40 protein-coding genes and 1 pseudogene (1 of these 41 running past the window's edge) are annotated in these 57,671 nt (G+C 53.8%); 23 read left to right on the top strand and 18 right to left on the bottom strand.

The window, feature by feature from the left end; translation table 11 throughout:
* Both cuyA and cuyB read left to right on the top strand, forming a co-directional pair.
* On the top strand, positions 1-165 hold the end of the coding sequence (cuyA, locus tag AC2FIO_RS21770) for a D-cysteate sulfo-lyase (RefSeq protein WP_496699944.1). Its footprint begins 849 nt before the window's first position; only the last 165 of its 1,014 coding nucleotides appear in the window; the start codon falls outside the window, past its left edge; its stop codon occupies positions 163-165.
* A 3-nt stretch (positions 166-168) separates the two neighbouring features.
* Positions 169-882 (top strand): cysteate racemase, encoded by a 714-nt coding sequence (gene cuyB / locus AC2FIO_RS21765; protein ID WP_496699943.1) that lies wholly within the window; start codon positions 169-171, stop codon positions 880-882.
* A 45-nt stretch (positions 883-927) separates the two neighbouring features.
* Here the strand turns inward: cuyB and AC2FIO_RS21760 are convergent, their stop codons facing one another.
* Positions 928-1,827 carry a LysR family transcriptional regulator gene (locus tag AC2FIO_RS21760; protein WP_496699942.1) on the bottom strand — a complete coding sequence of 300 codons (900 nt, stop codon included), beginning with the start codon at positions 1,825-1,827 and terminating at the stop codon, positions 928-930.
* Between the two features lie 254 nt (positions 1,828-2,081).
* Here AC2FIO_RS21760 and AC2FIO_RS21755 point away from each other — a divergent pair, with 254 nt between their 5' ends.
* The 4 genes from AC2FIO_RS21755 to AC2FIO_RS21740 all read left to right on the top strand — a co-directional run bounded on the left by AC2FIO_RS21755 (position 2,082) and on the right by AC2FIO_RS21740 (position 6,428).
* Entirely contained in the window at positions 2,082-3,047 is a 966-nt protein-coding gene (locus tag AC2FIO_RS21755) for an ABC transporter substrate-binding protein (protein ID WP_496699941.1), read from the top strand.
* 68 nt (positions 3,048-3,115) lie between these two features.
* Positions 3,116-4,171 carry a quaternary amine ABC transporter ATP-binding protein gene (locus AC2FIO_RS21750; protein ID WP_496699940.1) on the top strand — a complete coding sequence of 352 codons (1,056 nt, stop codon included), beginning with the start codon at positions 3,116-3,118 and terminating at the stop codon, positions 4,169-4,171.
* Entirely contained in the window at positions 4,168-5,709 is a 1,542-nt protein-coding gene (locus AC2FIO_RS21745; RefSeq protein ID WP_282119241.1) for an ABC transporter permease, read from the top strand. Before AC2FIO_RS21750 ends, AC2FIO_RS21745 begins: the two co-directional genes overlap by 4 nt.
* On the top strand, positions 5,706-6,428 hold the full coding sequence (locus AC2FIO_RS21740; protein ID WP_496699939.1) for an alpha/beta fold hydrolase: 723 nt from the start codon (positions 5,706-5,708) through the stop codon (positions 6,426-6,428). The genes AC2FIO_RS21745 and AC2FIO_RS21740 overlap by 4 nt, the downstream gene beginning before the upstream one ends.
* 289 nt (positions 6,429-6,717) lie before the next feature.
* On the opposite strand, the gene AC2FIO_RS21735 is transcribed toward AC2FIO_RS21740, so the two are convergent.
* From AC2FIO_RS21735 to AC2FIO_RS21725, 3 genes are all read right to left on the bottom strand, one after another.
* The gene (locus tag AC2FIO_RS21735) at positions 6,718-7,500 is read right to left on the bottom strand and encodes an ATP-binding cassette domain-containing protein (RefSeq protein ID WP_282119243.1); all 783 of its coding nucleotides are present in this window, start codon (positions 7,498-7,500) and stop codon (positions 6,718-6,720) included.
* On the bottom strand, positions 7,500-8,570 hold the full coding sequence (locus AC2FIO_RS21730; RefSeq protein WP_109310884.1) for an ABC transporter permease: 1,071 nt from the start codon (positions 8,568-8,570) through the stop codon (positions 7,500-7,502). Before AC2FIO_RS21730 ends, AC2FIO_RS21735 begins: the two co-directional genes overlap by 1 nt.
* A 117-nt stretch (positions 8,571-8,687) precedes the next feature.
* Positions 8,688-9,707 carry a sugar ABC transporter substrate-binding protein gene (locus AC2FIO_RS21725; protein WP_109311180.1) on the bottom strand — a complete coding sequence of 340 codons (1,020 nt, stop codon included), beginning with the start codon at positions 9,705-9,707 and terminating at the stop codon, positions 8,688-8,690.
* 186 nt (positions 9,708-9,893) lie between these two features.
* Here AC2FIO_RS21725 and AC2FIO_RS21720 point away from each other — a divergent pair, with 186 nt between their 5' ends.
* On the top strand, positions 9,894-11,093 hold the full coding sequence (locus tag AC2FIO_RS21720; protein WP_282119518.1) for an ROK family transcriptional regulator: 1,200 nt from the start codon (positions 9,894-9,896) through the stop codon (positions 11,091-11,093).
* A gap of 100 nt (positions 11,094-11,193) precedes the next feature.
* On the opposite strand, the gene AC2FIO_RS21715 is transcribed toward AC2FIO_RS21720, so the two are convergent.
* A complete protein-coding gene (locus AC2FIO_RS21715; protein WP_496699938.1) occupies positions 11,194-12,000 on the bottom strand; it encodes a hypothetical protein in 807 nt (268 codons plus the stop codon).
* A gap of 499 nt (positions 12,001-12,499) precedes the next feature.
* Between AC2FIO_RS21715 and AC2FIO_RS21710 the strand changes: the two genes are divergently transcribed.
* The 9 genes from AC2FIO_RS21710 to AC2FIO_RS21670 all read left to right on the top strand — a co-directional run bounded on the left by AC2FIO_RS21710 (position 12,500) and on the right by AC2FIO_RS21670 (position 22,822).
* Entirely contained in the window at positions 12,500-13,213 is a 714-nt protein-coding gene (locus AC2FIO_RS21710) for a DUF4129 domain-containing protein (RefSeq protein ID WP_496699937.1), read from the top strand.
* Positions 13,210-14,526 (top strand): hypothetical protein, encoded by a 1,317-nt coding sequence (locus AC2FIO_RS21705; protein WP_496699936.1) that lies wholly within the window; start codon positions 13,210-13,212, stop codon positions 14,524-14,526. Before AC2FIO_RS21710 ends, AC2FIO_RS21705 begins: the two co-directional genes overlap by 4 nt.
* Complete coding sequence (locus tag AC2FIO_RS21700; RefSeq protein WP_496699935.1) at positions 14,516-15,472, top strand: AAA family ATPase; 957 nt, start codon at positions 14,516-14,518, stop codon at positions 15,470-15,472. The genes AC2FIO_RS21705 and AC2FIO_RS21700 overlap by 11 nt, the downstream gene beginning before the upstream one ends.
* 44 nt (positions 15,473-15,516) lie before the next feature.
* On the top strand, positions 15,517-16,767 hold the full coding sequence (locus tag AC2FIO_RS21695) for a DUF58 domain-containing protein (RefSeq protein WP_496699951.1): 1,251 nt from the start codon (positions 15,517-15,519) through the stop codon (positions 16,765-16,767).
* Positions 16,767-17,765: a stage II sporulation protein M gene (locus AC2FIO_RS21690; protein WP_496699934.1), complete on the top strand. Its 999-nt coding sequence runs from the start codon at positions 16,767-16,769 to the stop codon at positions 17,763-17,765. Before AC2FIO_RS21695 ends, AC2FIO_RS21690 begins: the two co-directional genes overlap by 1 nt.
* Entirely contained in the window at positions 17,762-18,682 is a 921-nt protein-coding gene (locus tag AC2FIO_RS21685; protein ID WP_496699933.1) for an RDD family protein, read from the top strand. Before AC2FIO_RS21690 ends, AC2FIO_RS21685 begins: the two co-directional genes overlap by 4 nt.
* Before the next feature lie 151 nt (positions 18,683-18,833).
* Positions 18,834-19,607, top strand: a complete 774-nt coding sequence (locus AC2FIO_RS21680) for a hypothetical protein (protein WP_282119251.1) — start codon at positions 18,834-18,836, stop codon at positions 19,605-19,607.
* A 211-nt stretch (positions 19,608-19,818) separates the two neighbouring features.
* Positions 19,819-20,850, top strand: coding sequence for an NADPH-dependent curcumin/dihydrocurcumin reductase (gene curA, locus AC2FIO_RS21675; RefSeq protein WP_496699932.1), 1,032 nt, complete (start codon positions 19,819-19,821; stop codon positions 20,848-20,850).
* A 355-nt stretch (positions 20,851-21,205) separates the two neighbouring features.
* A complete protein-coding gene (locus AC2FIO_RS21670; protein ID WP_496699931.1) occupies positions 21,206-22,822 on the top strand; it encodes a GMC family oxidoreductase in 1,617 nt (538 codons plus the stop codon).
* 61 nt (positions 22,823-22,883) lie between these two features.
* Here AC2FIO_RS21670 and AC2FIO_RS21665 read toward each other — a convergent pair whose 3' ends face one another.
* The 5 genes from AC2FIO_RS21665 to AC2FIO_RS21645 form a co-directional block, all read right to left on the bottom strand.
* Positions 22,884-24,350 (bottom strand): oligosaccharide flippase family protein, encoded by a 1,467-nt coding sequence (locus AC2FIO_RS21665; RefSeq protein ID WP_496699930.1) that lies wholly within the window; start codon positions 24,348-24,350, stop codon positions 22,884-22,886.
* A gap of 158 nt (positions 24,351-24,508) precedes the next feature.
* On the bottom strand, positions 24,509-25,174 hold the full coding sequence (locus AC2FIO_RS21660; RefSeq protein WP_496699929.1) for a glycosyltransferase: 666 nt from the start codon (positions 25,172-25,174) through the stop codon (positions 24,509-24,511).
* A gap of 599 nt (positions 25,175-25,773) precedes the next feature.
* Positions 25,774-26,652, bottom strand: coding sequence for a glycosyltransferase family 2 protein (locus tag AC2FIO_RS21655; RefSeq protein ID WP_496699928.1), 879 nt, complete (start codon positions 26,650-26,652; stop codon positions 25,774-25,776).
* Between the two features lie 287 nt (positions 26,653-26,939).
* Positions 26,940-27,641 (bottom strand): sugar transferase, encoded by a 702-nt coding sequence (locus tag AC2FIO_RS21650; protein WP_496699927.1) that lies wholly within the window; start codon positions 27,639-27,641, stop codon positions 26,940-26,942.
* 244 nt (positions 27,642-27,885) lie between these two features.
* Positions 27,886-29,301: a hypothetical protein gene (locus AC2FIO_RS21645; RefSeq protein WP_496699926.1), complete on the bottom strand. Its 1,416-nt coding sequence runs from the start codon at positions 29,299-29,301 to the stop codon at positions 27,886-27,888.
* 271 nt (positions 29,302-29,572) lie between these two features.
* Here AC2FIO_RS21645 and AC2FIO_RS21640 point away from each other — a divergent pair, with 271 nt between their 5' ends.
* On the top strand, positions 29,573-30,478 hold the full coding sequence (locus tag AC2FIO_RS21640; protein ID WP_496699925.1) for a methyltransferase, TIGR04325 family: 906 nt from the start codon (positions 29,573-29,575) through the stop codon (positions 30,476-30,478).
* On the opposite strand, the gene AC2FIO_RS21635 is transcribed toward AC2FIO_RS21640, so the two are convergent.
* Entirely contained in the window at positions 30,454-31,161 is a 708-nt protein-coding gene (locus tag AC2FIO_RS21635; protein ID WP_496699924.1) for a 4'-phosphopantetheinyl transferase family protein, read from the bottom strand. The two genes, AC2FIO_RS21640 and AC2FIO_RS21635, sit on opposite strands and share 25 nt — an antisense overlap.
* Before the next feature lie 68 nt (positions 31,162-31,229).
* Here AC2FIO_RS21635 and AC2FIO_RS21630 point away from each other — a divergent pair, with 68 nt between their 5' ends.
* Positions 31,230-33,008 carry a CocE/NonD family hydrolase gene (locus AC2FIO_RS21630; RefSeq protein ID WP_282169656.1) on the top strand — a complete coding sequence of 593 codons (1,779 nt, stop codon included), beginning with the start codon at positions 31,230-31,232 and terminating at the stop codon, positions 33,006-33,008.
* Between the two features lie 24 nt (positions 33,009-33,032).
* Here AC2FIO_RS21630 and AC2FIO_RS21625 read toward each other — a convergent pair whose 3' ends face one another.
* The 3 genes from AC2FIO_RS21625 to AC2FIO_RS21615 are packed head-to-tail and all read right to left on the bottom strand — an operon-like array spanning position 33,033 to position 37,711.
* Positions 33,033-34,130: a glycosyltransferase gene (locus AC2FIO_RS21625; protein ID WP_496699923.1), complete on the bottom strand. Its 1,098-nt coding sequence runs from the start codon at positions 34,128-34,130 to the stop codon at positions 33,033-33,035.
* A gap of 27 nt (positions 34,131-34,157) precedes the next feature.
* Positions 34,158-36,377: a GumC family protein gene (locus AC2FIO_RS21620; RefSeq protein ID WP_496699922.1), complete on the bottom strand. Its 2,220-nt coding sequence runs from the start codon at positions 36,375-36,377 to the stop codon at positions 34,158-34,160.
* Entirely contained in the window at positions 36,374-37,711 is a 1,338-nt protein-coding gene (locus AC2FIO_RS21615) for a polysaccharide biosynthesis/export family protein (protein ID WP_496699921.1), read from the bottom strand. The genes AC2FIO_RS21620 and AC2FIO_RS21615 overlap by 4 nt, the downstream gene beginning before the upstream one ends.
* 229 nt (positions 37,712-37,940) lie before the next feature.
* Between AC2FIO_RS21615 and AC2FIO_RS21610 the strand changes: the two genes are divergently transcribed.
* The 3 genes from AC2FIO_RS21610 to AC2FIO_RS21600 all read left to right on the top strand — a co-directional run bounded on the left by AC2FIO_RS21610 (position 37,941) and on the right by AC2FIO_RS21600 (position 43,610).
* Positions 37,941-40,436: a condensation domain-containing protein gene (locus tag AC2FIO_RS21610; protein WP_496699920.1), complete on the top strand. Its 2,496-nt coding sequence runs from the start codon at positions 37,941-37,943 to the stop codon at positions 40,434-40,436.
* Between the two features lie 361 nt (positions 40,437-40,797).
* On the top strand, positions 40,798-41,967 hold the full coding sequence (locus AC2FIO_RS21605) for a glucosamine inositolphosphorylceramide transferase family protein (protein WP_496699919.1): 1,170 nt from the start codon (positions 40,798-40,800) through the stop codon (positions 41,965-41,967).
* 221 nt (positions 41,968-42,188) lie between these two features.
* Positions 42,189-43,610: a glycoside hydrolase 5 family protein gene (locus AC2FIO_RS21600; RefSeq protein ID WP_496699918.1), complete on the top strand. Its 1,422-nt coding sequence runs from the start codon at positions 42,189-42,191 to the stop codon at positions 43,608-43,610.
* Here the strand turns inward: AC2FIO_RS21600 and AC2FIO_RS21595 are convergent.
* Positions 43,605-53,375 (bottom strand): amino acid adenylation domain-containing protein, encoded by a 9,771-nt coding sequence (locus AC2FIO_RS21595; protein ID WP_496699917.1) that lies wholly within the window; start codon positions 53,373-53,375, stop codon positions 43,605-43,607. The genes AC2FIO_RS21600 and AC2FIO_RS21595 overlap by 6 nt on opposite strands.
* A gap of 631 nt (positions 53,376-54,006) precedes the next feature.
* Here AC2FIO_RS21595 and AC2FIO_RS21590 point away from each other — a divergent pair.
* Complete coding sequence (locus tag AC2FIO_RS21590) at positions 54,007-55,539, top strand: cryptochrome/photolyase family protein (protein ID WP_496699916.1); 1,533 nt, start codon at positions 54,007-54,009, stop codon at positions 55,537-55,539.
* Between the two features lie 271 nt (positions 55,540-55,810).
* Positions 55,811-56,539: pseudogene (locus AC2FIO_RS21585) on the top strand (DUF2520 domain-containing protein); the annotation flags it as partial.
* A gap of 78 nt (positions 56,540-56,617) precedes the next feature.
* Here AC2FIO_RS21585 and AC2FIO_RS21580 read toward each other — a convergent pair.
* The 3 genes from AC2FIO_RS21580 to AC2FIO_RS21570 all read right to left on the bottom strand — a co-directional run.
* The gene (locus tag AC2FIO_RS21580; protein ID WP_496699950.1) at positions 56,618-56,875 is read right to left on the bottom strand and encodes a hypothetical protein; all 258 of its coding nucleotides are present in this window, start codon (positions 56,873-56,875) and stop codon (positions 56,618-56,620) included.
* 56 nt (positions 56,876-56,931) lie between these two features.
* Complete coding sequence (locus AC2FIO_RS21575) at positions 56,932-57,195, bottom strand: type II toxin-antitoxin system ParD family antitoxin (RefSeq protein WP_496699915.1); 264 nt, start codon at positions 57,193-57,195, stop codon at positions 56,932-56,934.
* Between the two features lie 160 nt (positions 57,196-57,355).
* A partial coding sequence (locus AC2FIO_RS21570) for an ATP-binding cassette domain-containing protein (protein WP_496699914.1) occupies positions 57,356-57,671 on the bottom strand: 316 nt, incomplete at its 5' end.

Below are 57,671 nucleotides of genomic sequence, written 5' to 3'. Positions count from 1 at the left end.
CTGGACCCCTGCTACTCTGCCAAGGGCGCAGCGGGCTTAATCGACCTGGCCCGCAAGGGCGAATTCAATGACCAGCGGATCGTTTTCCTGCACACTGGAGGTGCTGCGGCCCTTGGTGGTTATGATTTTGCATTCGACCACAAAAACCGATGGGTGAATGTCTGAGCAATGACATTGCGCCCAATTGGCATTCTAGGTGGCATGGGTCCCGAGGCCACCATCCTCCTCCAGCGTAAGCTGGTGGAGGCCGTGCCGGTAAGTGATGACCGCGATCACATCCCGCTTCTGATTGATATGAACCCGCAGGTGCCGTCGCGGATTGATCATCTGATTGAGGGGAAGGGCGAAGACCCGGGACCGACGCTTGCCGCAATGGCACGCCGTCTTCAGGGCGCTGGCGCCGCTGCGCTGGCAATGCCCTGCAACACGGCGCATCACTACGCCGACGCGATCACGGATGCAGTGACCGTTCCTTTGTTGAATATGGTGAAACTGGCTGCGGATCATGCTGTCAGTGAACTGGGGGCCGGTGGATGCGTTGGCGTGCTCGCCTCACCCGCAGTGCTCCGTACCCGCCTTTTCGAAACGGCATTGCAAGCCCGCGGGCTATCGATTGTCTGGCCAACGGATAGTGACAGGCTGCTGACGGCGATCCGTAGAATTAAGGTCGACGGTCCAAGTGATGACGCGCGTGAAACACTGCGAACGGCCTCAATTGCATTGGCCAAAGCGGGGGCAGATCTGCAACTTGTCGCCTGCTCAGAATTCTCGCTTATTGCCGATGGCGTCGCGGATGAGGTCAAAGCAGCGGACACGATTGATTTGCTGGTCCACGCGATCATTGAGTTTTCTCAAATAGGCTATCTTAGCGACGCAGACTAGAGAACTGCGCCGCGCACAGTAGCAGCTCGCTTTGGAAGATTGACGTCACAAACGTTCCCAAAGCTGGAGCGCGATTTGATCAAAGCCGGATGGATTGGAAAAGGCTGAAATTGTCAACGTCGCGCTCCACGCATCATCACCGACTGGCACTAGCAAGCCTTGATCAAGTTCTGCTGTAATTGCCGTTTCGGGCATCCAGGCAACGCCGCTTCCTGTCATCAATCGCCGCTTAATGGTCTCGACAAGGCTGTCGACATAGATCGTCTCGGTATTCAGGGATTTCCGATCAATGGTGTTTTCTACGACCATTCCCAGAAACGAAGACCGGTCATAGGCAAGATAGGGGATTGGCGGGCCGTCCTGTCGTGCAAGATCCCATCCCATAGTGCGCGCTGGTTCAACAGCCGCCACCGGCACCAGACGATCCTTTACCAGATCCTTACGTTCAAATGCGGCCTCATCAATCATTGGCGAGACTGAATGATGATAATAACAAAGCAGGATATCCACCGCGCCTTCGATCAAAAGATCACAACATGTGCTTAAGGAATCAGATAAGACACGTGTGCGTAATTCGGGGATTTGCCTCTGCAACTCGTCTATCCGGGTTGCCAGAAAATTAACGGCTATGGTGTGAAGAACCGAAAACCTGATGAACCGGCTATCGCCGCGATCGGCATCCCGTAACGATTGGCGCGATTCCGATAACTGAGACATGGCCGCCAGAGCAACAGGCAGGAACTGTTGACCGGCCTCTGTCAGCTGAACAGGGTAAGTCGCTCGGTTGACCAGGGGCAATCCAACCCAACTTTCCAAAGCTTTGATTCTACGGCTGAATGCGGATTGCGTGATGTTTCTTTCGTCGGATGCGCGGGTGAAATTCAAGGTCCGGGCAAGACATTCAAAGTCACGTAGCCAATTCAGGTCCAATGTGTGCTCCAACATGTCAACAGACGTGCTAGGCCAGCATAACGCAAACTATGCAAAGAATGAATAGTTTGATGAAATGTTTGAATTGGCTCTGAGAAAAGCTCTTGATCTAGACTTCAGGACAGGGTCTGGCGGTTGGTCTTCTTTATTTCCTTCCGTCCGATGTTGCAGCCAAAAGGATATTGGCTCGACCCTATTGCGCAATAGGAAAGTCGAACGACGGAAAAAACGACGCCGAAACACGGCGCATTTCAACAGAGGAGAAGACCATGAGAACCAATCTGAAAACGCTGGGAATCGCAGCCGCGGTCAGCATTTATGCGATGCCGGCTTTCGCAGCCGAAGAGGTCAAAATAGGTGTGCCATCCTGGACCGGCGCGCAGGCCATTGCACACGTGCTGGGTGCGGTGGTGGAAATGCGTATCGGCGGCAAAGTTGAATATGTGCCCGGCAACAACGCCACGATTTTTCAGGCGATGGATCAGGGTAAGGGCGATATCGACGTGCACCCCGATGTTTGGCTGCCCAACCAAGAAAGCTTTACCAAGAAATATGTAGACGAAGCGGGCACAGTAACCCTGTCGTCGAACCCCTATGAAGGCAATCAGGGTTTCTGCGTTAGCAAGGATTTTGGTGAAGCCAACAATATCACCGATATTGCAGATTTAGGCCGTCCCGATGTTGCCGCGCTGATGGACAGTGATGGCAACGGAAAGGGTGAAATGTGGATCGGAGCGCCGGGTTGGGCTTCGGCCAATGTGAACGAAGTCAAAACCCGCGACTACGGTCTGCTTGATTTCATCGAGCCGGTCCGCGCTGAGGAAAGCGTGAAGACCGCGCGGATCAAGGATAGCATCGCCAAAGGCGAAGGCTATGCCTTCTACTGCTACAAGCCACATGCGGTCTGGTACATGTTCGACGTGCAAATGCTGAGCGAGCCGACTTTCGACCCGGCAAAATACGTGATGGTTCAGCCCTCGGACGATCCGGATTGGTACAGCAAATCCAGCGTTGCGACCAAAGACGCGCTTAAGAACGTTCAGATCGCGTGGTCCAACACATTGCCGGACCGTTCTCCGGCAGTTGCTGACTTTTTTGCGAATTTCGCCCTGACGGCGGACGATGTTAGCGGTTTTGCCTATGAAATCAGCGGTAAAGGTCGTGATCCGGCAGAAGTTGCCCGCGAATGGGTCGAGGCGAACCCGGATCGCGTGGACGCCTGGCTGGGTCTCTGATCCCACTTCCAGAAAAAAGGGTGGCGCCAATTGGTGGCGCCACCCAAGCACAGTTCTCTGGGGGACACATGAACGACGATACCGTTATTGAAATCTCGAATGTCTGGAAGATATTCGGGGGCAGGCCCGAGGTGGCGCTGCAGGCGATCCGCGACCGTGGGTTGGACAAGTCCCAAGTGCTGGCCGAATACAACTGTGTTGTCGGCGTCGCTGATGTCAGCCTTTCGGTAAACCGGGGTGAGATTTTTTGCATCATGGGTCTGTCAGGCAGCGGTAAATCCACCCTGGTTCGCCATTTCAACCGACTGCTGGAGCCGACTGCTGGTAAGATCGAAATCGAAGGCACTGATGTCATGGCCTTGGGGCCAAAAGAGCTTCAGCAGTTTCGCAACAACAAAATCGGTATGGTGTTTCAGAACTTTGCACTGATGCCGCATCGGTCGGTGTTGGATAACGTGGCAATGCCACTGGAAATCCGGCAGGTCAGCAAGAATGAACGCATGCGTCAGGCTGCTGCTATTCTCGATATTGTCGAACTGGGTGCCTGGGGATCAAAGTTCGCACACGAGCTGTCCGGTGGCATGCAACAACGTGTGGGCCTGGCTCGCGCGCTGGCAGCCAACCCGGATGTTCTTTTGATGGACGAGCCGTTCTCGGCCCTTGATCCTTTGATCCGGCGGCAATTGCAGGATGAATTTATCCGCCTGAGCAAGATCCTGAAAAAGACCACGATCTTCATTACACACGACCTAGATGAGGCGGTCCGCATCGGCAATCGGATCGCGATCATGCGCGATGGAAAGGTGGTGCAGATCGGAACAGCCGAAGACATCGTCATGAACCCCGCTGATGACTATGTGGCTGATTTCGTTGCGGGTATTTCACGCCTCAAAGTGGTGCGCGCCCATGCGGTCATGCGGCCAATTCCAGAACATATAGCGGCCCATGGGCCGCTATCGGCGGATGCCCCGCGCGTGAATGAAGGCGAAAATCTGAGCACGCTGATAAATCTGGCAATCGACAACAGCAGCGCAATCCTTGTGGAGGACGGAGGCGTGGATGTTGGCGTCATAACCCGTGCCGATCTGTTGCGCACCGTGATCGAAGGGACCGAAGTGTCATGAGCCTTTCTGATGTGAACCCGTTGGAAGATACCGAAAGCGAAGCGGCCCTTGCTTATGCCGAAGAGCGGCGTGAAAACATTCGCACCTTTGTGCGCACCAGCCCTGACTACTACATCCGCAATTTCGACAAGATTGGTGCGTCGTCCCGCTTTACGCCAACTTTCAATCTGATGGCCGGATTGTTTGGTCCGGTCTGGTTCGGCGCGCGGGGTCTGTGGTCATGGGCGTTACCATTTCTGATCCTCGAAACAATAGCATTTGTGCAGATTGCGCGAGGACTGTTCGGCGATCTGGCAGCTGAGGCAATGGAGCGTATTGCATCGATTGAAGGGACGCTTGAACTGCGTCGTCAGCAATTGGCGGCGGCTATCGAAAACAACTCGGACAAGATCGATGTCTATCAGCGAACGGTGGACTCGCTTGAAGAAAACATAGGGGGTATCCGTGCCGAGGCCGAGGCGATGGCCGCTGAAGGTCCTTACATCATTCTGACCGGCCTGATCATACTGATCATCGTCAAACTGATACAGTCTCAGGTGGCGAACTGGGCGCTTGAGGCACGTTTCTCGGAATGGTTATCAGACCGTTCGATACGCTCGGCCATGCCGGTATCGCAGATTGTGTTCAGCGCGATCTTCATGGCGCTGATCGTCGCCGCAGCGATGATGCACTACAGTTTCCCCGGGCGCTTTTCGCTGCTTAGCCATTTCCCGACAGACCCAAACATCCGCCTGACCAGTATCACGTGGGTGGAAGATTTCATCGCCTGGTGCGTACGCAACAGCGAGGCTTTTTTTGACGGGCTGACATTCGGAATCCGCACTTTGCTGGATGCGCTAGAAGTCATACTGGTCCAGACGCCATGGATCGTGATCGCGAGCCTGATCATTCTGCTGACCTGGCTGACCGCTGGCATTAGCACGGCGATCTATTCAGGCGCATTTCTGGCCTATATGGGCCTCTTGGGTTTCTGGGAAGGTGCCATGACCACGCTGGCCTTGTTGGGGACAGCGGCGTGTTTGTCTATTGTCATTGGTATTCCGCTGGGCATGTTTGCTGCACGTCGCCCACGGTTCTATGCGTTCATCCAGCCGATCATGGATTTCATGCAAACCATGCCGGCCTTTGTCTTCATGGTCCCCGTGATCGCGTTCTTTGGTGTCGGCAAGCCGGCGGCGGTCGTGGTCACCATGATCTTCGGCGGCACGCCAGTGGTGCGCCTGACCGTTCTGGGCTTGCGCGGTGTGCCCGAAAGCGTGCGCGAAGCGGCGATCAGCTTTGGCGCCAATAAGTGGTATCTGCTGACCAAAGTTGACCTACCGCTGGCAAGCCCGTCTATTCGGGCCGGTATCAACCAGACAATCATGCTGTCACTGGCAATGGTTGTCGTGGCTTCGTTGATCGGTGCTAAAGGGTTGGGCGAGGACGTTCTGGAAGCGTTGCAGTACGCGAATGTTGGCCAAGGTATCCTTGCAGGGTTCTCAATCCTGTTCTGTGCCATGATCCTGGATCGCATCGTGCAGGGCGGCCGGAAATGACACCCGTTGTATTTATCCATGGGTTCCTGGGCGGCAGTCGGCAATGGCAAGGGCAGGTCGATGCGTTGGCAGGTTACGATGTCGTCACACTGGACTTGCCAGGGTTTGGTGAAAATGCGCAGCTTGATGCCCTCAGCAGCATCTTGGGTTTTGCTGATTGGGCGCTGAATGAGTTGAAGATGCGTGGCATCGAGAAATTTCACCTGGTTGGGCACTCGATGGGCGGAATGGTCGTACAGGAAATGATTGCCCGCGCACCCGAGCGTGTGGACCGTTTGGTTCTTTATGGCACGGGTTCTGTGGGTGTGCTGCCTGGGCGGTTTGAAACCATTGATACCTCAAAAACGCGCGCCTGCGCAGATGGACCGCAAGCGACGGCCCGACGGATTGCTGCAACCTGGTTTCTCGAGCGGGAACGGGCTGTGACCTATGAAGATTGTGCCGCGATAGCGGAGCAAAGCAGCCTGAAAGCCATACTCACGGGTTTGGATGCGATGCATTCCTGGAGCGGTGCTGAAAGCCTGTCGGCGATCCAGGCCAAAACGCTGGTTCTTTGGGGGGATCGTGATCGTACCTACCCATGGAGCCAGACTGAAAAACTGTGGCAGTCCATTCCAAACGCCAATCTTGCGGTGATACCAGAATCTGCACATGCGACACATCTGGAAAAAGCCGGACTATTCAACGGAGTATTAAGTGATTTTTTTGGTGCCTGCTGACCTATCGTGACCAAAGTAACCAAGCAATAAATGAAATTCTGCTGAAGATTTGGTAATACACGAGATTAATCGTCACCGGGGCAGCTGTGCAGTGAAACAATGTCTACTCTGAAAAATTGCATAGATCTGTTTTGGTCAACGTGTGTTTCGGGTATCTTCGTGGGCCAGAAGTTGATGTAACAACACAACTTCCCAGGCAAGCAGGTGTTCCTAAGCGACGCCTGAGTGTCAAATTCTCGTGAATTGTTACAGACTTTCATTTCACAAACGCGCATTGCGTCGCGTTCGTTTAAGCGGCGTCCTCCTCCGGTGGTTCTTTGGCTCCGGTCATGAAAGCCACGGCGTCGGACATCGTGTAGTCCTTGGGATCAATCGTGCAGAGCCTTTTGCCCAGCCGGTGCACATGTATGCGATCAGCGACTTCGAAGACGTGCGGCATGTTGTGGCTGATTAGTATGATCGGAATGCCACGTGCCCGCACATCCTGAATAAGTTCGAGAACTTTCCGGCTCTCTTTCACCCCCAACGCAGCCGTCGGTTCATCCATGATAATGAACTTGGTTGCAAAGGCTGCGGCGCGGGCGACGGCCACGCCTTGGCGCTGTCCACCAGACAGAGTCTCGACCGTCTGATTGATGGATTGAACGGTCATCAGGCCAAGCTCGGTCAGTTTTTCACGGGCGAATTTTTCCATCGCGGGGCGATCAAGCTGACGTAAATATTTGCCCATGAATCCCGATTTCCGGATCTCACGCCCCATGAACATGTTGTCCGCAATCGACAGGGCAGGAGACATGGCAAGTTGCTGATAAACGATCTCAATCCCCATGTTCCGGGCGTCGATCGGTGAGGTGAAGTTCACCTTCTTCCCTTCGATCAGAATATCGCCCTCATCCGGGATCGTGGCGCCGCAGATGGCTTTGACGATGGATGATTTGCCTGCACCGTTGTCACCGATAACCGCGAGTATTTCACCCTGACGCAGTTCAAAATCGGAATGGTCTATGGCGGTCACATGTCCATAGCGTTTGACGATCCCACGGCCCTGGACGACTGGGGTAGTGTCTGACATTAGCCCGATACCTTTCTGATCCACTGGTCGACCGCGACCGCTGCGATGATGAGAAGTCCGATAAGAAGGAAGGTCCACTGCGCATCCGCGCCCAACAGCCTCAGACCTAAGGTGAACACGCCAACGATCAGTGCGCCAAACAGCGACCCCAGAATGGATCCGCGCCCGCCGAAAAGGGAGATGCCGCCGATCACGACCGCTGTGATGCTTTCGATATTGGCCAATTGGCCAGATGTTGGTGAGACTGACCCGATGCGGCCGATCAAAGCCCAGCCGGCAAAGGCACAGATCAAACCGGATAGCATGTAAACAGACATGAGTGTTCTGTGGACGTTAACGCCGGATAGCTCGGCTGCTTCCGGATCGTCGCCCACAGCATAGACGTGTCGCCCCCAGGCTGTGTGTTTAAGCGCGTAGGCCAATACAAAGATCAGGACGAGCATGAATAGGACGCCAACAGTGAATGTTGCACCGCCGATGCTGAATTTGGTGCCGAAAAATTGCAGAAATGGGGCGTTTGCCTCGATATCCTGGCTGCGTATCGTCTCGTTTGCGGAATACAGGAAATTTGTTGCGAGAATGATCTGCCACATTCCAAGCGTGACGATGAATGGGGGAAGTTTGACGCGGCTGACAAGCCAGCCGTTGAGAGCACCGATCAGGGTTCCGACGCCAAGTCCGCACATGACTGCGATAGGCACCGGTATGCCGTATCGGAACGAGAATTGTCCCATGATAACAGAAGAAAAAACCATGATCGCGCCCACACTCAAATCAATGCCTGCGGTCAGAATGACGAGGCTCTGTGCGGCGGCCACGATACCGACGATCTGAACTTGTTGCAGGATCAGGGTCATTGCGAAGGGTGAAAAGAATTTTGACCCTAAAAGCAGGCCAAAGATCAAAATCGCTCCGACCAGAACGATCAGAGGTACGAGGGACGGGTTGACGTGAAGCAGATGCTGAAGCTTGCCCAGCACACCACGCCGAGGATCGTCAAACTCTGCCACAGTGTCGGTTCGACTGGTGGCAGTTTCAAATTCTTGGGCGCTTTGGTTCGCTTCGGACATATCTCCCCCTTTTCGTGGCTGGCTTCGTGACCACGAAATCAGCTTACAGGAAGTTTCAGTTTGCTGGTGAAAGGAATGGTAAGGCGCCCTTGCGCGCCTCACCTGATAGGTCTGCGTTTAACCCCAGCAGAGCTCCAAACCTTCTGCGACCGAAATTGACTCCACGCCGTCAACGGGTTGATCGGTGATTAGAGCAACACCGGTGTCGTAGAAGTCTTTTCCGGGTGTATTTTCCGGCTTCGTCCCTTCGTCGGCCCATTTTTTGACGGCCTCAACCCCCAATGACGCCATCAAAAGCGGGTATTGCTGGCTTGTGGCCCCGATGACTCCGGCCTGTACGTTCTGTACGCCGGGGCAGCCGCCGTCGACCGAAACGATCAGCACGTCATTTTCACGTCCGATGGATTTCAAAGCCTCGTACGCGCCCGCCGCTGCGGGTTCATTGATCGTGTGAACTACGTTGATCGCTGAATCCTTGGCCAGAAGGTTCTCCATGGCACGGCGCCCACCTTCCTCGTTGCCGTCGGTCACGTCACTGCCGACCAGACGTGCATCCGTTTCGTCGCCAATAACATTGGGATCCGCCAGCTCCACGCCAAAGCCCTCAAGGAATCCTTGGTTGCGCAAAACGTCCACAGTTGGTTGGCTGACATTCAAGTCTAGCGTCGCGATCTTTGCGTCCGCGGCAGCATCGCCCATCTTGGCCTTTGCCCATTGTCCGATAAGCAACCCGGCCTTGTAGTTGTCCGTCGCAAATGTGGCGTCGGCTGAATCAATCGGGCTAAGGGGTGTGTCCAGCGCGATTACCAACACACCGGCGTCTCGCGCTTGTTTAACGGCGGGTACGATCGAACTTGTGTCGGATGCCGTAAGCAGAATTCCTTTTGCACCGTCGAGGATGCAGGTTTCAATGGCCTGAACCTGGGTCTCGTGGTCACCATCGATTTTACCGGCAAAAGCTTTAAGCGTCATGCCAAGCTCTTCGGCCTTGGCTGTCGCACCTTCTTTCATTTTCACAAAGAAGGGGTTGGTATCGGTCTTAGTGATCAGGCAGACGGTTTCCCCGGCAGCGTGAGCAGATGCAGCACCAAACGTGAGAACGGTCGCAGATGCGGCTAGCTTGAGTAGACTTCTCATATTCTCCTCCCAGAAAATTGTTGTGGCCCCGCGCGGCGCGCCGGCAAGACTCGCCTCCATCCCTTAATGAAGGTCCTGTTCAAGAAACTGTGATTCTGGCCTGCCTGTCAATAAATAAATAAAGTTTATTTATTAATTTGCCCGAGCGCCTTTTCATAAGAAAACAAGGTGGTTATGTTCAGGGTTATGGAGAAAGAGGCGCTAAAAATACTGACCGGCGGGGTTAGCCAAAGCGGTGTTCGCGATCATAATGAACGTCTGATTTTGACGGTTTTACAACGACATGGACCGACAGCAGGTGCAGATGTCGCGCGGCTGACGGGCCTGTCCCCACAGACCGTATCAATCATTTTGCGCAAGCTTGAAAAGGACGAGATTCTCAAGCGTGGAACTCCTCTGCGTGGAAGGGTTGGTAAACCGTCGGTTCCCATGGAGCTGAACCCGGAAGGCATCCTGTCAGTCGGGATGAAGATCGGTCGGCGCAGCGCCGATCTGCTCTTGATCGACTTCACCGGCAAGCCCCGCCAACAGATTTCAACGACCTACGATTATCCGCTGCCCGAGGCCGTGTTCGGGTTTCTGGAAACAGGTTTGGAAACGCTTCTGGCCCATGAGCCCCAGAAACTTCGCGATCGTGTCTGCGGGATTGGTATTGGAACTCCATTCGAGCTTTGGAAATGGCATGATTTGTCGGGGCTGGCAGCCAAGAAATTCAGCTCTTGGAAAAACGTGAACTTCTTCTCCGAGGTTGCCAAGTTCAGCGACCTACCGGTATTTGTCGTCAATGACGCAACAGCCGCTTGCCACGCCGAGCACCTCTATGGCCGCGGGGCTGAATATCGCGATTATTTCTACTTCTTCATCGGTTCGATGATCGGCGGCGGGGTTGCATTGAATGGCACTGTGTTCGAAGGCAATCAGGGCAATGCTGGCGCGTTGGGTGCGATGCGCACCACAGGGCCATTGGGCGAAAGCCAGCAATTGATCGATAGCGCTTCGCTGTTTTTGCTTGAGGACAGGCTGATCGAAGCGGGTGTTGATCCGGGTATTCTTTGGAAATCGCCACAGGATTGGAGCAGCATTTCCAAGTATGTCGAACCATGGATCGGCACGACTGCACAGGAATTGGCCAAGGCCGCGCTTTCAATTTGTGCTGTCATCGACTTTGAGGCCATTTTCATTGACGGCGCGTTTCCGACGAATGTGCGCGAAGAACTGGTCTCACGCGTGCGCCGCTATCTGGTTAATCAAGACAAACGCGGATTGATCCCACCAGTTGTCGAAGCCGCTGCGGTTGGAAAAAACGCCCGCGGTATTGGGGCGGCCAGCAGCCCGATTTTCCGCCAGTTTTTATTGAACACGAATGCAGGGCTTTCTGGGATGTAACCGAAGTCCACGTGCTTGTTTCGCGCACGGTCAAGGACTTGGGTGCCAAGTCTGGGATATATTATTGGTCAGGACTCGCGGCCGCAATACAGGACCAAAACTAAGCGAAGACTTTGGCCACGTCATCGCTAGTTTCTTTTTCACGCGTCAGCATAAGAGCGATGCTTGTCAGTCCGAAAACAATAAATGGCAGCATCAGCAGATTTTCAAGCCTTGGGTATACGGCGTCAATTTCTGACAAACGTTCGAACAGATGTGTGTGAAAGACCAATGCCCGAGTGGTGAGCTTTATGATGAAGATCGCTGTTACAACGACAAAGAACTGCAGAACAATATTCCAAGTTCTGATGGGTTTCCCAAAATCTGCCACGCTAAGCCGCGATGAACCAAGTACAACTGCAAAAAACCACATGACGATGGAACATTTTACCGTAATCGGTGTTGTCGGGCTATTTAGAACAAAGATTGACCCCAAGATTATTCCACTGGTGGTAAATGCAAAAACAGAAGCGAGTGCGCGGGCAGAAAAATGAACTTTGCGCAGCGCGGTTAAATCGTCGGATACATCTTCATCAGGCATCGGCCAGAGCGCATGAAGACTGCCCATAATGCCCAGACAGATGTATAAAGCTCCACATCCCAATGCGAGAACCGCTGCCATGTGGGCTGGAGCCAGCCAAGCCACCAAGGGTGCGTTAAATGCGACCACCCCTGTCAAAGTGATCATGACACCGCCGAACAGGCATACTGCAACCTGAATTAAGATATGTCGGGCCTTATAGGGCGCGACGATCTTTTCGTTCAATCCGGGTACGCTCAATAATGCGAGGATGGCGACAAGGCCGGCAACCGTGAAGTATGGAACAATGCCCAGATCGGATCTGGTATTCCAATCAAGCTGTTGCACCAGATACGACACTGACAGTGCGACTGTCAAAGTGGTGATCGCGATGACAATTCTCAGCAATAAACGATGAGCTATTAGTATAAACCAATTCATAGGTGAGGCTTACTCGGGAAACTTGGCTAAACTACGACGTGTTTGTTTCTTTGCAGCGCGACCTGAGTAACCAATCAATTTCTCAAGACCATTCCCAAAATCATGTTTGTTGAACGTTTCTTCCCAGGTTGGCATTGAGGCACCTGTCGTGGACGGTGCGCCGCGATCTGCGGTTTTCCCGGTTCCAGATTGGTGCGTAAGCGGTACTTAGTTTGACCCAGAAGGTCCTTTAGGCAAACACTGACCCACGTCGCGGTTTTAGCTGTGTACGATGAAGGCATATGCCTCACCTTAAAGCTGCATTGAAACGCTACGCGCTGGCACAGAGATCTTGTGCCAAAGCCAAGCGAGATCAGTTAACAACTTAAGATTGCGTGCCGGCTGGCATTCTACTATCGATATGCACATGAGCCGTTATTTGCGATTGATTTACTTAACCAGCATTTTCTTTGTGCCGCATTTGACAGCCGCCCTAGAGGCTACCGAAAACCCCGTTGAGATCGGCGAAAGTGGCGAAGCCTTTCTGAAGGCGATAAGATTAAGCCGTGTCGATGCAGATGTGGCCTACTTCGACCCGGCAAGCCCTCCGCCCCCAATGCAGACAACGCAAGAGCCGCGACCACCCTCTAGTTCAAACCAATGGTCGGTGGGCGGCGATGTGAATTTCGCGACACTGCTTATTTCCGCCGCGATCCTGATGATGATCGCTTTTGTCTTTGTCCGCTACGGCAGCGGCTTTGCCGTCACAATCGGGCGCGAGCGAGAGAATACGGAAAGCGGGCGTGACGGACGGGTACCGCGTGCGGGGTTAGGAACGCCGCCCACTCCGGGCAGCTTGAATGCGATCCTGCGCATAGCGGACCGGCGCGAAGCTTTGATCCGGTTGGCGCAGGCTGCCCTGGGCGCCGCGATCAAAGCCAATGGGGTGCTGCTGCAGCGCAGCTGGACCGCGCGCGACGCGTTGCGCCACTTGCCAGAGGACCAACGTTGTCTTGGCGCCCTACGCAATTTGGTTCTGGCAAGCGAACGGGTGCATTTTGGGGGGCGGGACGTAAGCGAGGATGACTTTCAGGCCCATGTCGCGGATATCCGCCCGCTGTTGACTGAGGTCCCCAAATGAACTCCTCAGCGACCGAAGAGAAAAGGCGCGGCCCCAGAATTGAAACCCTGATTATTCTGGGTTTCGTCGCGTTGCTGCTGTTCACGATCTTTTACGTTATATCACAACGCCAGCAGGTGCTGAGAAGTTCTCCGACGGGGTTTGACGGCCTGCGGATCTGGCTAAACACGAATGAGGTAAGTGCGCAGAGCTTTCTGGGGGGCTGGCAGGTCGATCAGGATACCATTGGCCTGTTGGTGCTGCCGCTATTTGACACTGTGCTGGATGAGGATCGGGTTCATCCGCGCACAAAAGAAGAACTGCTGTTACAGCAGGATGAATACGATCTGCGGCTTGATGCGGTGCTGGAAAAGGCCAGTCGGGTACAGACCCTAGTGATCTTGCCCAAATGGCGCAGCGGGATGCGGCTAACCGGTCGGGCGCATCCGGTCTTGATAAGTCGGCAGGAACAGATCGAAACACTGCTGCAACAGCTGACCGGTCAAAGGGGTGCTCGGATCGAATATGCGCGCATGCCTTTTACGGATTTCGACTATTTTGATGGCGAAGACGTTCGACAATCGGCTCAGATCTATGCGGCACAACTGTTCACCGGGGCTGATTGCTCTCCGCTGATTGGTAATTCGGATGCGATGCTTCTGGCGGAATGCCCGCTGGCGGTCGGTGCGGGGGGCGCACGGGCGTTGGTCCTGTCGGACCCCGATTTGTTGAACAACCATGGGCTGCGCTTGGGCGATAATGCCATTGTCGCCCGCAATCTTCTGAGCGCGCTCGCCGACGAGCGCAACGTGATGATCGACTACAGCCGCGAGGTCTGGCTCTCGGACCCGGAAGAAACCGTGCGTTATGAACGTAGCTGGGCCGATCTGAAGCGATTTTTTGGCCCGCCTTTTCTGACGCTCTGGCTGAGCGGGGTATTGGTGTTGGCTCTGTTTACCTGGCGCTCATGGCAGCGTTATGGCCCGGTGCAGGCTGAGGACGGTGTCAACACAGGCGCAAAATCGCTGGCGGTGCGAGCACGGGCACGTCTGATGCGGCTTTCGGATCAAGACGGGGCTTTGGCCGGTGAATACGCAAAGGCCCGGCTAGCGGCATCTGCGTCGGCTTTGTTTGGCCCGGCGCTTGCCCATCACTATGCTGAACCCAAGGTCTTTTTGGGCTATGTGGCGCGGCACAATCCGGACCTCTCTCGCGACTTGGAAACAGTGTTGAGGGATATCCGGAACCTTCCACATCGGATCCCACCGGCAGAGGCAATGCACCATGTGGACGAACTTGAAGCGCTATTGGAGCAGATAACTAATGACACTTGAAACATTGCGCGCGCGCTCGGACGCGTTGCGTGCCGAGATCAGGAAGACGGTGCTGGGGCAGGAGGATGTGGTAGAGCTGCTTTTGGTCTCGCTTTTTGCGCGCGGCCATGTCTTGCTTGAGGGGCCGCCGGGCACCGCCAAGACCCTGTTGGCGCGCAGTTTTGCCGCTGCACTGGATCTGGAATTCGGGCGTATCCAGTTCACCCCCGATCTGATGCCAGGAGACGTACTGGGCACCTCGATCTTCAATTTTCAGACCAATGATTTCGTCCTGACGCGCGGCCCGGTCTTTACCCAGGTGCTTCTGGCGGACGAGATTAACCGCGCGCCTCCCAAAACGCAGGCTGCGCTCTTGCAGGCGATGAACGAACGGATGGTCAGCATTGATGGCAATGATCACTCCTTGGGCCGTGAATTCATTGTAGTCGCCACCCAAAACCCGATCGAGCAACAAGGTACGTACCCCTTACCAGAGGCGCAGTTGGACCGGTTTCTCTTTAAGCTTGAAATCGACTTCCCGCCCGAGGCAATCGAAATGGCGATCCTGCGCCAGCATGCCAATGCCCCGATCGAAAGCGGTATGGAAACGGATGTACTGTCGAAGACCCTGGATGCGGCCGCCCTGGCGGAATGCCGGGCACTGATCGACGGGATTATCCTCGATGACGATATTCTTGCCTACATCCTGCGGCTGGTCCGGGCGACACGGGAAAGCGCCGAGATTGCTTTTGGCGCGTCTACCCGCGCGGCTGATGCACTGGCAGCGGCGACGCGGGCACAGGCAGGGTTAAACGGACGGGATTTCGCAATCCCGGACGACGTAAAACGGCTTTTCGTACCTGCGTTACGCCATCGAGTAGTTCTGGGTGCCTCGGCCGAGATCGAGGGCCGAAGCTCTGCTATGGTTCTCGAAAATATCCTCAACCAGATCGAGGCTCCCCGCTGATACGTCCATCTACCAGATTGCTGAGCGCTGCCTGCGTCGCCCTTGTGTTGTCGATTCTGGGACTTGCATTTTTCGGCGGGTTGCGTGAATTGGCGCTGGCGCCGTGGGTCCTGTTGGCGCTTTTGTCAGCGGCGGATCTGCTGATGTCCTTCAACCGTCGAAAGCAATTGGTTTTCGACATGCGGCCCGAGATTTTCGTGGGCGAAATGCAGGTGTTGAAATTGCAGGTTCCGGACGCTCCGAAAGACTTGCAGGCGCGGCTAGAATGGCCAAAAGGGTTGAGCGGCGCGGCGGAGTTCGAGTTCAGGATCGGACCGGATGGGACCGGATCAGCCGAGATTGACTGTCGCGGCGTGCGGCGCGGTATCTGGGCATTCGAACATCTCTGGCTTCACTGGTCGTCACGCCTGAAGCTTTTTGATTTCGTGCCACGACTGGATTTCGCACTGGAAGTTCGGGTGGTGCCCAATATTCGGCTTATTCAGTCGGGTGAGATTGCCACGACGGTGCAGTCCACGCTTTATGGCGTGAAGGAAAACCGTGCCATCGGCGAAGGGTCCGAATTTCACCAGCTTCGTGATTTCGTACAGGGTATGGACGTTAAATCGATCGACTGGAAACGCTCGGCCAAACGGCGGGGGCTTGCAGCTAAAGAGTTAAGGGCCGAGCGCAATCACCACGTTATCGTAGCGCTGGATAACGGCTATCTGATGCGCGAAGAGATCGCCGGTGTGCCCAAGATTGACCATGCCGTTACTGCCGCGCTGGCCGTTGCCTGGGCGGCGGCAATTGGCGGTGATCTGGTGGGGTATTACGCCTATGACGTGCGTCCGCGATCTTTTGTGGCACCACGGGCGGGGCGACAGGCTTTCGCGCGCCTGCGCAGCTGGACCAGCGAGCTGGCCTATGTGGGTCACGAGACCAACCATACCCTGGCCCTGACTGAATTGAATGCCCGCACCCCAAAACGCAGTCTGATCATCATTTTCACGGATTTCATCGACACGACTTCGGCCGAGCTTCTGATCGAGAACATCGCCATTCTGTCAAAGCGTCATCTGCTGATCTTCGTCACCATCCGCGACCCAGAGGTCGAGGCGCTGGTGGAATCCGCACCCAAGGATCTGGACGGGGTCGCCACGCTGGTGGCCGCGAACCAGACGATCAGCGAACGTCGTCTGGTGCTGGAAAGGTTGGCGCGTTTGGGGGTCACGGTGCTGGATGCGCGTCCCGATACGGTGACTGCCAAGCTGATCTCGACCTATCTGGAAATCAAGGCGCGGGAGTTGATCTGATGGCGGAAAGCGACCTCATCCGCTCGGCCCGGTTCCGGAAAGAGCGCGAAGCCGACTGGCGTCGTCTGGAAACTTTGGTCACCCAGGCCGAGCGTGTCGGCCTACAGCGAATGGATTTCGCGGCTGCTCGCGATCTGGCCGCGCTTTACCGAAATGCGACCACATCCCTGGCCATTGCCCGCGAAATTTCGTTGGACAAGGCGCTGCTGGACTATCTCGAAGCGCTGACCGCACGCGCCTATCTGTCAGTCTATGCCCCTCAGGAGCGTCTGGGCGGGCTTGTGCGCAAGTTTTTTGTCAGCGGCGCGCCGATTGCGATACGTCGATCCTGGTTGTTTATCCTGATTGGTTTCCTGTGTATGGGGCTGGGGGTTTTGGCGGGATATCAGCTGTTTCTGGAAAACCCGGCTTGGTATCATGTTTTCATGCCGCCGGAACTGGCCGGAGGGCGCGGGCCAACATCTACTACCGAAGAGCTGCGGCAAGTGATTTATGATCAGGATCCCAGCACCTCGGGACTTGGGGCCTTTGCCACTTTCCTGTTCTCGCACAACACGCGCATCGCGATCTTTGTGTTTGGCCTTGGGGTATTCCTGTGTGCGCCGGCGGTCTTGCTGACCTTCTTTAATGGCCTGTCGCTGGGCGCATTTTATGCGCTGCACGTGGAACGCGGTCTGGGCAGTGATCTTGGGGGGTGGTTGTCTATCCACGGGGTGACCGAGCTGTCGGCAATCTGCATTGCATGCGGCGGTGGGGTGCAACTGGGGGCAGCGATCCTTTTTCCAGGGAAAAGAAGCCGCCGCGCTGCTTTGCGCCACGCGGGCCGGGATGCCGTAAAGCTTGCGCTGGTGGCGGCCTTTATGTTGGTGGTCGCTGCCCTTGTGGAAGGGTTCGGGCGCCAGCTTATCCAGGACAAAGCCATAAGGTACGTGATTGGCTGGGGGCTGGGACTATGCTGGCTGGCCTGGTTTGCCTTGGGCGGTAGGGTGCGGCGATGAAACTGTGGCGACGCAAAGACAAGACGGCAGCCCCATCGCTGGGTGAGCTGATCCCGCCCGAAGGTGTACCCATCCACCTTGAGGTGGCCGGGCTAGGGGTGCGCCTTGCCGCGCAGCTTACAGATGTTGGCATTACGCTGATCGCCGCCGTCGCAGTCCTGATATTGATCATGTCCCTGGGTATTGGCACACCTACGACGCTGCTTGCTATCAGCAGTCTTCTGTTCTTCGTGATCCGGGTGCCCTACTACGTCATCGCCGAACTGGCGTGGAACGGTCAGACATTGGGAAAGCGGTTGATGAAGATCAAGGTCGTCTCACATGATGGCCGATCGCTTAGCACGCATGCGTTGGTGCTCAGGAACCTTATGAAAGAGGCTGAGATTTTTCTGCCCGCAACCCTGCTGCTGACACTTGATACCTCATCACCCGTGGCCTCGGGGCTGGCACTGGCCTGGATACTGGGGGGGCTATTTGTGCCGCTGTTCAATCGTCACAGGCAAAGGCTGGGCGATCTGATGGCCGGTACACATGTGATCCACCTACCGGTGCCGGTGCTGTTGACGGATTTGGCTCAGGTTCCGGTCGGCGAGACGGCCGCAAAAACGCGTTTTACCTTTCTGGCGCATCAGCTTGATCACTACGGCGCATTCGAATTGCAGACCCTTGAAACGCTTTTGCGGGCGCAAGAGAAAAGGCGCGCGTCGGGTCCCTCTCAGAATGACAGGGCCACCATTGAAAGCGTGGTTGAAAAGATCCGCCAAAAGATCGGCTACGCGAACAAAGTTCCCGAGGCCGATCGGCTGAAATTCCTCCGGGCGTTCTATAATGCGCAGCGTGAACATCTTGAGAAACGCCAGTTGTTCGGCGAACGCCGCAGGGACAAGCACTATGCGGTCGACGATAACTCTTCGTAATTCATGTCAATAGCCGCCCCTTTTTTGCCCGAAAATTGGCTTGGAAAGGCCGCTCTCAAACTCAATTACCGGTGTCATAAAGATACTGAAGACAACCTTAGATGATCATCATACACTAGCCGAAACACAGAGTAGTATTGAGGATAAAACAGTGGCCAGCACAACAGAACACACGGGCAGCGAGGCGCTCGGCGTCGGGAGTATCGTGGGCGAGAGTTTCTCGATCCTGTTCAAAAATTTTATCACCGTCATCCTGCTAGCGCTGGTGCCGACGTTATTGAGCTCAGTGATTGCGGGTATGATGGTCGGGGCCGATGTGGCGTTGGGTGCGGCAGACCCCGATTTCAGCACCTCTTCCGGCGTCACCACCTGGGTACTGACGATTTTGCTGCAGGTCGTGTTCTATGCCCTGACGACCGCTCTGCTGGTGCAACTGGCATATGACGCCAAACTCGGACGCCGCCTGCAGGTGGGTCGTTATTTTGCACCAGCTCTGCAAGCTGCTATCCCGGTTGCGGTGCTGACGACGGTCGCAGGAATTCTGACCGGGTTTGCAACGCTTGCTTTGATCATACCCGGTCTTTGGGTTTATGCGGTTTTTTCGATGGTTGCGCCTGCCGTGGTGATCGAGAAAGCAGGATTTGGCGGGCTTGGGCGCAGCGCGGCTTTGACCAAGGGATACCGCTGGCCAATTTTTGGCGCTTTGCTTCTGATCGGTATCTGCGCCGGGATCGGTGGTTTCCTCGCCAGTTTCGCCGCCGGTTTGCTTGAAGGTGTCGGAAGCTGGGCAATGACGGCAGGTTTTTCAGTTGTTGCAGCTTTTGGTGCGGGGTTGAGCGGCATTTCAGTCGCTCTGATCTATGCCCGTCTGCGCGAGATCAAAGAAGGCGTGAGCGTCGATCAGATCGCATCTGTTTTCGATTAATCAAGTGAGGTTACAAAGGGTGTGATCACCCCTTGGAGGCCGAAGGCGCTGGCTTGCGCCTTCGGCCTTCTGATACGCTTGGCTGCATTGAACAGGTAGCGTGGATTCGCGCAATCCGTGCTTCATTTTGTAACCGAGGTTTTTGGGCTGGACAGTTTTTGACAATCTTGCTTGGCTGCGTTGCACCACTCTCATTTTTTAGGAGATTTCAATGCCCCAAGCATCCGACACCAACCGTCGCATAGTTCTTGCGGAACGCCCCACTGGTCGCCCGGACAAAAACACTTTGCGGCTTGAAATCACAGACATTCCAACACCCGGCAACGGAGAGATGCTGGTGCGCACGGTGTACCTGTCTCTGGACCCTTACATGCGGGGTCGTATGAATGACGCGAAATCCTACGCTGAACCGGTTCCGATCGGTGGGGTCATGACGGCTCAGGTTGTGGGGCAGGTAGTGGAATCGAACCTCGAAGGGTACGAAGCCGGAGACTACGTTTTAAACACGAGTGGCTGGCAGGATTATGCGATCTCAACTGGTGAGCAGGTCGTCAATCTTGGCAAGACGCCGGACAATCCGTCCTGGGCGTTGGGTATCCTGGGAATGCCCGGCTACACGGCTTATGCGGGGCTGCTGAAGATAGGCGAACCAAAACCTGGTGAAACCGTTGTCGTGGCGGCTGCGGCTGGACCGGTGGGCGCAACCGTGGGTCAGATCGCAAAGCTAAAAGGGTGCCGCGTGGTGGGTATCGCGGGTGGCCCGGAAAAATGCGAACACGTGGTAAAGAACCTTGGGTTCGACGCTTGTGTGGATCACCGCGCGGCGGATCTTTCGGGACAATTGCGCGACGCGTGCCCTGACGGCATTGATGTCTACTTCGAGAATGTCGGTGGCAAGGTGCTGTATGCGGTCTTACCGCTTTTGAATCCGTTTGCGCGTGTTCCGGTCTGCGGCGTCGTGGCCTGGTACAACTTGCCGGGTTTGCCGGACGGACCGGATATGGGCCCGGTGATCATGGGTACCTTGTTGCGGATGAAGGTCAAAATGCAGGGTTTCATAATTTTCGACAATTTCGGCCCCGAGGTTTACGCCGAGTTTGTCCGGGACATGACAGGATGGCTGAAGGACGGCTCAATTACGTATAAAGAGCATGTGGTTGAAGGTCTTGAAAATGCTCCGGTTGCATTTAACCAACTGCTGGCCGGAGAAAACTTTGGGAAAATGGTTGTAAAGGTGGATTGAGCCAGGGCAGTGAAAGTTGGTCCTTCCAACTCAGACCCTAATTCGTTCGCAAAACGCATGAGTGTCAAATTTCAAAACTATGTAGAAACCTGGCTCAGGACTCTCTGATCTTCGTCTGGGTGCATGATTCCTGATTGAAAAAATTCGAGCGGTGAATTTGCCAGACTTTTTCCGGCGGAGTGACGAGCGGTAGGCTCCGTCCGGAACCTTTCTGTCCCAAGTTTCAAAGTAAAGCTCGCGCCGATGACTGCTGGGTCCTGAGTGGCCACGATCAAAGAAGCCCACGCGATCATTGAATCTGGCCGCATGATCGGCAAACTCGTTGTTGCATTTTAATCAGAAAGACCAATGCTCCATGACAAGCGTCCGGAAACTTGATGGGGATTACGACTATATCATAGTCGGCGCGGGCACGGCCGGGTGCGTTCTGGCCAACCGCCTGACAGAAAACCCCAAAACGCGGGTGCTGTTGCTCGAGGCCGGCGGCTCAGACAACTACCACTGGGTGCATATACCGGTGGGGTATCTTTATTGCATTGGCAACCCGCGCACGGACTGGATGATGAAAACTGCCCCCGAGCCGGGCTTGAACGGACGTTCGCTGGTTTATCCGCGTGGCAAGGTGCTGGGGGGATGCACCTCGGTCAACGGCATGATCTATATGCGCGGACAGGCAGCGGACTACGATCATTGGCGGCAGCTGGGCAATGCCGGATGGGGTTGGGATGACGTGTTGCCCTATTTCCTGAAATCCGAGGATCACCATGCCGGGCCCGCAGACATGCATGGGCACGGAGGGGAATGGAAGGTCTCGAAACAGCGCTTGGAATGGGACATTCTGAAAGCCGTGCAGGAGGGCGCTAAGGAATTTGGCATCCAACCGCGCGCAGATTTCAACGATGGCAGCAACGAAGGGACCGGTTTTTTCGAGGTTAATCAACGCAACGGTGTGCGTTGGAACACGGCCAAAGGCTTTTTGCGCCCGGCGATGAAACGGCCCAACTTGCGCGTTCTGACCCATGCTGAAACCGAGACGCTGTTGTTCGATGGCAAGCAGGTGACGGGCGTACGCTACCTGCACAAGGGCGTTCAATATGACGCCTATGCCGGGTCCGAGGTCTTGTTGGCGGCGGGCGCGATCAACACGCCCAAAATTTTAGAATTGTCAGGCGTGGGCCGGGGCGATGTGCTGTCTGAACATGGCATCGTCTTGCAACACGAAAGTCAGGGCGTGGGTGAGAACCTGCAGGACCATTTGCAAATCCGCACTGTGTTCAAGGTCCAGAACGCAAAAACCCTGAACACGATGGCGAATTCGCTGCTTGGGAAAGCAAAGATTGCATTGCAATACGGCCTGACGCAATCAGGGCCAATGTCGATGGCCCCCAGCCAATTTGGGATGTTCACAAAATCCAATCCCGATCTGGCTACACCCGACTTGGAATACCATGTGCAGCCGCTGTCCACCGACAAGTTGGGTGATCCGCTTCACCCTTTCCCTGCGATTACTGTATCGGTCTGCAACTTGCGACCTGAAAGCGTGGGCACCTGCCATATTCAGACGAAAGACATCGAAGCACAGCCTGATATTCGCCTGAACTACCTTTCGACTGAAAACGACAAACGCGTTGCAGCGAAATCCGTGCGACAGGCGCGGAAGATTATGACGGCGAACGCTCTGAAACCCTATCAGCCTGAAGAAATCTTGCCTGGCCCGGCGATGGAGTCAGAGGAAGACCTTGTGAAAGGTGTAGGTGATATCGCTACGACTATTTTCCACCCTGTCGGCACCTGCAAGATGGGCTCGGATGCTTCTGCTGTGGTCGGCCCGGATCTCAGGGTGCATGGACTGTTGGGATTACGGGTGGTTGACGCATCTATCATGCCAAAAATCGTATCCGGCAATACGGCCTCCCCGGTTGTGATGATTGCGGAGAAAGCGGCAGATATGATCCGCGAAGGAACTTTATAAGTGACGTATATTGCGCATTGCGGATGTAAGCCACGAAACCGTGCGGCATCTCCTTCTCTGCTCACCCCACTGAATGTTCCGAAAAGCCTCTGTTTCTCAGTGCGTTGCGCAAAGATCCATCCAGAAGAAGAACGGTTGGAATGACGAAGGCCATCATGCCCAGCCCAATCAAGACAAACCGGACTAGATCGTGGGCTTCCGAAAACAGATTTAGCCTGTCTGCGAAGAAAATGGGAATGCAAGCCAACGCAAGCGCCGGTAGCACTGCCCAAGACCTGCAGAGGATGATATGCCAGTGAATACCGGCATAACGCTTCATGATGATTGCGTTGATCGAAAAGACAATGATTGAAGCCACGACTTCGGACAACGCAATTGCGGTTATGCCGAATGACGCCGCCGACAGGATCGCGGCAATCGTGATTCCTGAATATAGCGCCATAATCCAAGGTAATTTCTGAACTTGACCAGCCAGCGTTAAAATCGCGGCGCTGGCATTTCCGCTGCAACGGATCAGGGCAGCAACAGCAAGAATACGTAGAACCGGTGTTGCGGGCTCCCAACCGGGTCCCAAAATCCCGGCTGTCAGCGTATCCGCCATGAGGAACACGCCGATAAACAAGGGAACCGCCCCATAAAACAGAATGGGAAAGAAGCGCAGCGAAAGTGCCCCAAATCCAGACGTATCGCCATAAGCATCACGGCTGCGGCGGAAGAGATTCCATGACAGTATACGGGTCGGTTCACTGACAATTTCTTCAAATGCCGCGACAATGCGCTGCGCCGCACGATAATATCCGGCTGAGGTCGCGCCCAAAAACCCACCAATAATCAGGGTTGCGAAATAGATACGAACATTCACCACCAGACGGGTCATTATGATCTTTTTGGAAAAGGCCACTGTATCCGCAAGCGTTTCACGCCCCATGATCTCGGGTGTGGTTTTACTTACAATCAGACCACTGACGCTCCAGATTACGGCGCCGCAAAGCCGTCCCCACGCCAGCGCCATAACGCCAAACCCTTGATACAAAGCCCAAATCGCGACGGCCAGGTTCGCAACGTCCGCAATCGGCGTGATCAGCGCTGCGGTCGTCAACCGGTCCTGCCGGACCAAAACGCCATTGTATGCAGCACCCATCGAAGTGAAAAACACACCGACTGACAAAACCTGAAGAAGCGGCTTGGCAACGGGGTCAGAAACTATGCCCCCGATAGCGCTGCCGCTCAAAACACCCATCGCAGCGATCGTAAAACCGCATAGAATTGCCACAAAGAGAGTTTCGCGAATGCGGTCGTCGGGCCCATGCCATTGCATGATGTACTCTGACCATCCTGCCATTGAAACTTGTGTCAGGATAACGACCATTGCCGCAGCCAACGCAAAAACGCCAAACTCGGCAGGAGTCATCATACGTACGGCCACCAAGAAGATCGCAAACTGCGTCAACTGGGTAAAAATCTTGGATACCGTGGTCCAAACCCCGCCACGCAACACGGTATCTTTTTTTTGGGCTGGCTGTGTCATTGGCTCAACCTGTCCGACGCACCGGTTCTGGCGTCAAAGTTGGGCCATTGTTGGCCGCCGCCATTCTCAGCAGGACAAGCAGACGACAAACCCAACCAACTCAGGCGACACTGCGCGTCAAATTTATCGCAAAGGGTGTTTTCCAAAACGTCCCTCCATTACGTGGCCACAGGGGCACGCAAACGTTCTGTCCCCCGAGTTGTGCTTGGGCTTTGCAGGATATCGCGGTACAGAGACAACAAGGCGTCGCACCAAGCTTGCGAAGACAATGAGATGTGGCGCGCGCCCGTTTTGGCATTCGAAGCCATTTGCGCGACCCAATCATCGTCAGCAGACAGGCCGGCCAATGCTGCAACCAGCGCATCCCGATGTCCGGCAGCAAAGCTCTCGCCCATCTTTTGAGCGCAAATGTCCCGACTAATTAGCAGGCTATCCGATGCCAGAACCGGAACGCCACATAACAAGGCTTCGACCGGTGCCAAACCAAATGGTTCCGGACCCAATGTCGGCGCTACCAGCATCCTGGCTTTGGCCATGGCACGCTCCAACCCGGTTCGATCTTGCCAACCATCGAACCGGTGTTCGGGAAAGTCGGCCTTTAGTTTCGCCAGATCCAGACCACTGCCCACAAACCGCATTTTGACGCCGGCACACCGTGCGGCCTCGGCCAATAGGAAGACCCCTTTGTACTCGTGCAGATCGCCAACGTACAGAAACTCACTGTTCTGATGGCATGGCACCGGATCTGGACAAAGAGGTTCTGACGGATTGGCTAAAGCGACTACCGGGCCGGGCGTGCCGTCCGGAAACAATCGGTGTTCCATACCCGGGTGGATTAGTAAGGTCGTGACGTCCGGCAATAACTTGCGTCGCGCTCGGTTTTGTAGTGCTTGCCGCGACACCCGCCAGATTTTCTGCCCGTAGCTACGCTTGTCACAGTTATGCAGTATGCATGACGCGGACATCGCAACGCGTGGACACGTGTTTTGCTGGCGAAAATCAAAAAACGCGCCATTGGGACAACTCAGAAAGTAGTCGTGGGCGTGCATGACTGCGCGGCTTCTCACCGGCTTAAGAGGGCACAAAAGCGACGGCGACAAAGTCTGATGATACCCATGAACATGGTAGATGGTGCCCGGGCAGTCATTTTTTTTGATCCAAGTGGCTAGCCGCTTCTTAACCCTACGATTCCAGAGCCCCGACGCGGCTGCGGACAGTCCACCCTGATCCAACAAGCTTTGACCACCCATAGATATCAGCTCGACCCCAGTCGGCATCTCCCCCCCATCGTCGCCACAAAAAAATGTAACAGGGATGCCCTGTCTCGCAAGCAACCGGGCCTGAAGAACCGCAAGCTTGGAAGCCCCTCCGCGAATTTTTGCGAAGTCACTAAGTACCACCACGCGACTTGGAGCTGAGTTCGTCATTCGAACCGCTCCACTTTCTCAGGGTTAATCCTGCCGCGCGCCAAGTCGCCAAAGGCATGCAGGTTTCCTTTCAAGCGCCCCAACCGATCAATTTCAGGCTCGGAATTGAAAGACCTGACAAAGTTGCTCGCCAAGTTTCTACACATGATGTTCAGAGCGCGATTAAACGCCATCGTCCCTTTTCTATGCAGATAAAGCGGGTTGGCAATTTGCGAGTACCCAACACGCAAGCCGCTTGATCGCCCAACCTTGGTTCCTAAATGGACACCTCGCAAATTGCTCGATCGAACGATGCGACCATGCGCAGACATCTGGCGTGAGAAATCTACATCCTCAAGCCAAGCGTAAAGCTTGAGCCGCGTATCAAAGAGTATTTTGTCCAACAAAGCTGGTGCAGCGCGCAGCGCCATGTTGCAGCCATAGCAATTGTAGACGTCAGTAATTTCAGAAGTAACGGTGGGCGCTGTTCGCGAGACCATTTCCAAACCTCGCAAGTGGCTGATTCCCGGGCCATGTATTCCATCTGCCAAAACTGTCCCTGTCGCCATGACGACGTCGGTCCGAGACTTGAACAGATGTTCTAGGTTGGCCAGATAATCCGGCGCCATTAGAAAATCGTCATCCAAATACAGCAGGACATCTTCTTCCTGCAGCATGCTCAAGGCTGTGTTTCGTTGAATGCAACAGCCGCGTTCGCTTTGAACGATGCAAACTGGGAATGGCAAATTGGCAATTTTATGCGCGTCAATATCGTCGGCCCGCGCAACAACTACGATCACGAGGTCTGGAAATCTTTTTTGGCGCGCTATGTCCAAAACTGTGGGAACCACAATATCCGGGCGATTTGTAGTCGGAATGGAAACAATTAAACGCATAACGCTAACACACTTTAGACATAATATTGCCGATAAACCGCCGCCACAGCCTGCCTTATTGACAGGTATTCGTACTCAGCGTAGCCGTGGTGGTAATGATGAAAAAGAAAAGTCGAGCATAGCAAATGGCCCTCGTTCACGAGAATAAAACGTTGCGTTTCAACATCATCGAAATGATCGAATCCGCGTCACCTAAGTTACTACGCAGGCTGGTGATTGGCGGTTGTCTCCTCTTCTGGTTAGTCGTGGTTTTGTTCGTTTTCTTCTGACCGCAACCCAAGATTTCGCTACCGAGCACCATCGCTCATGATCATCACTTTTATCGTCTTGAGAATGATTTTGAGGTCGCGTCCAAATGACCGGTTGTTCACGTAATAGACATCCATCTGTACTCTTTCGGCATAGGTCGTGTTGCTCCGCCCACTGACCTGCCAATACCCGGTAATCCCTGGTTTGACCGAAAGATAGTCACTGAAATGCTCGCCATAGTGCGACGCTTCTGCAGCAACGACCGGGCGAGGTCCGACAATCGCCATGTCGCCCACTAAAACGTTCCAGAATTGCGGTAGTTCGTCCAAGCTCGTCTTACGGAAAAACTCGCCGACCGTCGTAATCCGCGGGTCATTATCCAGTTTCTGTTGAGCTTCCCACTGGGCGCGCGCTTCGGAGTCAGATTCCAAGATCTTCGCCAAACGCTCTTCGGCATTCCGTGCCATCGTTCTAAACTTGAGGCAGTTGAATTCTTTGCCATCTCGGCCGATGCGTTTGTGCCCAAAAAAAATCGGCCCACCGTCCGTTATCAAAATAACAAGTGAGATCAGAATGAGAAAAGGAGAGAAAAAGATCAGCGCAAAAAATGCAAACAAACGGTCAAACAACGATTTGAGAAAAGTGTCTGAACCACCGTTGTACTTCTTTAATCGACCAGAAGATGAGCCACCGAGCAATGAAGACTCCACCTCAGCCCCACGATTAAAATTCGTTCTCATTACACAGCCAATCGTTAATACAATACACAACACGCGCGACCCGAAAAACATTGGCCCGCATTACAATTCCCCACCATTCAAAGTATAAGTAAATCCCTGCCCAAGCCGCAACTTTTTTGTAAAATCGAGGAAGGGCAGCAGGCGTCCTGTGGATAACCTACTTCTTCAAGTCAGTTTGTCGCCATAAGATCAACAGTACTCAAGTTTACCTCCGGACTGTTCCTGACAAAAAAATCCACCAAAGCTAAACACGATTCGAAAACCCTTTGGCAGATGCTGCCAAGGTCTCAGTCGTGTAGCCTTCGAAAACCTGTTCTCGGGCAACAACGCACAGCCCCGAAACCGCCATAAGAAGCAGAGTTGGATCCGGTGTCGTTGCTGAAACTAACATGGCTGTCAATAATGTCAGCGCGCAAACGCGACCAGCGCTAAACAACCGTAGCGTGCCGCGATCGGCTCCTGTAGCTGGCAAACCAATTGCGCTGAAAATGAACATCAAAAAAGCAATCGTTCCGGGAAAGCCCACACTTCCTAAAAGAACGGATGCAATGCCATTCCCCCGCACTGAGCCGACTCCGGCCCCAAGCCCCCAGGTTTGGAAGAAAGTATCAAACCCAGCCGCAGCCCACGCGCCGCGTTCCCGTCCTGATAGGGAATCTTGTTTGGAAAAAACCAAACGGTCTAGAATATCTGAAACGCTATCCATCACGACTGGCACCAGAAGTAACGCACTGATCGCAATGGCGAAAAACGAAACGCCTATGACCATGAGATGCCCAAACCCACGAGACATATTGAAGCCCAGAAAAACTCTGAAATGCAGAGTCACGAAGAATACCCCTGCGGCAAGAGCGGCTATGCCTGTGCTGGACATGGCAAGCACGGCGCCAACAAAATTGGCTGCTGCCAAGATGCCGTGGCTTTGCGTTCTGACAACCAAGTAAGACATAAAAAAGTAAGTAAAGAACGCAGCCGAAGCGGCCCCATAAGCGGACGCTTCGGCATATCCTCCGATCACCCTACTGAACGGCCCCACCAGATGTTCGTTTAGAAGGGTATAGTCGGCAGTTCTGACTAGGCTCAAAACCGCATCGGCACCCAGAAAGTCTAAGAGTCCAAGAACCACGTTAAGCGAGGCGGCCCAAACCAGTCCTTTTTCAATGAACTCTGCCCCGCGCCGTCTGGCGACAAAAACTGTCGCTAGAAAGAAGGCAAAGGACAGCAGGATATAGACCGATTGCGCTATGTTGGAGTTTGTAGGCCGTAGTGGCAGCATTACAGAGCTGAAGAAGTTACTAACCTGTGGCCCTCTGTTTGTCACCGTCATCGGGAAAACAAGAAACTGCCCCTCGAACAGGCGCACTAGGACGATTCCGGAGAAAACAGAGTACAACGCAAAAACAAGAAGATAGACACCCGACGGGGGCAAACGGAATTCTGCCGACCCAGGCGCATGCGTAATCCGCCGTAAGATCAATAGAAAGATCGAAAGAATTGCCAATAAATTGGCAATGATCATTGAGAGACCACCGGCAACCAACGCTGCGAACATCCCAAATGGGATGACCGCTATGGCCATCAAAATCCCATTGTCAGCATTTCGTGCGCTGAGCCAAAGCCACAATAGCAAGAATGCGGCTGCAGCAGGATAAACAGCCATTTTCGTCCTCGCTTACAACCTCGGAGCGTGAACCCCGAACGGAACATCTATTAAATTGGTCAAATTCACTGTTTCGTCTGTTACTTCGACAAGCATCGTTGCCCGAATCGGTTATCGGCAAGCGGCATATCGAAAATCGTTCTCTGTCAAAGTAACTGAGCATTTTCAGATCGCGAACCGAAAGCACTAACACCCCAAAATTCGAGCAGCAATTGCCAACTATCCCTCGTAATGTTTCCGAAATGTTAACAGTAACGAGCGCATTTTGCCTTTGGGTTTTCCCGAATCCGGTTTGAAAGTAGTTTGGCGGAGTATTTTCTTCGGGCTCAGAATTCATACTGGCGGTTTTTCTCGCTTTTTGTGCGGTGGTAAAATTTTGTTTAGATCACGAGAAACCCTAAAATTTAGCTTAAGTCTTTTGAAACGTGGGATTGGGCTACCGGTTTCAGCAGCTTGGGCTCGGCTAATGACGACCGGCATTCGCCCCCCGGCCATGGTTGGCGCTTATCCAAACTATGCAGCGGCCGCAGGTAAAGCCCACGGCAACGGGTATAATGATAAGGACGTGGCACAGGTGAACACCGACCTGATGCGCAAAACCGTTGTTTGGGATTATCCGGTCATTCATTGGATTAACGAAGTTTTTAGCGAAGGAATGCACCTGCTGGATGCAGGGGGGCATTTCGGGTCGAAATACATCGCCTTTCGGGATTTGTGTCCAATCGACAGGTTGCAGTGGACAGTTTACGATTTGCCCATAACTGTCGATCTGGCCCGCGCCGCACAGGAGAGTCAGGAGTTACCTGCTGAAATTGTGTTTCAAGACGACCTTGCGAAAGTTGGTCAGATAGACGTGTTGCTAGGGTCGGGCCTGATGCAATACTTGGATATTTCTCTGGCTGAATTGATCGGCAAGCTCGACGCCCCACCCAAATACATCTTGCTAAACAAAGTCGCGACTCGCTGTGGCCCGACCGTTGTAACTCTGGAAAAGATCGGGCCTGGCCGGGTGCCTTATCAAATCAGAAACAGAAATGATTTTGAAAAAAACCTAACCGAAATGGGCTATGTAATACGCGATCAATGGGACATCCCATCTCTTGGTCGTATCATTTCAACGCATCCCGGTTTGGGCCCAAGTGTCAGCCGAGGCTATTTTCTGGAACGTCGTGAGTAGGCTCGGACGATCGGATCACCGGATCGCCACCGAAGCTCGACAGGGCCACCTGTATCGCGCAGGGCCAACGCGCCGATCCAACCCGGCGCAGGTTCGAAATGAGTTAAAGTCCAACGTAAAGGGTCGTCGTCTTCAATCCGCGTCAATCGAGGAGGGACGTCGGGCGAGAGGGTCACGTCGAAAGAATCAAGGGGCATGTACAACCCATGCCCCAGTGATTTCAGAACAGCCTCTTTTCTGGTCCAGCAGCGAAAAAACCCTTGCAACCAATCCGACGGTTGCAAGCACGACAACTCGGCGTATTCCGCTGGAGAGAAATGATGTTTAGCCACCGCATCTTCGATAGGTCGCACCAACTCGATATCGAGACCCGGATGGGCATACGAGCACACTGCCAATGCAGCCCGACCGGCAGAGTGACTGAGGTTAAACCCAGGGCCATTTTGCAAATACGGCTTGCCATGCGGCCCGTACTCAAACTCGACCGCCTTGGCGTCAAGACCAATGTAATCCGCCAAGATTCTCCGCAATCCGGCGCGACCTACAATGTACATGCTCCGATCACTGGATTTGACAAAACGATCGGCCCTTCGCAGTTCGTCAACCGACAGTTCCTTACTAAAATGATCAAGGTGTTCGTCTGCTTCTTCCAGAGACCACAGCCAAAGATCCACACTGAGCACGCAAAAAATCCTTCCTTCTAATACCGAAACTACTCGTGGCGAACCTAGCAAGTCGATAGGGTGTTTAAATGAAACGCAAGGTTGTTCTTGTTATCTGTTCCGTGATTGCAATTGGTTGTTTAGTCCTGATGGGCAAAACCCTTTTGGACAAAAACCGAAATCAAATCGCGTGGTGGGTACAAGCTGGTGCACCGGATTTAGCGGATGTTATGGTGACGGTGCCTGACGGCGTGCGCCTGGCGACGGATGTCTACCTTCCGGCTGAATCCGGCCCGCGCCCAACGGTTTTGATGCGCCTTCCCTACGGCAAACGAACCTACGGCGAAGTGCGGTTTTGGGTTGGAGAGCTGACGCGCCGGGGGTTCGCTGTGGTCGCTCAGGACATGCGCGGACGGTACGGATCAGAAGGGACATTCGCCCCATACCCCAACGAGGGTCCGGACGGCGCGGCCACGCTAGATTGGATCATTAATCAACCGTGGTCAAATGGACGGGTTGGAACACTGGGTTGTTCAGCTTTGGGTGAATCCCAACTCATGTTGGCGGCTCAAGGACATCCAGCCCTGCATGCCATAGTTCCAATCGCAGCAGGCGGCGCAATCGGGTCAGTCGAAGGGAAGAACGCTTATTTCAGTGCCTTTGAAGGCGGAGTCTTCAACCTGGCAGCCAGCGTCGGCTGGTTTGGTACAGAAGGCGGCAAAACCGCACCCAAGTCTGGTTATCATCCAATTGATCCGGGCGATGTTCTCGATGGACTTCCTGTCGACGGCCTAGTCGCACAATTGCGCTCGGACGAGACTGATTATGAAGCGTTTTTGCAGAACTTCGATAACCCTCAATACTGGCGGGACGCCGGCTATATCACCGGCAACGAGGCGTTCTCGGTACCTGCACTATTCATTGATACCTGGCATGATCCCGGAATAGATTCGAGCCTAACACTGGCTGAAACTCTGCAAAATGCGGGCGCATCCGTAAATACTATCATCGGCGCAGGAACACATTGCAACTACCTCGGTACGGACGGTGACACGGTCGTTGGGGATCTACCAGTCTCACCGGATCGCCGCATCGGCTATGTTGATCTCATTAGCCGGTTTCTGGCTTGGCACCTGGGGAACGGACCCGCCATTGATTTACCCGAATACACCTATTTTACACTCGTGGATAACCAGTGGCGCGAAGCCAACAAATGGCCGCCTGCCGACGCAATTCAAAAGCAGCTATATTTGAGCGCAGGTCAGTCATTGCTTTGGAAAAAAAGCGCAATTTCAGACTTAAAGAGTAGCTTTTTGTCCGACCCCGAAAACCCTGTTCCCTCTATCGGTGGCCCGCTTTGCTGCACTGGAAATCCCGAGGATCGAGAAGGGCCCGTGTTGCAGAACTCGATCGAGAAACGAGACGATGTGCTGTTGTTCTCATCCGCACCGCTGGAACAGCCAATAACAGTCGCGGGCCCAATCCAAGCAAAGCTATGGGTCACCATTTCAACTCCGGATTCCGACCTAGTCTTGCGCATTTCGGATGTAGATACACAAGGAAATTCGCTATTGGTGCAAGAGGGCGCATTAAGGTTGCGATACAGGGGTGGATTTGAAACACCCGAGCTGATGACCCCAGGACAGATCTACGAAGTAACAGTCGACATGCGCCAAATCGCCTATAAGTTCGAAGCTGGTCATCAAATTCGGTTGCACGTGGCCGGAACCAACTTTCCGCGCCTTTCAAGAAACACCAATACAGGCGGGCCAATCTATTCTGAAACAGAGGTCCGATCGACAGAGATCACTGTGCTCAGTGACACTAACGAACCCTCCGCGCTGATCCTGCAAACCCTGCCGAATTGAAATAGGTCAAAAACAGCGAAGCGCTTAGACGGCCCAATCACTAAGGACAGCGTCAACGACGTTGGAGAACTCACGTCGAAACCGTTCTGCACCGAACCCGCTTGCGTGTTCGCTAATGTCGCCGGAATTAAAATGCGCGCGTTCAAACCGATGAATAGTCTCCACAATAGAACTGCTTGATTGATCGTCGAAGAACAGGCCTGTACGGCCCTCAATAACACTGTCGCGCACACCGCCTTGGCCGTAGGCCAACACAGGTGTCCCGCAGGCCATGGCTTCGACCGGGACAATGCCAAAGTCTTCTTCGGCTGGGAATATCAACGCTTTCGCAGTCTGATACAGACCCGGCAAGTCTGCACTGGGGACCCGACCTAGCAACCGAACATTTGGAGGAAGATTCTGCTCTAACTCGGACCGCTGGCTACCATCACCTACGACAACCAGTTGCCGGTCGAGATCACGAAAGGCCTCGATGACCAAGTCCGCTTTTTTGTACGGAACCAGTTCAGAGACAAACAAGTAGTGGCTGCGTCTATTGGTCTCGTCAGGTAGGTGGTAGGCATCAAGATCGACCGGCGGATGCACAACTTGTGCGTCACGATGATAGTAACGCCGTATTCTCTGTGCCACAAAATTGGAATTGGCCACAAACTTGTCGACTCGGGCCGCAGTGCTGACATCCCAAATTCTAAGCCTGTGCGCGAGATGCGAAAAGTACATCTTTTCAATCCGTGACAACCGCTTGCTGTAGGCACCGTACTGATCCCAGATGTATCGCATCGGTGAATGTGCATAGCAAATATGAGGCGTACCCGGTGGTGCGATGATACCTTTGGCCGGCCCGCTTTCGGATGAAATGATCAGGTCATAACCCGACAGATCCAGTTCTTCGAGTGCCCGAGGCATAAAAGCCAGGTACTTTTGATAGTGGCGTCGCGCGCCCGGAAGCCTGGCGATGAATGTTTCATGGATGGGACGGCTTTTTAGCCGAGGCGACAGTTTGTCTGGATCGGCAACATGCGTGAACAGGTCAGCTTGAGGAAATAGGTTGACCAATTGTTCCAACACGTGCTCGCCACCGCGCATACCAGTCAACCAATAATGAACAAGGGCAACTTTCATAACATCACTGTCTTACAAACACTCAAATCAATAGTTGTACTTGTACGAATAGCTCCCAAGATCACGCGCTGCTGCATCCTGGCGACGTACCATTGTCATCACCGTTCCAAACACCGGTTGCCCATTCTCCTCCAACCTCGCAATCGAGCTAAACACCACCTTGGCCGGTGTCTTGCCACTACGCACGGCGACCAGGGTTGTGTCGGCATGTTTGGTCAGCAGAATTGCATCTGACAAATACAGCACAGGCGGCGCGTTTACGATGATGACGTCGTAGCGAGCACTTACTCGGCTTAACAAGCCAGCAAACAGATTAGACGACAGCAAATCCGCAGCGCTCGCGGTTTCAGACGATGGTGAAATGACATCAACGCCAGCCAGATCGGATCGGATGGGTAAGTCCTTAATCTTTGCATTTCCATTAAGGTATTCCACCAAACACGGCCCGTCGGACGGTAGGTCCAATGTTTTTCGTACATCCGGATGCCGAAGGTCAGCATCCAACAACAAAACGGATGTTTTCGAAGTGCTGATTGCCCGCGCCAAAGCACAACATAGTGACGATTTTCCTTCTGCCGGAACAGAAGACGTAATCATTATTACTTTGGGCTGACGGGATTTCCCCAGCCCGAACAGGCTCGTGCGAATGGTGCGCACGTTCTCCATGAACTGTGATTTTTCCACGCCTGACAGTTCTTGTCGCAGCCATCTGTATTTGCTTCCAAAATGCCGGACGTATGGGATCAAAGCCAGATTGCGGCGCTGTGTCAGTGCTTCCAATTCATCCGCTGTGTTCACCGGCGACCGCGCCAGATTTCGCAAGAATACGAAAGCAGTGGCTGCAGAAAGGCCGAAAACAAAGGCCGCGATCATGTGCAGGGACTTGCGCGGACCAGAGGGGACAGACGGAACCTCGGCCTGACCAATAATACGCGCTTCTGGAAGCTGGAAATCCGCCTGTGCGCTGGTTTCCTTGAAGCGCGAAAGAAAGTTTTCGTAGACTAGACGGTTGGCATTCGCCGCCCGTTCCAGTTGCCCTAAACGTACCGAGGCCTTGGCCAGTGAATCCGCCCTCTCAGATACAACGGCGATCTGGCTCCTCAAAGCGTTCTCTCGATTGGTGGTCACGATAACGTCACCCCGCATTTCTTCGATCCTACGCCTCAATTCGGTATCAATCGATTGGTCAATATTCGCGATTTGCGCGTTAATTCGAACCATATCCGGATGCCGACGCCCGAGGGTGCTAGCCAATTGAGCCTGATTTGTCGCCAATTCTGTTCTTTGCTGGGTCAATGTTTCCAATAGCGGTGAGGTCACAACGTCTGATACTGCGCGTAAGCCGCCAAGATTTTGTAGCGCTTTAACCTGAGAGAGGCGCACTTCAGCATCCGCGCGCTCGGTTGAGCTGCCGACCAACTTAGTATTCAATTCGGCCAATAGCTGGCTGATGCTTTCTTCATTGCCATCCGCGATTTCGATCATCTCGGCCTTGAAATCAACCACCGCTGCGTCTGCAGCTTCAAGTTGAACGCTCAATTCAGCCAACCTGTCAGATAGCCAAGAATTGGCGCGCAATGTGGCATCCATTTTCGAGTCAAGCTGACTGTTAATGTACCGGTTTGCGATGGCGTTGGTTATGTCTGCAGCAAGCACCGGATCGGTGCTCTGGAAACTCACTCCAATCACATAGGACACCCCAATCTGCGTTACAGACAGATTGTCTCGCACCGCACTGATAATCCATGAACGTAGCGTTTCTTCGGGTAATCGCGCAGCGACCACATGTGGCGGATCGTCTCCGCGCAATAGACGTTTGGCCCGGCCGAATAGGCCTTCGCTGCGCTGTTGGCGGGGGTCGTATCGGGGATGCTCCAACAAACCCAATTCGTCAACAACCTGGCCAATCAGCACGTTCGACCGCATCGTCACGACCTCACCGGCCAGGACCGAGCTGTTCAGATTAAGGTCAGAAACCACTTCCTCGACAGGCGATACACTTTCTTCGCGCGTGTCGAGAATGATCTGCGAATAAGCGGTGTAAGTCGGAGGAATAAAGAGCAGATAAATGAACATCGCTACGGCGCACCCGATGGCCGCTGCGGAAATCAATCGTGCATTAACCCGTAAAATCGAGAACAGATACATCACGTCGATAGATTGGTAAGCTAGGAAACCGGCATTCGATTTGGCAGCGCGACCCACTTCGCGCGGGTTGGACGACTCCGGGTTTCTACGCACATTCATTGTAGTTCACCCAACGTTTCGGGTGGTTTCACCACGATAACCAGTAAGTCGCCCGGCGAAAGCTCGTCCCCGGGTCGCAACAGTAGCTTGCGAACCCCGTTGTCTTCGCGTCGGCGCACTTGGAATTCGAGCAGCATTTCGCTCTCCAAACCAGAGGCCGCATTCATCCACTGGTCCAAAAGCCCCAATCTGTCTTCGATAGAATTTCTGTTTGAAATCAGCTTCTTGATCTCGTTCCAGATCCGCTGGGATTCGTTGAGCCGCTTCTGCTCCAGATCCGAAGCGAACTGGGACAATCGTCCCTTGAGAGTTGCAAGTTGCACCAATGCCTCGGACTGTCGCTCGCGTTGATCCAACAGACTGCTTTCTGCCTGGGAAGTCTTAAGCTCAAAGTCTCGGACATCAAATTTTGGGATCAAACCTCGGGCCGCCAGATCAATCATTCTCTCCAGTTCTGTCTGAGAAACATCCACAATCCTTTGCTGCACGACTTCGCGCTGCCGCAGGATGGCGATCTGGCTTTCAGCTTCGGACACGGCCTGCGTCAGAAGCTCATGTTGGGTTATCGCATTCCGCGTCTCCAACGTGATGACCTGATCTTCACTTGCTTTATGTTCGTCAAACAACTCTCGGTTCACTGCCGGGCGCAGGTCTGGCGGCAGGTTAGACCAATTCAAACTGTCCTCGCCTTTCAACAATGCCTGAGCCCGTGCATATTGGGCGGCCGACAATGCAAGATCGTATTCAAGGCTGTTCAACGTGCCTTTCAGATTTCTACGCTCTAGAACACGGGCTTCTTCGTTGTTTGCAGAAATCGCTGGACCCCCAGCCAAACCGACGGCTTGTTCTGCAGTCATGAAAGGCTGGTAGTCGAAGTTTCCCGGATTCTTAACATCCCCCAAAACCGAAATCGGCCGGAAACTTGCAACCGAAAGCTCGATCAAGGGGTCCACAAAAATTTCATTTTTTACGTAGGTGCGATGAATTAAATCCCTCGCATCGCCAACCGCAATAGAAGATACCTGTAGACCGCCGATGTAAGGTAACTGCACCTCACCATCGAGGCCTACAGTAAATCGCTGCGGTGGTTCATTATCATCGAGAATATCCAGCTCGAGCTCGTCACCCACGTTTATCAGATATCCATCAAAGGTTGTGGCCCGGCCAATACCGCCGTCCATCACTGCGCTTACAAAAACGGAAACAGCGCACAGGCTACGCACGAGATTTCGCGCGGAAGCTAAATCAGAACCCTTAAGCCAAATCATCGAATCGCTTACAACTAAATAACAACTGTCACATGATAGCGAATAATTGTGCCCTGTCAGGAGCATTTCACCCCGTGAGTTGCGAAGTGCGGGCTTAAACTTATGATTGTTGTACGGCGCCTGTAGTATTTAGCGAGTTTTATTTGACTCGCGCGACTGCGGCAGAGAAACTTGGATTGTGTAATTAGTACCCGCATTTTGCCCTGTTCGCCGCATGCCGGGAGTTTTTTGGCTCGAAATAGCTTGCGAAACGTTTTTCCGCGTCCAGGGTGATTGGGTTTAGCGGAGCGATTTTATGAAGGCATTGAAGCAGCAGCAGATAGTCGGAACCTTTCCCACTTCTGTTACCCAAAAACGGTGCTGGTTTATGGAGCAGATTCACCCCGGTAATAAGGGACTGAATCTAGCCATACGGTGGGAATTGCGAGGACCGGTAACCAGCGACATGGTTCAAACTGCGTTCCAGAAGATCATCGACCGGCATGAGATTTTTCGAACACGTTTCGTAGAACAAAACGGGGAGCCTGTGCAGGAAGTCTTCGCACATGTTGAATTCAAACTCGATCTCGTTGATATCCTTAATGTCCCCAAAGCCGATCGCGCAGAGCGAATTAACTCGATTGCCATTGCACATTCAGAACAGCCATTCGACCTGTCTGAACCCTGTCTCTTTCGCGTTGCGATGGTTCCAATGGAAACTGAACGCGCAGCTCTATTGATTTCGGTACATAACAGCGTGTTCGACGGATACTCCATCGGTGTCCTGGGTCATGAACTGGGCGTACATCTCGAAGCGCTGCAGACTGGTACCGATCCTGATCTGCCAGAATTAACACTGCAGTACGGTGACTTTTCTATGTGGCTTTCTGATTACGAACAGAGCGGTGCCATGGATGAAGAGGAAGAGTACTGGAAGCAAACCCTCGGTGGCATGGAATATTTCGAACTGCCGCTTGATCGACCGCGTGCGGCCTCAGAGCCCGAGCCGAAGTCATTTGCCAGGGAACTTCCGCAGGACTTCGAAACCAACCTTTCTGAAACCGCAAAAGAGCTGGATACCTCAGTCTTTGCCCTGGGCGTTTCCGCTTTCAGCACGGCGCTAGAACGGTTTTCGTGCCGCAATGACGTAAGCTTTGCCATCCAGGTTGCAGGCCGAACAGAAATAGATTTGGAACCACTGATCGGGATTTTCACTAATCCCATCGTCATGCGCCTCGACATTGACGCAAGCAGATCAGTAATCGATCAAGGTCGCGCTGCTCGTGAGGTCGTAAATGGCGCCCTGGCACACCAGACATTGCCCTTCGATAAGCTGGTTCAGGTACTAAACCCACCGCGAGACCCGTTACGTATCCCGTTGGTTTCGATCATGTTTAACCTTCAGCGCGTTTTCTTAAACGAAAGGAAATATGGCGATATAGAACTGGTTTCGGTTCAATCACACTCACCTGGTACGCTTTACGATCTCAATGTAAACATTATAGGTCGAAATTCAGGATGGCGTCTGGCGATAGACTACAATGCCAATCTGTTTGACGAGTCCACTATTCAGGCGTTTTCGGACCTTTTGCTCGAGGTGTTCCAAGCCTTGATGCGACGCGACCCCGCTCCGACCTCAGCGATAGCAGCAAATCGACCCACTAAGGTAAAAAACCCTCCGCTAAACCTGAATGGTTTTACGTCACTTGCAAAGCCAACACCGTCCCCGAACAACGTTAAACCTCGACTGGCCTCCTTGTGGTCCGACATTCTTGCGCTGCCTGTTGATCACGTCAACGGAGATTTCTTTGATCTGGGCGGTTATTCCGTACTGGCTTTGCAAATGTTGTCGCGCGTAGGAGAGACTTTCGAGACCAGACCAAGTCTGCACGCGTTTTTGAATGATCCGACTCTGGACGGGCTGGCCAATCTACTGGGACAGACCGAACCTGTTGCAACAAAGCATCCAACGCCTCGAGACGAAACAACGCCCGATTCAATCTGGTCTCTGGCCGAACTCAAATCCGCGCCAGAAACCGCGCCCATCTTGCTGACGGTTAATCAACCATTCCTTTATCAATCACTGGGCAAAGAGATCGGAGCAATTTGTGCTGTTGCCAATATCGGTATTGCTGATCGGGCGCAGCTCAATGCGCTATCTCAAGCCGGATTCGACCCGGCGATTGACGAAGCGGCATCAATTGTTCAAGCCCGATATTCAGGGCGCGACATACTTTTGTGCGGGCTTTGCGTCGATGGTCGTGTCGCGTTTCGGCTAGCTAAGCAACTAACTGCTTTAGGCGAGCGGGTGCGTTGTGTTGGTATGATTGACACTTGGGCCCCCGGCGCAATTGGCAAGTTTACACGGTCTCAACGCATACGCGATAAATGGACCATTAGAATGCGCAGGCTTCGGTATTACCTAAGCCTACGGTGGCGTGGAAAGATCAGTACAACAGATCTCCTCGGTCAGAACGATTTTGCACAGCGTATTCTCCAAGCAACAGGGCTCGCACCACCGGCGTCTCCAACCGAAACGCTGGTCGACGACACCGTGGATGCTTTAGTAAGTCAAACGCGGGCCTACAGCTTTGAACCATATGACGGCGAAGTTGTTCTCTTTATCACAAGATCTCAGGCCATGGTTCCTGACGATGGCGTATTGGGATGGTCTGAGCTGCTTTCGGCGGACACAGCTGTCTATCCGGTGAATGGCTGGCATGGTGACTCCCTCATGCGATCGGGCTTTGGCCGAATATCCGAAGTCTTCGATGCGAAGGCACGCCGATTGGAGAGCGACAGTGCAAAATGAAAAGCTTAAAGTCGCACTGGTAACACCACCGGGACTGCTAGGCTTGCAGGATTGGCAAGCGATATTGATCGACCGATTGCGAAATGATCCCCGGTTTGAAGTTACGGGTCAGATTGTTGGCGGAATTGATCGGCGGGACCGTTCAGGAACACTTTTGATGCGCTTGTTAATGCGGGCCGAACAGGTTCTGGCCGCGCGACGTATTCTGCCTTATGATACTCAGCCGGCCGCAGATTTCCTTAGCACTCTACCGGTCACCCAAGATCAGGCCGACCTTGCGCTTGCGCTTGGCCCCGCTTCGCTGACAAAGTATCAGTTGGCCCAGCTCCGTTTCGGAGAATGGGCAGTTGCATTTGGCGGTATGAGCGACCCATTCAAGGCTGCCATGACAACTGGAGCGGGCCGCGCCCCCCATGTCCAGGTCGAAATCCATTCGAGATCCTACGAAGACCCAACTCAACGGGTTTTTCGGCAAACCAGCTACAACCGCAAACCTGGCAGTGTTTTGACCGGAGCCTTTGTAGCTGAAAAGTCGATCCTCTTTCTGTTCCATGCAATGAATGAATTGGCAGAGCGTCGCATTGTGCCTGAAACCAAGCAGCTTCCCGAGGCTACCAAGGCAAAACCTGACTTTGAATCCTCTCTCGTCTATGCATTCAACCTTGTAAGTGACGTGTCAGAAAAACTGAAATCTGAACGTCTTGCACGAGCCGGACAAATCAGAGAGTCTTGGCAACTTGGTAGCTCATCCGGTCCGGTCTCAGGGTTTCATCCACGAAAGGCAAAAGGCCTGCCGCGATCGTCTTGCATAATGGCCGATCCCTTCCTTTTCGAGCATCAAGGGCAACAGTGGGTTTTTTTCGAAGCCATGAATGCCGAAGATATCAATGGTCGCATAGAGGTGGCGCGTCTGGAAGGAGACTGTCTTACCGAACCCGTTACCGCGTTGAAGTGTACTTATCACCTTTCTTTTCCTTTCGTGTTTCGGGCCGGAGACTCAATCTTTATGATGCCCGAAACCCAGGCAGCTAAACGCCTTGAGATATGGCGTTGCACCAAATTTCCAGAAGAATGGGAATTGCATGCCACAGCATTCGAGGGTCAGTACTTAGCAGATTCCAGCATGTATCTTGGGGATGATGGGCGGTGGTGGTTGATTACCAACTTATCTGATCATTTTGCTTTTCAGGATCATTCCAGCGAACTGTATCTGTTTGAGGTCGATGGCCCGGATCTGAAAACGATCAAACCTCATCCAAAAAATCCTGTCGTGTTTGGGTCAGACTGCGCCAGAAACGCAGGGGCGATCATCCGGCAAGGGGATCGGCTATTCCGGCCGTCGCAAAACAACAGCCATGGCGTGTACGGTTTTGGCCTGAACCTCATGGAAATTATCAAGCTTGACGAAACAGAGTACGAAGAGCGGTTTATCCGGCAGTTCACGCCCAAGGATCGACCTGGTGTCAAAGGCATGCATCATCTGAGTGTTGCCGGTGGCCAGATCGTGATGGACTGGAGCAGCGCAGAATGAAGTGGAAACTCGCGATCTCAGTTGTGTTTCTGGCGGGATCAGCCATCGCCGACGAAGATGGGTTCAACCTTGGCGTACAAACGCATCTGGAACAGGGATGGAGCAGAGCCGCCCTCGATCTGGCGCAAGATCTGGGTGCGACGCACCTTCGTGATGAGATTGGGTGGGCCACGGCGGAACAACGACCAGGCGTTTACAATTTTGCGGTCGCGGACAAGTACATGTTGCCGCTGATTGAAAAAGGTATGGTACCGCTTATCGTCATCACCGACAGGAATCCTTTGTACGACAACGGTGATACGCCGCACAGTAAGGAGGGTCGCGAAGGTTTCGCCGCCTGGGTAAGCGCCATTATCAGCCACTATGGAGTCGATAATTTAAAGATCGAAATCGGGAACGAATTCAACTCGAGCGATTTTGTCAGAGGTCCATTTACCCAGAACCCACCGGCATATCTGGCTGCACTGGTTCGAACGGTACACACGCGCCTGGAGCAGGATCATCCCGATGCCAAGATCATCTGCAGCGGCTTAAACACAATTGCGATCGGGTTCTATCGTGAATTTTTTCGTCAGGGCGGCCTGCAAGCCTGCGATGCGATTTCCGTGCATCCTTATCGCGACAACCCCAATACCGTCCTGCCAGAACTGAATCGTCTGAAGGCCTTGATGCAGGAATACGGTGGAGAACGCCCTATCTACGTAACCGAGTTCGGCAATTGGTTTGAAGATCAGAATGATGCACCTGATTACATGATCTTGATGGTGACACAAATGGCGGCATCCGGGATAAACGACGCGTATTGGTATGCGTTGCTGGATGAGCCTTGGTGGCCCAATATGGGCTTGCGTACGCAAAACGCTGAAAAACGAAAACCCGCAGCGGACTCATTTGAGTTTCTACAGCGTGAGCTCCTGCCATTCGGCCGTCCTGTCGCAAGCGAAACGATTGAACCAGCGCGGATCTACGAATTTGGAAAAAACGGTGAAGCTTTCGTCGCGTGGGGCAGCGGCGTGCTCGAAGTGAAAGGAGTGGCTGAGTTTTTTGATGCTCGCGGCCGCCCCATTGATCCTGTGAACACTCTGACAGATTCGCCAATTCTGATCATTGGACAGAATCTGAGAGTCGAGTTGTCAGTACAAACAGTACACGCGGACACGCGATACCAGTTCAATCAGGCACCGTGGAGCTACTTTGCCAGACGCCCCAGCATCGGTCTGGTTCCGCTGGAAATCATCGATTGGTATTGGCCGAGCTACCGCGGCGCACCTGATCTTTCGCCTCTTCGCATCACTGACGATGGCGTGACGACCGCGCGGTTCAATGGCAAACCTTACACCGCCATAGAACGATTTACTGCACAAATGGATGGTCGATTTATAGTGAATGGGCAGTGGAAAGCCTCCTCAGAGACCGAACCATCGCGCCTGTCTATCTTGCACAAGGGAACACCTGTTCACGAGGCAGAAGTTACAAGTGATGGCTATGTTTTGCCCGAGATTGAATTGGAATTGCAATCTGGTGACACGGTGGATTTCGAAATCGCACCTAATGGCCCAAATGGCGATGGATCCGTAAAACGCCGGATCAAGATATCAGGGCCACCCGTTTCGCATCCGGGTGGCTCCGAAAATCGCTTATAGTCCCCGGCGGGCACCACGACGATAGGATTTCAGCGAAGGTTTGCGCGGTGCGCTGTCCTCCTCTGCCCGATTGTCAGCAAATGCGGCAAGGCGCGCAATTGAGGGGTATTCCAATAGGTGTCTCGCCTCAACGTTCAAATCAGCATCGATCATGCGCGCGGCAATACGGAATACTGTTAAGGAATCTGCGCCCAACGCAAAAAGGGTTTGCGACGTTGAAATTTGATCGATACCCAGAGCGTCTTCCCAGATTTTTGCCATTTTCTTTTCCGTCGGCGTACTGGGCTCAGTGTACAATGCGGTGACTGTCGCAACAACGTCCGGATCAGGCAGAGCTTTGCGATTCAATTTTTCGTTGCCGGTTTTGGGCAAATTACTGAGGAATACCCAAGCAGTCGGCACCATGTAGTGCGGCAGCCGTTCGGCCAAAGCCGTAGTCAGGCTTTCCGGTTTGGGATCATGTCCTGGCTCGGCAACGACATATCCGACCAGCTGCTTGTCTCCACGCGGCGAAGGACGCAAAGTCGCGGCGGCCGCCTGAACGCCGCGCACCGCGCGCATTGCCGTTTCAATCTCTCCAAGCTCGATGCGGAAACCGCGCAATTTGATCTGCCCATCATTGCGACCCAACACTTGGATTGTGCCGTCGACCAAACGGCGGGCAACATCGCCGGTCTTATACAAAAGACGTGGGTGCCCGTTCAGGGACACTTCACGAAATGCTGCTTGTGTTAGATCGTCGCGTCGGAAGTACCCCTTCGCCAACCCTGTACCACCAATGTTCAGTTCGCCATCAGCCCCGATTGGCAACGGCTGGTCGTCAGGACCAAGCACATGCAATTCGGTATTGGCTATGGGATGACCAATCGTAATCAATTCGCCCGAATGAACCTTTGAAACAGCAGACCAGATCGTGGTCTCGGTCGGGCCATACATGTTCCACAGATCCGCGCCGCTTTCCATCAACCTCTCTGCGAGATCGGCTGGCAAGGGTTCACCGCCCGCCAACATGGTCAAACCTTTGTCAGGCCGTAACCCAGCTTCAAGAAGCATGCTCCACAGCGTAGGCGTGGCCTGAATATGCGTGACATCGCCACGCTTCAAGCGTTCGACCAATCGGAACCCGTCCAGAACGTCTTCTTGTGCCGCGATAACCACTCGACCACCCTGCAGCAACGGCAGGAACAGTTCCAGAACCGAGATATCGAACATCGTTGTAGTCACTGACAACATTACCGATTGCGGGTCGAAACCGGGTTCGTACGCCATAGACGTCAGGAAGTTGATTACCGAGCGATGGCCGATCTCAACCCCTTTTGGCGTGCCGGTAGAACCCGAGGTGAACATCACATACGCCGTTGGATCAACTCTATCTGCGATGATCAAAGGAATGCCACCCGCTCTTACTTGACTCATCTGAAGCTCAGGCAGATCAAGACCTTCAGCGCAGTCGGGTAGATTGGCCTGATCGTGCAGGACGGCAGAAACATCTGCCGTCTCAAGTATCATGCGCAGCCGCGATGCGGGTTGAGCGGGATCAATCGGCACGTAGGCGTTGCCGCTTTTCAGAACGCCGAGCAAAGCTGCCAGGCATTGTGATGACCGAGACATGGCCACGGCAATCCGGCCGCCGGACCCGCGGACAAGGGCCTGGATGTCAGCGGCGACCGCATCACTTAGCCGGTCAAGTTCCGTGTAGCTGAGCTGTCCCAGATTATCCTCAACTGCGATCGCGTTTGGATAAGTTTTGGCAGTTTCCGAAATTAGCCTGTCGAGCGTTGTCGCCTGTGGCAAAGCCTCGCTCGTTCGATTCACAGTCTCCAGCATCCACTCGAGCTCGTCGGCGGGCTGAACGTTAACCTTAGACAGAGGGCGCGCGGAATCCTCTGCCAGTTCGGAAAGAACTGTCTCAAAGTACTTCAACCAACGCATCACCGTGTCTTCGTTATAGACGTCAGTGTTGTAGTCGACATCCACTCGCAGACCGTCGCGACGTTCGATCACGTTAAAGAACAGGTCGAAATTCACAGCTGTTTTAGGGTTGGGTGCCGACGTCATGCTAAGCGGGCCCATATCTACGGCCTCGCCCAGTCGTTCCAGATTGAACTGCACTTCTGTGAGCGGCAACCGGTTCAACGTGCGCTCGATATTCAGATCGCGAACGAGTGTTCCGTAGGTATAATCCTGGTGGTCAAATGCATTCATAACCTGATCACGAACCTGCGTAAGAAAGTCAGCAACCGAAGCATTCCGGTCTTGAACGGCGCGGATCGGCAGAAAATTGACGCAGTGACCAACCATTTCGTTGTTGTCCAGCAAGGCCTGCCCGCCGGTTGGCACCCCAATGACCAGATCATGAGACCCGGTTAGCCGTCCTAATACAATCTGCAACGCGGCAAACAGCGTTGCAAACAGCGTGCAACCTTGCGCGGCACCGGCCTTACGTGCCGCTGACGCGACATCTCCCGATATGCGCGTCGTGCAAGTCGCACCGGAGAATGTTTTGATTGCAGGTCTAGAATGATCTGTTGGTATATCCGGCAATTCAGTAGGTTCTGAATATTGTTCTTCCCAATAGGCGCGCGTCGCCGGTCGCACATTTTTACCGGACTGAGTGGCGGCATAGGCAGCGAAAGACGGGGCCGGCGGAAGGTTCGCCGGCGTACCCGAAACCTCTGCTTTGTAAAATGCCACCAGGTCCGAAGCCAGTACGTTGTATGACCAGCCGTCGCATACGATATGGTGTGCATTGATGATCAGAACATGTTCTTCCGCCGACATCCGTGCAACGAAAGATCGTATGGGAGGTCCCGAAATCAAGTCGATTTCAATCGAAGAGTCTTCATGCACGAGGCCGGCCAACGCAGCCTCTGAATCTTCTTTTTCACTCAGATCATGAAGCGTAAGCTGCAGCTCGAATGGATCGATAATGTTGAACGTCTCACCGTTTTTGGCAAAGACCTGGCGCAATCCATCATGCCGCTCAATTACACGGTTAAGCGCCCGTTGTAATGCGTCTTGGTTCAATGAACCCGTTAGACGGAACGAGGCGCTTTCATTGAAACTGCACGACGCTTTCTCTCCTAGTTGACTGGTCATCCAAACTTCGCGCTGTGCTTCGGTCAGGGGGATACCTTCGGTTGGCGGTTTGGCTACCGGCGTTGTAGCGACGGGTTTGGCTTTCCCGTCGCCGACAAGGATACCAACGCTTCTGAGCGCATCGACGGATTGTTCAAACGCGTTCACAACCGCATCGAAGTCCTGTTCAGTATGGGCAGTCGTAAAGAAGCAGGCATACCCGACCTGAACATGGATACCGGCCATCTTCATGAGCGGGTAAAACAGGGCGGCATTGGGATCAAAGTCCATTAGTTTTGGAACAAACCAGCTTGAATAGCTTTCGACCAATTGCGGCAACCCGCGCGCTACAAGAATGGCATTCATCCTGCCGACTGCATCAGCCGTCCAGGCGGCCGTGCGCTGCCAAAGATCGGACCCATTGGTGCCCATATGTTCTAGCGTTGCGTCCACCGCGGCAACAATCAACGGATGACGAACGAACGTTCCTGCAAAGAAGGTTGGAGAAACTTCCGGGACCGAGTCATCACCGAACTGCCACATGCCTCCGTCGAGTGCATCCATAAACCGGGCTGAACCCGCCAGCATGCCAATTGGCATACCGCCTCCGATTACCTTGCCGTAGGTTGCCATGTCGGCCTGGATATCCCACTCGCCCTGCATTCCCCGGGCACCAACCCGGAAACCGGTCACAATTTCATCCATGACCAAGGCCGCACCGCTTTCGTGTGTGATATGGCGCAGTTCACGCACAAATTCCTGAGGGCGCAGGTTTGGGTTCCGGCTCTGTACTGGTTCGACAACAACAGCAGCGACTGAGCCAATATTTTCGCGAATCCAGTCGATGCTTTCTGGCGCGCCATACGGCAACACAACCATGTTGGACAGGCTCGAGCGCGGAATTCCCGGTGCAATCGGCAGAGCCGCAGGGTCGCCACCACGTGATTTGCCTTTGACCAATACTTCGTCGAACTGGCCATGGTAGTCACTGCCAAATACCACGATCTGGTCGCGGCCTGTTACCGTTCGTGCAATGCGCATTGCTGCCATCACAGCCTCGGACCCGGTGTTGCAGAAGGTAGCACGCTCATGACCTACAAATTTTGCAAAGCGTTCCAGAACTGGGCCGGCGAGATCACATTGCGGTCCAATTGCAAAGCCGCGTTCCATCTGTCGTGATACAGCATCAATGACAAAATCCGGCGAATGGCCAAAAGCTATAGGCCCGAAACCACTGACCAGATCTATGAATTCATTACCATCGATATCCCACAGGCGCGCACCTTTAGAACGATCGGAAACAACCGGGAACACCAACTCCTTCCATTCAGCGCGAAACCCAGCTGCCGTGCGCGGGTCGGCCATCACAGATCGGTAGGTCTGTACATACTCTTTGGATTTGGCGTGCCGCTGGCTGTAACTTGTTGCCAAGTCCCGCGCAAAGGCCAGTTGCTCGGACGTGAGGTCGCCGCCGGCTGCATTGGTTGCACGTCCAATCGAAAAGGCGCCTTTGCTCGCCGCATTTTTGGGCAGCGCAGGAACTGCAGGTTTAATCTCTGCCTCGACTTTTGGTGTACTGGCCACAGCAGTAGGTGCCGCTGTCTGAGCTCCAGACAAAGCCTGAAGCTGTTGTGCAAAAAGTGACTGCATAGCAGCGACCTGCGCCTGCATGACAGCAGCGACTGACCCATCACCAATCGGCGCGGCGGGCACTACTGATGGTGGCAATACCGCAGGAGCCACGGGTTCCGTAGCGCTTTGCGTGACCGTTTGTGTGGCCTCCGGTTCAACCGAGGGAACAGCCGTTTCGGGGGGTAGGCTTTCATCCAGGTAATCAACGAGCGCCTCAGCGGACGGATAGTCGGACATCAATTGCCGGAATGTCAGATCGATCCCGTAATCAGCATTCAATTTTTGGGTGACCTGTCCGAGGAACAAGGAGTCAAACCCAAGTTCCAAAAACGTTGCCGGTGCATCTTCTGGCCCCAGATCTTCACCAGAAACTTCGCTCAAAATGGCTAGAATCTCACTGATCAGGCGCGGCTTGCGCTCAATCTGTTCTTGTGAATTGGATGTCGGCATAGAAGAGAACTCACTTAAACTTGAAACAGGATTTACGGTTGCCGTGGTCGGTGCGGATGACGAGGAAGTTGCTGCTCCGGTGGAAGGCGCTGGCGCATCGACCCAATGCAGTTTGCGTTGGAATGGATAAGTTGGCAGAGGTACGCGCCGGTTTCCGCGCGGACCCAGCTTGTTCCAGTCTACATCGACGCCACATCCCCACAGGCAGCCCATTGCAGCGGCCATCGCGACTTCATCCGTTTCTGGACGGGTGTGATCCGGCAAAGACTGTACCACCGCAACCGAGGCATCCCGCGGCAATGTTTGGGTGCTGAACGCAGATAACGTGTTCCCAGCGCCAACCTCGAGCAACGCGACTGGATCTTCGGTCACGAGTGTCGAAACCGCGTCCGCAAAATTCACCGCTGCTCGCGCCTGGGTCGCCCAATATGACGGGTCTGTGCATTCATTCTCGGAAATCCAACCGCCCGTTACACAGCTGACATATGGAATTTTCGTTGGTTGCAGCGTTTTTTGAGTGGCCGCTTCCAACAGGCCTTCACACACCGGATCCATCATGCGTGAATGAAACGCATGAGAAGTGTGAAGACGTGTACACGGGATACCGGCCTCTTTCAGTCGATCTTCAATCGACGCAATTGCATCAAAGTCTCCGGCCAATACGTTTAAACGAGGCGCATTGCGCGCGGCGACATCGACGGTATCATCCAGATAATCCTCCAGAGCCTCAAGCGGCGCTCTAACGGACAACATCGCACCGCCTGGCTGATCCTGCATCAGTTGGCCTCGTTTCGCGATGATCGACAACCCGGTTTCAAAATCCATGACGCCACCCAACGTGGCGGCGGTGAACTCGCCAACCGAATGGCCAATCATTGACGCTGGGCTTATGCCACGAGCCATCCACAGCTTTGCACAGGCGTATTGAGTCAGGAACAAAGCAGGCTGAGTCAGGCGGGTTTCGCGCAACGCACGCGCGAGGTCCTGGTCACTGGCGTCTGCGAAACACAGCATTGTCTTTACGTCTAAGCCAAGAACCGGGCGTAATATTTCCGCACCTTTATCAATCCACTGCGCAAATTCAGGTTCGGTTTGGTACAGACCGCTGCCCATGCCCGGGTACTGAGATCCCTGACCCGGGAACATGAATGTTACAGTTGGGTTGCCCTGCATCGCGGGCTTACGGATAGCGGGTGCAGCGCGTAAGGTTTTGGCGACCTCTTCAGGATCCGAGCCCGCGACAGCCTGACGATACTCAAAAGCGGCTCGTCCCTCTTGCAAGGTATAGGCCGCATCCGCCAGTCTCGGCGCGTCGGGTTTCTCCAAAGCATCCGCTAAGTCACCCTTCATCTCGGCCAAGGCTTCCGGCGTCTTCGCCGAAATGACAACCGTTTGAACGGAAGCAGTCTCAGCGTCCTGCACTATTTGCGGTGCCTCTTCCAGCACCAAGTGGACATTGGTCCCTCCCACCCCGAAAGAACTGACACCGGCGCGCAATGGTCCATCCGACACCCAGTCCGAGAGGGAACTCGGAACCCGGAACGGAGTACCTTCCAGTTCTATTCTAGGGTTCAGACCGGAGAAGTTTGCCACAGGGGGAATCTTGCGATGGTTCAGCATCAGCGCTGTTTTGATTACGCTGGTTACGCCGGCAGCCGCATCCAGATGACCGATATTGCCTTTGACGGACCCGAGCGCACAGCCCCCTTCGACAGCTGCTTCGCCGAACGCCTGACGCAGCCCACTAATTTCAATTGGGTCCCCGAGAGGTGTCGCGGTTCCGTGGCATTCGACGTAAGTCACACTTTTAGGTTCGATTACAGCATCTTTGTGCGCTCGGCGAATTGCATCCGCCTGACCGCGTACCGTTGGTGCCGTGTAAGATATTTTTTCGGCACCATCGTTATTGATACCGCAGCCCAAAATAACCGCATGGATGTGATCACCGTCTGCAACGGCATCTTTAAGTCTGCGCAATACAACAACCCCGGCACCGTGCCCGAAAACCGTTCCGCTGGCTTCAGCGTCAAATGGTCGGCACGTGCCGTCATCTGACGACAACCCACCTTCTTGCGCGATGTATCCACGCTTTTGCGGAAAGGTGATCGAAACGCCTCCGGCCAAAGCCATGTCGCATTGGCACGCACGCAATGCCAACAATGCCTGCGAAATCGCGGTCAGCGACGTCGAACACGCCGTCTGTACCGTCATCGCAGGACCGTGCAGGTCCAGCTTGTACGACACCCGAGTTGCTAGGCAGTCCCCAATATTGCCGGTCAGTTCAGAAATCTTACCGGTCTGATAATTCGACATATACGCCTCGGCTGCCTGACGGTCGGCCAATATGTTTTGAATCAGATATGTGGTCGACGACGACCCCGCGTATACGCCCACCGGCATGCGTGTCCGCCACGGGTCGTGACCGCTGTTTTCCAAGGCATGATAGCAAATCTCAAGGAACACTCGGGCTTGCGGGTCCATAGTTGCCGCCTCACGGGCGTGCATCGTAAAAAACTTGGCATCGAACATCCCTGCATCCGAAAGGATGGGGCGGGCCGCTACAAAACTGTCCGATGCACGTTGTTCAGGCGTGAAGCTATCTTCAAGTTCGCCCGACGAGAATGGCTTGATCAGATTATCGCCGTTCTGAATGTGCTCCCAGAACTCATCAAGAGACTGTGAACCGGGCAGTTTAGCTGCCATGCCCACAATTGCGATTGCATTCTCAGGTAAGTTCAGGTCAGCCCGTTCCTCAACTCCTTGTTCTGGCTCCTGAGACGACAGCGACTCGTTTCCACTCACTTCGATCGCGGCTATCGCCTCGGACAAAGGGCCCAGACGCGGGACTTCGAACATGAGTGTAATGTCGAACCGTACGTTTAAACGTTTCATCACTTCTGCATGGACACCAATTAATTGCAGAGATGTTCCCCCAGCTTCGAAGAATGTTGCGCTTGCATCCAACTCTCCGCAACCCAATGTCTCATCATAAATCTTCGCAATAGTTCGTGCGATCTCGGCAGCGTCTAGCGGTTTACGGGTTGATTGGAATATTGGAGTTCGGGTTGACTGGAAAATTGGCCCAGTGTTGCCGTTGCTTTCCAAGTCCTTCGATTCGACGCTGTCGACCAACGCTTTTCGGTCAATCTTGTTGCTTGGGGTTAATGGAAAGTCTGCCACAACCCGGTTCGTCCGAGGCAGGGCGCCCTCCGGCAAGGCCCTACCGAGTTCGGCCATAACCTCGCGGACGAAGGCGCGTTTATCAGCAGGCATATCGCCTGACGGTTTCAAAAAGGCTGTTATGCGTTTTTCACCAGTATCTGCCTTGGTCAAAGTAACCGCAGCATCCAAAATCATCGGCAATTCACGTAGGTGATGTTCAATTCCGTCCAGTTCAATGCGACGACCACCAATTTTTACCTGTCGATCGACACGCCCTAGAAATTCATAGACACCATCGTCGCGCTGCCGGACCAGATCTCCTGTCAAGTACACTTGTCCGGTGTGAGTCGGGCGCGGATCTGAAATAAAAGACTCGGCCGTCCGTTCGGGTTTGTTGAGATAGCCAAGTGCCACACTCGGTCCCGCGGCAACTAGCTGCCCGACCTCTCCGGCCCCCAGTTCGTTATGGTTTTCGTTCACGACGAAACAGTCGCAGTGACCAGTCGGCACGCCTATCGGAATTGTACCACCAACAAGGTCCGCTTCGGTGACGACGTGCATCGTGGTTAGGGCGGAGTTTTCTGTGGGACCGTAACCGTTTATGACTTCGATTCCGGGATGCGCATCTTTGAGACTACGAACATGTGAAGGGGACAGCACATCACCCGCCGCACCAAAACGGCGCAAACTGCTTAGCGCATCAAGGTGATGTTCGATCAGCAGATGTGACATTCCGGTGTAAAAGAACGCGACACTTACACCATGACGGGAAATAGTTGCGGCAAGCTTGTCCAATGCCGGCTTGGGCTCGGCCACAACTGCGACCGACCCTCCGTTCAAAAGCGCAGGCCATGTTTCCCAAGTGAAACCGTCACATGCAATGGTCGAACTCGCCAACGTTATGTCGTTGGGAAGGACTTGTCCGATTGGTTGATCAAAGCCGAGCCGAACGATGGACCGATGAGGTAACACAACACCTTTTGGCTGTCCGGTCGATCCAGACGTATACATTATGTAACACGCATCCAGACCAGTTCTGTTCGGAAAGTCGCGCTTCTCATCGGGATCAGAATTCAATAGGTCGAGCGCATTCAGACTTGCAACCCGGTTCGAATTCAGTTCATCGGCAATGGGCTTGTGGTGCTCCTCCCACAGGATCGCGGATGGTTTGGAATCCGCAATAACGTACCCTGCTTGCTTTATGTCATAGGCTGGGTCCAATGGCACAAAGGTCCCGCCCGCACGCATGATACCGCACATGGTTAGGATTGCTTCGGGCGTGCGATCCATGATCATCGCCACGTTGTCACCCGGAGAAACACCTTTTGACATCAAATGCAGGGCAATTCTATCGGCGGCATCTGCAATTTCCGCGTACGTGTACCCCCGATCGTCACCGATCAGCGCGACCTTGTTTGGTACGATAGCGCACACGCGAAGCATGCTTTGATAGAGGTCCAGCGCAGGATCAAAATTCAAAGAACGCAAAGACCTGACGGCAGAACCATTTAACATATCAACCCCTAAAACCGACCAAAGGGGGTTATCGTAGCAAACAGTGCAAAATAGGTTGCGTCTTTGACAATTGCCCTACGAAATTTGCGCTACGGCCCCTCAGGTCAAATACATCGGCAAAACAAACGAATTCGATGTAGACAAGCGTATTGTATGCCTTTCTGGCTGTCGACTGCAGGCTGCCCATGGCAGCATCAAAGAGTCGCTGTTGGTCGAATGAACTGGCAATCTGACCTGCATGACTTTGAAAAATAGATAAAAATTTGCAGGAGGATGCAACAAAGTCCGTTTGAGCACGTCTTTGGACGACTCGCGTTTAAGTTCCCAAAACCCACCAATCTTCTTTCCATCCGACTATTTATTCCCACCCCGACACAATCAGATCAGTCTGAACCCTCAATGCGGGAATTTGCGCTTTTTTGCCCAGAGTCGATTCTGAGCCGTAAAGCGAAAAAGAGAAACTTGGCGAAGGGTTCTACGCTTAACTTTTTCGGACATTTTGAGACGATGCTGTATTGTTAGGGTCGCCTTACGGCACGAAAGCCCTACCCTCTGCCTCATGACCGAGCCCCTTTCCTGCACACAATACTCGTCTTTGATTGTTGTGCTTGGTGATCAACTCTCAATGAATATCTCTGCGCTGCGCGCGGGTGATCGGGACCGTGACACAATCTTGATGGCCGAAGTCATGGAGGAAGCTCGTTATGTGCGACATCACAAAAAGAAGATTGCTTTCGTTCTTTCCGCCATGCGCCATTTCGCGGCGGAACTTAAGTCGGACGGGTGGACCGTGCGCTACGTTCAATTGGATGAGCCGGACAACACGCAAAGTCTGATCAGCGAAATCGCGCGAGCGAAGCACGATCTAAGAATTAAGCGCACGATCGTGACCGAGCCCGGAGAATACCGTCTGGTCCAAGAGTTCGCGCAGTGCGAAGGGTTGGAAACGGTAGCCGATGATCGGTTCCTTGCCAGCCATCATGACTTTCAAACCTGGGCCGCAGGTCGCAAACAGCTTCGGATGGAATACTTCTATCGTGAGATGCGCCGCAAAACCGGTCTGTTGATGTCGGACGGTGAACCTGAAGGTGGCCGCTGGAACTTTGACGCCGACAATCGCAAGCCCGCCAAAACTGACTCTTTCTTACCTCGCCCGTTGGTAGTGGAGCCGGATGAGATCACGCGGGACGTTTTGGCGTTGATAGAAGCACGCTTCCCTGACCATTTCGGAAAGCTGGAACCGTTCTGGTTTGCCGTCACGAAAAAGGGCGCCTTGGCGGCATTGGATCATTTTGTCGAACATGCCCTGCCAAAATTTGGAGACTACCAGGATGCGATATTAAAAGGCGCGCCGTTTCTGTACCACTCGGTCCTAGCACAATACCTAAACGTAGGTCTTCTTTCCCCGCTCGAGATTTGTCAGCGCGTTGAACGGGCTTACTACGACGGCCACGCACCTTTGAACGCCGTTGAGGGGTACATTCGCCAGATAATAGGTTGGCGCGAATTTGTACGAGGAATCTATTGGTTGCGAATGCCTGGCTACACACGGTCAAACTACCTGTCCGCACACCGCTCTTTGCCTTCGTTTTTTTGGACAGCGGATACTGATATGGCGTGCATGGCAGCCGCAATCGTACAGACTCGGGACGAAGCATATGCGCACCACATTCAGAGGTTAATGGTGACCGGAAATTTTGCCCTGTTGGCTGGAATTGATCCGGTTGATGTGCACGAATGGTATCTGGCCGTTTACTCCGACGCCTATGAATGGGTCGAGGCTCCAAACGTGATCGGCATGAGCCAGTTCGCCGACGGGGGTCTGTTGGGGTCAAAACCATACGCCGCAAGCGGGAATTACATCAATAAGATGTCCGATCACTGCGTCTCGTGCAGGTACGATGTTAAACAGAAAACCGGCGATGGCGCATGCCCGTTCAACCCACTTTATTGGGATTTTCTGGCGCGAAATGCCAACCTACTGCGCGGCAATCCCAGACTGGGCCATGCGTACAGAACTTGGGATCGAATGACCCAAGAAAAACAACAAGAGTATCTAAACAGTGCCAAAAGGATATTGGAGCGACTGTGAACCGAACGAAAGGAAGACCCATGCCAACTGCCAAATTCAGACTGACGTGTTAAGCGCCTCGCTGCGATGACGTCTGATCCGATAATGTCCACTAAGGTTAAACGCATCCAAGTAGCGACGTACTCCGAATTACAGTCGGCCCCTGCACTTCGACCACTCGGCGTGGCATAGTCCATTCGAGACCAATACTTAGAAGGCGCATTCATGTCCGAATTTACTGTAAACCTGATCGGAGCGAGCCGGGTTGGGCAGACATTGCTGACCCTGTTTAATGTGTTGGATTATTGCCGGGTACAGGATGTTTATAGCGCCAGTCAAAGCTCGGCAGAAAAAGCGGTTCAGCGGGCGGGCGCGGGTCGTGTCGCAACTGATTTATCAGAAATGCGAGCTGCCAATCATTGGATTATCACAGTCTCCCCGCACACAAATTTCTGTCGTTGCATCTGACCTCATTACAGCGCGTTTGGCAAAGGACCGCTCAGCCGAACGATCCATGGCCTTTCACTGCAGCGGATTTCTCTGCGCTGATGAGATGGCCTTATTGCGAAAGCTGAACTGGCGTTTGGCCAGTGTGCATCCGGTCCTATCATTCGTTGACCCCGATACGGCAAAAAAACAGTTCCGAGGCACTCTTTGCGGTTTGGAAGGGGACGCCGATGCTTTGTCGATCCTGCAACCTCTGCTGGAACGGCTCGGGGCGGAATGTTTTTTAATCCGCTCCGAAGGAAAGAGCCTATATCACGCGGGAGCGGTGATCTCGAACAACTTTGCCGTAGTACTGCAAGCCATTGCGCGTGAAGCCTGGGCTGAAGCGGGTATTGCGGACCATATCGTGCCACAGTTGAACTCTAAATTACTGGAAGGCACAGCGGAAAATGTCGTTGCTCATGGACCGCGACACGCATTGACGGGCCCAGCGGCGCGTGGGGATGAACGGGTAGTGGCCTCTCAAGGCCGCGATGTGGCAGATTGGCATCCACAGGCCGGAGTCGTCTACCGAGCCTTAAGTGACATGGCCGGGTTATTGAAAGTAACTGGTGTAACTAACGCCTCGGTTAAGTCTTCAAAGAAATATGTGCTATTTCCCCCGGGCTTCGGCCCGCGTGATCCAATCGGCACCGGCATAGGTGATCGTCAAAACGTGGACTTCCCGCAAGTCTTCGTCGATCGTAAAAACAATAACCGCACGCTTCGCCGCTGGAATAGCGCGTAAACTTGGTAAAACATGATCCCTTCGCGACCCCTTGTGCGGCAACGTCTTTAAACCCTGGGCCACACGCGCAATCTCATCCAGTTTGCGCCTTGCCACCCGGGGTCCAGCGTAGTCTGTTATCATCTCTACAATCCGGTTTAGGTCTTCCGAGACTGCAGGATGGTAACGCAGGCGATAGGTCACTCAGCGGAATCCAGTCTACGTAGCGCTGTCGCGAAAACAGTCTCGTGATTAACAAATTCCTGGCGCGGAGTTGCGGCACGACGGCGGATTTCTTCGGCCATCGCCTCAAGCGCAGTTTCACGAGCCTGCTCATCCTCGATCATCCGTTCGACAGCAGCTGCCACGGCAGCAGAGGCCGACGCATACACCCCCTCACCCACTTTTTCCTTGAGAAATTGGTGGTGCCTATCTGTAAAGCTGAGTGTGGTTTTGACGGTCATCGCAGCGTCCTTTCACGGTAATACTTAGTCATACCGGCTTGCGAGTCAAGCCAGCGAAGATGCGATTCAACATACCCTTTTTCAGGTCAGATATCCGGTCACGTCTTGCGATTTTGCCTAGGCAAATGTGTGCCTGGGCCGCCGTGGCGTGTTATTTCGATCAACTAGTAAAGCTCATTTCACTCTCCAGAAATGCTTCAGGGCTATCCACTTCCTCAAGTTTGCGACCAATGATCCACCAGAACCGGTTGCCAACGTTTCTCAGAAAACTCCGGTCGTGGCTGACCAGCAAACAGGACGCGCCGTGGGTGACCAATTCGGCCTCCATTGCCTCTTGACCTTCGATATCCAGATGGTTCGTCGGCTCGTCCAGCAGATAAAAGTTCGGGTTCCTAAGCCGCAGGACCAACATCGCCAACCGCGCTTTTTGTCCGCCGGACAGCGCCTCGATCCGGGTGTTCTGCATTTGGAAATTG

This window comes from Ruegeria sp. CDSB086 (genome assembly GCF_059611065.1).
This window is presented reverse-complemented; position numbering and strand designations above follow the sequence as displayed.

Coding starts and splice junctions, on each gene's coding strand:
- cuyB (WP_496699943.1), top strand. CDS start 169: ATGACATTGCGCCCAATTGGCATTCTAGGTGGCATGGGTCCCGAGGCC.
- AC2FIO_RS21760 (WP_496699942.1), bottom strand. CDS start 1,827: ATGTTGGAGCACACATTGGACCTGAATTGGCTACGTGACTTTGAATGT.
- AC2FIO_RS21755 (WP_496699941.1), top strand. CDS start 2,082: ATGAGAACCAATCTGAAAACGCTGGGAATCGCAGCCGCGGTCAGCATT.
- AC2FIO_RS21750 (WP_496699940.1), top strand. CDS start 3,116: ATGAACGACGATACCGTTATTGAAATCTCGAATGTCTGGAAGATATTC.
- AC2FIO_RS21745 (WP_282119241.1), top strand. CDS start 4,168: ATGAGCCTTTCTGATGTGAACCCGTTGGAAGATACCGAAAGCGAAGCG.
- AC2FIO_RS21740 (WP_496699939.1), top strand. CDS start 5,706: ATGACACCCGTTGTATTTATCCATGGGTTCCTGGGCGGCAGTCGGCAA.
- AC2FIO_RS21735 (WP_282119243.1), bottom strand. CDS start 7,500: ATGTCAGACACTACCCCAGTCGTCCAGGGCCGTGGGATCGTCAAACGC.
- AC2FIO_RS21730 (WP_109310884.1), bottom strand. CDS start 8,570: ATGTCCGAAGCGAACCAAAGCGCCCAAGAATTTGAAACTGCCACCAGT.
- AC2FIO_RS21725 (WP_109311180.1), bottom strand. CDS start 9,707: ATGAGAAGTCTACTCAAGCTAGCCGCATCTGCGACCGTTCTCACGTTT.
- AC2FIO_RS21720 (WP_282119518.1), top strand. CDS start 9,894: ATGGAGAAAGAGGCGCTAAAAATACTGACCGGCGGGGTTAGCCAAAGC.
- AC2FIO_RS21710 (WP_496699937.1), top strand. CDS start 12,500: ATGAGCCGTTATTTGCGATTGATTTACTTAACCAGCATTTTCTTTGTG.
- AC2FIO_RS21705 (WP_496699936.1), top strand. CDS start 13,210: ATGAACTCCTCAGCGACCGAAGAGAAAAGGCGCGGCCCCAGAATTGAA.
- AC2FIO_RS21700 (WP_496699935.1), top strand. CDS start 14,516: ATGACACTTGAAACATTGCGCGCGCGCTCGGACGCGTTGCGTGCCGAG.
- AC2FIO_RS21690 (WP_496699934.1), top strand. CDS start 16,767: ATGGCGGAAAGCGACCTCATCCGCTCGGCCCGGTTCCGGAAAGAGCGC.
- AC2FIO_RS21685 (WP_496699933.1), top strand. CDS start 17,762: ATGAAACTGTGGCGACGCAAAGACAAGACGGCAGCCCCATCGCTGGGT.
- curA (WP_496699932.1), top strand. CDS start 19,819: ATGCCCCAAGCATCCGACACCAACCGTCGCATAGTTCTTGCGGAACGC.
- AC2FIO_RS21670 (WP_496699931.1), top strand. CDS start 21,206: ATGACAAGCGTCCGGAAACTTGATGGGGATTACGACTATATCATAGTC.
- AC2FIO_RS21665 (WP_496699930.1), bottom strand. CDS start 24,350: ATGACACAGCCAGCCCAAAAAAAAGATACCGTGTTGCGTGGCGGGGTT.
- AC2FIO_RS21660 (WP_496699929.1), bottom strand. CDS start 25,174: ATGGAACACCGATTGTTTCCGGACGGCACGCCCGGCCCGGTAGTCGCT.
- AC2FIO_RS21655 (WP_496699928.1), bottom strand. CDS start 26,652: ATGCGTTTAATTGTTTCCATTCCGACTACAAATCGCCCGGATATTGTG.
- AC2FIO_RS21650 (WP_496699927.1), bottom strand. CDS start 27,641: ATGAGAACGAATTTTAATCGTGGGGCTGAGGTGGAGTCTTCATTGCTC.
- AC2FIO_RS21645 (WP_496699926.1), bottom strand. CDS start 29,301: ATGGCTGTTTATCCTGCTGCAGCCGCATTCTTGCTATTGTGGCTTTGG.
- AC2FIO_RS21630 (WP_282169656.1), top strand. CDS start 31,230: ATGAAACGCAAGGTTGTTCTTGTTATCTGTTCCGTGATTGCAATTGGT.
- AC2FIO_RS21625 (WP_496699923.1), bottom strand. CDS start 34,130: ATGAAAGTTGCCCTTGTTCATTATTGGTTGACTGGTATGCGCGGTGGC.
- AC2FIO_RS21620 (WP_496699922.1), bottom strand. CDS start 36,377: ATGAATGTGCGTAGAAACCCGGAGTCGTCCAACCCGCGCGAAGTGGGT.
- AC2FIO_RS21615 (WP_496699921.1), bottom strand. CDS start 37,711: ATGCTCCTGACAGGGCACAATTATTCGCTATCATGTGACAGTTGTTAT.
- AC2FIO_RS21610 (WP_496699920.1), top strand. CDS start 37,941: ATGAAGGCATTGAAGCAGCAGCAGATAGTCGGAACCTTTCCCACTTCT.
- AC2FIO_RS21605 (WP_496699919.1), top strand. CDS start 40,798: ATGAGCGACCCATTCAAGGCTGCCATGACAACTGGAGCGGGCCGCGCC.
- AC2FIO_RS21600 (WP_496699918.1), top strand. CDS start 42,189: ATGTTGCCGCTGATTGAAAAAGGTATGGTACCGCTTATCGTCATCACC.
- AC2FIO_RS21595 (WP_496699917.1), bottom strand. CDS start 53,375: ATGCTTCGCGTGTGCGCTATCGTACCAAACAAGGTCGCGCTGATCGGT.
- AC2FIO_RS21590 (WP_496699916.1), top strand. CDS start 54,007: ATGACCGAGCCCCTTTCCTGCACACAATACTCGTCTTTGATTGTTGTG.
- AC2FIO_RS21580 (WP_496699950.1), bottom strand. CDS start 56,875: ATGATAACAGACTACGCTGGACCCCGGGTGGCAAGGCGCAAACTGGAT.
- AC2FIO_RS21575 (WP_496699915.1), bottom strand. CDS start 57,195: ATGACCGTCAAAACCACACTCAGCTTTACAGATAGGCACCACCAATTT.